The organism is Halomonas sabkhae, from assembly GCF_030409265.1.
GTDB lineage: Bacteria > Pseudomonadota > Gammaproteobacteria > Pseudomonadales > Halomonadaceae > Halomonas > Halomonas halmophila.
In genome coordinates, this window is the sequence record NZ_JAUFPM010000017.1 from 341086 (window position 1) to 398756 (window position 57671).

Annotated in this window: 49 protein-coding genes (2 of these 49 only partly in view); 27 read left to right on the forward strand and 22 right to left on the reverse strand. The window is 65.2% G+C overall.

The window, feature by feature from the left end; all coding sequences use genetic code 11:
* From QWY79_RS12365 to QWY79_RS12420, 12 genes are all read left to right on the forward strand, one after another.
* A protein-coding gene (locus QWY79_RS12365; RefSeq protein WP_290273150.1) for an N-acetylglucosamine-6-phosphate deacetylase crosses the window boundary here: on the forward strand, positions 1 to 432 show its 3' end. 690 nt of this gene lie to the left of the window's left edge; only the last 432 of its 1122 coding nucleotides appear in the window; its start codon lies beyond the left edge, outside the window; the stop codon is at positions 430 to 432.
* On the forward strand, positions 425 to 1435 hold the full coding sequence (locus QWY79_RS12370; RefSeq protein WP_290273453.1) for an SIS domain-containing protein: 1011 nt from the start codon (positions 425 to 427) through the stop codon (positions 1433 to 1435). The genes QWY79_RS12365 and QWY79_RS12370 overlap by 8 nt, the downstream gene beginning before the upstream one ends.
* Before the next feature lie 57 nt (positions 1436 to 1492).
* Complete coding sequence (ptsP, locus tag QWY79_RS12375; protein ID WP_290273152.1) at positions 1493 to 4060, forward strand: phosphoenolpyruvate--protein phosphotransferase; 2568 nt, start codon at positions 1493 to 1495, stop codon at positions 4058 to 4060.
* The gene (gene nagE / locus QWY79_RS12380) at positions 4057 to 5763 is read left to right on the forward strand and encodes an N-acetylglucosamine-specific PTS transporter subunit IIBC (protein ID WP_290273154.1); all 1707 of its coding nucleotides are present in this window, start codon (positions 4057 to 4059) and stop codon (positions 5761 to 5763) included. The genes ptsP and nagE overlap by 4 nt, the downstream gene beginning before the upstream one ends.
* A gap of 92 nt (positions 5764 to 5855) precedes the next feature.
* Entirely contained in the window at positions 5856 to 6653 is a 798-nt protein-coding gene (locus QWY79_RS12385; protein WP_290273156.1) for an HAD family hydrolase, read from the forward strand.
* A gap of 124 nt (positions 6654 to 6777) precedes the next feature.
* Entirely contained in the window at positions 6778 to 7506 is a 729-nt protein-coding gene (locus QWY79_RS12390) for a response regulator (protein ID WP_290273157.1), read from the forward strand.
* Positions 7503 to 8987 (forward strand): sensor histidine kinase, encoded by a 1485-nt coding sequence (locus QWY79_RS12395; protein WP_435389790.1) that lies wholly within the window; start codon positions 7503 to 7505, stop codon positions 8985 to 8987. Before QWY79_RS12390 ends, QWY79_RS12395 begins: the two co-directional genes overlap by 4 nt.
* A 105-nt stretch (positions 8988 to 9092) precedes the next feature.
* Entirely contained in the window at positions 9093 to 10331 is a 1239-nt protein-coding gene (locus tag QWY79_RS12400; protein WP_290273159.1) for an AGE family epimerase/isomerase, read from the forward strand.
* Positions 10332 to 10633: 302 nt separating this feature from the next.
* On the forward strand, positions 10634 to 11911 hold the full coding sequence (locus tag QWY79_RS12405; protein WP_290273161.1) for an ABC transporter substrate-binding protein: 1278 nt from the start codon (positions 10634 to 10636) through the stop codon (positions 11909 to 11911).
* A 56-nt stretch (positions 11912 to 11967) separates the two neighbouring features.
* On the forward strand, positions 11968 to 12876 hold the full coding sequence (locus QWY79_RS12410) for a carbohydrate ABC transporter permease (protein ID WP_290273162.1): 909 nt from the start codon (positions 11968 to 11970) through the stop codon (positions 12874 to 12876).
* Positions 12869 to 13747, forward strand: a complete 879-nt coding sequence (locus QWY79_RS12415) for a carbohydrate ABC transporter permease (protein WP_290273164.1) — start codon at positions 12869 to 12871, stop codon at positions 13745 to 13747. Before QWY79_RS12410 ends, QWY79_RS12415 begins: the two co-directional genes overlap by 8 nt.
* Positions 13748 to 13766: 19 nt before the next feature.
* Positions 13767 to 14888: an ABC transporter ATP-binding protein gene (locus tag QWY79_RS12420; protein WP_290273166.1), complete on the forward strand. Its 1122-nt coding sequence runs from the start codon at positions 13767 to 13769 to the stop codon at positions 14886 to 14888.
* 27 nt (positions 14889 to 14915) lie between these two features.
* Here QWY79_RS12420 and QWY79_RS12425 read toward each other — a convergent pair whose 3' ends face one another.
* The 5 genes from QWY79_RS12425 to QWY79_RS12445 form a co-directional block, all read right to left on the reverse strand.
* Positions 14916 to 15974 carry a TIGR01620 family protein gene (locus QWY79_RS12425; protein ID WP_290273168.1) on the reverse strand — a complete coding sequence of 353 codons (1059 nt, stop codon included), beginning with the start codon at positions 15972 to 15974 and terminating at the stop codon, positions 14916 to 14918.
* Positions 15971 to 17362, reverse strand: a complete 1392-nt coding sequence (locus QWY79_RS12430) for a YcjX family GTP-binding protein (RefSeq protein ID WP_290273171.1) — start codon at positions 17360 to 17362, stop codon at positions 15971 to 15973. The genes QWY79_RS12425 and QWY79_RS12430 overlap by 4 nt, the downstream gene beginning before the upstream one ends.
* Positions 17363 to 17386: 24 nt before the next feature.
* A complete protein-coding gene (locus QWY79_RS12435) occupies positions 17387 to 18556 on the reverse strand; it encodes an MFS transporter (protein WP_290273173.1) in 1170 nt (389 codons plus the stop codon).
* Entirely contained in the window at positions 18547 to 19572 is a 1026-nt protein-coding gene (locus tag QWY79_RS12440) for a GlxA family transcriptional regulator (RefSeq protein WP_290273175.1), read from the reverse strand. The genes QWY79_RS12435 and QWY79_RS12440 overlap by 10 nt, the downstream gene beginning before the upstream one ends.
* Positions 19573 to 19730: 158 nt before the next feature.
* Entirely contained in the window at positions 19731 to 21326 is a 1596-nt protein-coding gene (locus QWY79_RS12445) for a solute:sodium symporter family transporter (RefSeq protein ID WP_290273177.1), read from the reverse strand.
* 222 nt (positions 21327 to 21548) lie between these two features.
* Here QWY79_RS12445 and QWY79_RS12450 point away from each other — a divergent pair, with 222 nt between their 5' ends.
* A complete protein-coding gene (locus tag QWY79_RS12450; RefSeq protein WP_290273179.1) occupies positions 21549 to 22091 on the forward strand; it encodes a DUF924 family protein in 543 nt (180 codons plus the stop codon).
* Positions 22092 to 22141: 50 nt separating this feature from the next.
* Positions 22142 to 22384 carry a GlsB/YeaQ/YmgE family stress response membrane protein gene (locus QWY79_RS12455; protein WP_290273180.1) on the forward strand — a complete coding sequence of 81 codons (243 nt, stop codon included), beginning with the start codon at positions 22142 to 22144 and terminating at the stop codon, positions 22382 to 22384.
* 88 nt (positions 22385 to 22472) lie between these two features.
* Here the strand turns inward: QWY79_RS12455 and gabT are convergent, their stop codons facing one another.
* Positions 22473 to 23747, reverse strand: coding sequence for a 4-aminobutyrate--2-oxoglutarate transaminase (gene gabT, locus QWY79_RS12460; RefSeq protein WP_290273182.1), 1275 nt, complete (start codon positions 23745 to 23747; stop codon positions 22473 to 22475).
* A 309-nt stretch (positions 23748 to 24056) separates the two neighbouring features.
* On the opposite strand from gabT, the gene QWY79_RS12465 reads away from it, so the two are divergent.
* Positions 24057 to 26516 carry a DUF1266 domain-containing protein gene (locus QWY79_RS12465; protein WP_290273184.1) on the forward strand — a complete coding sequence of 820 codons (2460 nt, stop codon included), beginning with the start codon at positions 24057 to 24059 and terminating at the stop codon, positions 26514 to 26516.
* 293 nt (positions 26517 to 26809) lie between these two features.
* The gene (locus tag QWY79_RS12470) at positions 26810 to 27373 is read left to right on the forward strand and encodes a C40 family peptidase (protein ID WP_290273186.1); all 564 of its coding nucleotides are present in this window, start codon (positions 26810 to 26812) and stop codon (positions 27371 to 27373) included.
* Positions 27374 to 27454: 81 nt separating this feature from the next.
* On the opposite strand, the gene msrA is transcribed toward QWY79_RS12470, so the two are convergent.
* On the reverse strand, positions 27455 to 28078 hold the full coding sequence (gene msrA / locus QWY79_RS12475) for a peptide-methionine (S)-S-oxide reductase MsrA (protein ID WP_290273187.1): 624 nt from the start codon (positions 28076 to 28078) through the stop codon (positions 27455 to 27457).
* A gap of 177 nt (positions 28079 to 28255) precedes the next feature.
* On the opposite strand from msrA, the gene QWY79_RS12480 reads away from it, so the two are divergent.
* A complete protein-coding gene (locus tag QWY79_RS12480; protein ID WP_290273189.1) occupies positions 28256 to 28903 on the forward strand; it encodes a CDP-alcohol phosphatidyltransferase family protein in 648 nt (215 codons plus the stop codon).
* Positions 28904 to 28999: 96 nt separating this feature from the next.
* Here the strand turns inward: QWY79_RS12480 and QWY79_RS12485 are convergent, their stop codons facing one another.
* On the reverse strand, positions 29000 to 29479 hold the full coding sequence (locus QWY79_RS12485) for an FKBP-type peptidyl-prolyl cis-trans isomerase (protein ID WP_290273191.1): 480 nt from the start codon (positions 29477 to 29479) through the stop codon (positions 29000 to 29002).
* 172 nt (positions 29480 to 29651) lie between these two features.
* Here QWY79_RS12485 and QWY79_RS12490 point away from each other — a divergent pair, with 172 nt between their 5' ends.
* Positions 29652 to 29966 carry a hypothetical protein gene (locus QWY79_RS12490; RefSeq protein WP_290273193.1) on the forward strand — a complete coding sequence of 105 codons (315 nt, stop codon included), beginning with the start codon at positions 29652 to 29654 and terminating at the stop codon, positions 29964 to 29966.
* A gap of 373 nt (positions 29967 to 30339) precedes the next feature.
* On the opposite strand, the gene QWY79_RS12495 is transcribed toward QWY79_RS12490, so the two are convergent.
* From QWY79_RS12495 to QWY79_RS12535, 9 genes are all read right to left on the reverse strand, one after another.
* Entirely contained in the window at positions 30340 to 30813 is a 474-nt protein-coding gene (locus QWY79_RS12495) for an outer membrane lipoprotein (protein WP_290273456.1), read from the reverse strand.
* A 256-nt stretch (positions 30814 to 31069) separates the two neighbouring features.
* Entirely contained in the window at positions 31070 to 32668 is a 1599-nt protein-coding gene (locus tag QWY79_RS12500; protein ID WP_290273195.1) for an isocitrate lyase, read from the reverse strand.
* A 325-nt stretch (positions 32669 to 32993) separates the two neighbouring features.
* On the reverse strand, positions 32994 to 33428 hold the full coding sequence (locus QWY79_RS12505) for a GNAT family N-acetyltransferase (RefSeq protein WP_290273197.1): 435 nt from the start codon (positions 33426 to 33428) through the stop codon (positions 32994 to 32996).
* A 4-nt stretch (positions 33429 to 33432) separates the two neighbouring features.
* Positions 33433 to 34608: a cupin domain-containing protein gene (locus QWY79_RS12510; protein ID WP_290273199.1), complete on the reverse strand. Its 1176-nt coding sequence runs from the start codon at positions 34606 to 34608 to the stop codon at positions 33433 to 33435.
* A gap of 234 nt (positions 34609 to 34842) precedes the next feature.
* A complete protein-coding gene (gene purB / locus QWY79_RS12515; protein ID WP_290273201.1) occupies positions 34843 to 36222 on the reverse strand; it encodes an adenylosuccinate lyase in 1380 nt (459 codons plus the stop codon).
* Between the two features lie 27 nt (positions 36223 to 36249).
* Positions 36250 to 36888, reverse strand: a complete 639-nt coding sequence (hflD, locus tag QWY79_RS12520; RefSeq protein WP_141317787.1) for a high frequency lysogenization protein HflD — start codon at positions 36886 to 36888, stop codon at positions 36250 to 36252.
* Entirely contained in the window at positions 36885 to 37997 is a 1113-nt protein-coding gene (gene mnmA / locus QWY79_RS12525) for a tRNA 2-thiouridine(34) synthase MnmA (protein ID WP_290273203.1), read from the reverse strand. The genes hflD and mnmA overlap by 4 nt, the downstream gene beginning before the upstream one ends.
* Before the next feature lie 200 nt (positions 37998 to 38197).
* The gene (locus QWY79_RS12530) at positions 38198 to 38647 is read right to left on the reverse strand and encodes an NUDIX domain-containing protein (RefSeq protein ID WP_141317792.1); all 450 of its coding nucleotides are present in this window, start codon (positions 38645 to 38647) and stop codon (positions 38198 to 38200) included.
* The gene (locus tag QWY79_RS12535) at positions 38644 to 39252 is read right to left on the reverse strand and encodes a pseudouridine synthase (protein ID WP_290273207.1); all 609 of its coding nucleotides are present in this window, start codon (positions 39250 to 39252) and stop codon (positions 38644 to 38646) included. The genes QWY79_RS12530 and QWY79_RS12535 overlap by 4 nt, the downstream gene beginning before the upstream one ends.
* A gap of 275 nt (positions 39253 to 39527) precedes the next feature.
* Here QWY79_RS12535 and QWY79_RS12540 point away from each other — a divergent pair, with 275 nt between their 5' ends.
* From QWY79_RS12540 to clpA, 3 genes are all read left to right on the forward strand, one after another.
* Positions 39528 to 41762 (forward strand): NADP-dependent isocitrate dehydrogenase, encoded by a 2235-nt coding sequence (locus QWY79_RS12540; protein WP_290273209.1) that lies wholly within the window; start codon positions 39528 to 39530, stop codon positions 41760 to 41762.
* A 171-nt stretch (positions 41763 to 41933) separates the two neighbouring features.
* Entirely contained in the window at positions 41934 to 42263 is a 330-nt protein-coding gene (clpS, locus tag QWY79_RS12545) for an ATP-dependent Clp protease adapter ClpS (protein ID WP_290273211.1), read from the forward strand.
* Between the two features lie 138 nt (positions 42264 to 42401).
* Positions 42402 to 44681 (forward strand): ATP-dependent Clp protease ATP-binding subunit ClpA, encoded by a 2280-nt coding sequence (gene clpA / locus QWY79_RS12550; RefSeq protein ID WP_290273213.1) that lies wholly within the window; start codon positions 42402 to 42404, stop codon positions 44679 to 44681.
* A 214-nt stretch (positions 44682 to 44895) separates the two neighbouring features.
* On the opposite strand, the gene infA is transcribed toward clpA, so the two are convergent.
* The 3 genes from infA to aat form a co-directional block, all read right to left on the reverse strand.
* Positions 44896 to 45114, reverse strand: coding sequence for a translation initiation factor IF-1 (gene infA, locus QWY79_RS12555; RefSeq protein WP_141317802.1), 219 nt, complete (start codon positions 45112 to 45114; stop codon positions 44896 to 44898).
* A gap of 127 nt (positions 45115 to 45241) precedes the next feature.
* Entirely contained in the window at positions 45242 to 45979 is a 738-nt protein-coding gene (locus tag QWY79_RS12560) for an arginyltransferase (RefSeq protein ID WP_290273216.1), read from the reverse strand.
* A gap of 30 nt (positions 45980 to 46009) precedes the next feature.
* A complete protein-coding gene (gene aat / locus QWY79_RS12565; RefSeq protein ID WP_290273218.1) occupies positions 46010 to 46744 on the reverse strand; it encodes a leucyl/phenylalanyl-tRNA--protein transferase in 735 nt (244 codons plus the stop codon).
* 148 nt (positions 46745 to 46892) lie between these two features.
* On the opposite strand from aat, the gene QWY79_RS12570 reads away from it, so the two are divergent.
* Positions 46893 to 50390 (forward strand): DNA translocase FtsK 4TM domain-containing protein, encoded by a 3498-nt coding sequence (locus QWY79_RS12570; RefSeq protein WP_290273221.1) that lies wholly within the window; start codon positions 46893 to 46895, stop codon positions 50388 to 50390.
* A gap of 114 nt (positions 50391 to 50504) precedes the next feature.
* Positions 50505 to 51134, forward strand: a complete 630-nt coding sequence (gene lolA / locus QWY79_RS12575; protein ID WP_290273223.1) for an outer membrane lipoprotein periplasmic chaperone LolA — start codon at positions 50505 to 50507, stop codon at positions 51132 to 51134.
* A 75-nt stretch (positions 51135 to 51209) separates the two neighbouring features.
* Here the strand turns inward: lolA and QWY79_RS12580 are convergent, their stop codons facing one another.
* Positions 51210 to 52346, reverse strand: a complete 1137-nt coding sequence (locus QWY79_RS12580) for an MFS transporter (RefSeq protein ID WP_290273225.1) — start codon at positions 52344 to 52346, stop codon at positions 51210 to 51212.
* A 122-nt stretch (positions 52347 to 52468) separates the two neighbouring features.
* Here QWY79_RS12580 and QWY79_RS12585 point away from each other — a divergent pair, with 122 nt between their 5' ends.
* Positions 52469 to 53851, forward strand: a complete 1383-nt coding sequence (locus QWY79_RS12585; protein ID WP_290273228.1) for an aminotransferase-like domain-containing protein — start codon at positions 52469 to 52471, stop codon at positions 53849 to 53851.
* A gap of 7 nt (positions 53852 to 53858) precedes the next feature.
* Here QWY79_RS12585 and QWY79_RS12590 read toward each other — a convergent pair whose 3' ends face one another.
* The gene (locus QWY79_RS12590) at positions 53859 to 55193 is read right to left on the reverse strand and encodes a replication-associated recombination protein A (protein WP_290273459.1); all 1335 of its coding nucleotides are present in this window, start codon (positions 55191 to 55193) and stop codon (positions 53859 to 53861) included.
* A gap of 192 nt (positions 55194 to 55385) precedes the next feature.
* Between QWY79_RS12590 and QWY79_RS12595 the strand changes: the two genes are divergently transcribed.
* The 3 genes from QWY79_RS12595 to trmA form a co-directional block, all read left to right on the forward strand.
* A complete protein-coding gene (locus QWY79_RS12595; protein ID WP_290273462.1) occupies positions 55386 to 55931 on the forward strand; it encodes a hemerythrin domain-containing protein in 546 nt (181 codons plus the stop codon).
* 60 nt (positions 55932 to 55991) lie between these two features.
* A complete protein-coding gene (gene murI, locus QWY79_RS12600) occupies positions 55992 to 56858 on the forward strand; it encodes a glutamate racemase (RefSeq protein ID WP_290273230.1) in 867 nt (288 codons plus the stop codon).
* A 75-nt stretch (positions 56859 to 56933) separates the two neighbouring features.
* Positions 56934 to 57671 carry the 5' portion of a tRNA (uridine(54)-C5)-methyltransferase TrmA gene (gene trmA, locus QWY79_RS12605; protein ID WP_290273231.1) on the forward strand. The gene runs 369 nt beyond the window's last position, so only the first 738 of its 1107 coding nucleotides appear in the window; the start codon lies at positions 56934 to 56936; its stop codon lies off the right edge, out of view.

Consider the following 57671-nt stretch of genomic DNA (forward strand, 5'->3'; position numbering starts at 1 on the left):
GAGCTGATCCCCGACCTCCTGCATGTGCATCCCGGTGCCATGCGCGCTGCCTTGCGCTGTATCCCCCATCTGTATGCCGTGACCGACTCCACCGCGGCGGCGGGCATGCCGGATGGCGAGTATCGCCTGGGCGAACATGCGGTGACCAAGTGCCTGGGTGGTGTCCGACTGGCCGACGGCACTCTGGCCGGCAGCACCCTGACCATGGATCAGGCGCTGCGCAACCTGGTGGGGCTCGGCCTGACCCTGGCCGAGGCATCCGACCGGCTGTCGCGCTTCCCCGCGGAATTTCTGGGTCGCCATGATCTTGGGCGCCTGGAGGCCGGGGCGCATGCCGACCTGGTCGAACTGGATAGCCGCCTGAACCTGTTGAACGTCCATGTCGGCGGCCGACTCGTCGTCCAAGGAGAATCCCGTGTCACTGATGCTTGAAGAAACCCGCAATGCCCCGCAACGCATTCACGGCCAGTTGTCGCGCAACGCCGAGATGCTGGCCGCGCTGGGTGCCCGGCTGCGTGAGCAACCGCCACTGGCGGGCATGACGGTGGCCCGCGGCAGCTCGGACCATGCCGCGGCGTACTTCGCCTACCTGTGCATGAAGCGCCTGGGCATGCCGGTGGCTTCGTTGCCGCCTTCGCTGTCGACCCTGTCGCATGCCCCCTGGCGCGTCGCGGGCCAGCTGGCGATTGCCATCTCGCAATCGGGTCAGAGCCCGGACCTGGTGGCGGCTCAGCAGGCCCTGTCGCGGGGTGGTGCGCAGACGCTGGCGCTGGTCAATACCCCACAGTCGCCGCTGGGGCAGGCCAGCGATGCCGAGGTGGCGTTGTTTGCCGGCGAAGAGCGCAGCGTGGCGGCCACCAAGAGTTATCTGGCGACGCTTTCCGCGGCGGCTCAGTTGCTGGCCTGCTGGACCCGGGATTCGTCCTTGCTGTCGGGGCTCGATGCCTTGCCGGATCGGCTCGAGCAGGCGGTGGAGCAGGACTGGGGAGCGGCGGTCGAAGCCCTCGTCGATGCCGACCGCCTGATGGTGATCGGCCGCGGCTCAGGCCTGGCGGTAGCCCAGGAGGCGGCGCTCAAGTTCAAGGAAACCTGTGGCATCCAGGCCGAGCCGTTCAGTGGTGCCGAGGTGCGACATGGGCCCATGGCGCTGATCGAGGATGGCTATCCGGTGCTGGTGTTCGCTCCGCCCGGAGCGGAGCAGGCCGGGCTACTCGAGCTGGCCGACTGGCTCGGCGAGGCGGGTGCCCGGGTGCTGCTGGCCGCCGATGAATCGGTGGCCCGGCGTCACCTGACCCTGACCGATGCCGGCCACGACGACCTGCAACCCCTGGCGGTGATCCAGAGCTTCTATCGCATGGTGGCGGAGCTCGCCGATGCCAGGGGCAGTGATCCCGACAAGCCGCGGCATCTACGCAAGGTCACGCGCACCCTCTAACCCGGGTTTGGCCACACAGAATTCTGCACCTACAAAAACAATCCACTGGAGTCGATCATGTCTGCCTGTCCACTATCGCTGGTGGCACCCGCTACCGGCATCACGATGCGTTTTGGCGACGTACCGGACCCCGTGTTCGCGGGTGGCGAGCTGGGGCAGGGGGTTGCCCTGGATCCCCTGGAAGCCAGCCTGTATGCCCCCTGCGACGGGGAGGTCGTGCAGTGCGCCAGAACAGGGCATGCCCTGAGCCTGCGCACCGAGCAGGGCATTGAAGTATTGCTGCACCTGGGGCTGGATACCGTCGAGCTGCAGGGCGAGGGGATCGAGCTGCTGGTCGAGGTCGGTCAGTGGGTCAAGGCCGGCGACGAGCTGTGCCGTTTCGATCCCGAGTTGCTGGCCGAGCGGGCTCGCTCACTGATCACGCCACTGGTGGTGACCGATGCTGCCGGCTGGCAACTGGAGCATGTCGTCGATACCGCGAGCGGGCGAGTCGAGCGCGGAGAGCCGCTGATGCGCCTGGTCGCAGTGGAGTCGAGCGAGGCCGCCGACCTGGCCGAACCCATGGGGGCCTGGCGAGAACGCACTATCAGCCTGGCACTCGAGAACGGCCTGCATGCTCGGCCCGCCGCTCGATTGCGGGCCATCGTTCAGCGTCATGCGGTCGAGATGCGCCTCCTCTATGCCGCTGCCGAGGCCAATGCCACCAGTGTCAGTGCCTTGATGAACCTGGGGCTCAGCGCGGGCAGTCGGGTCGTGCTGCAGGCGCGGGGCGAGGCCGCCGAGGCCGCACTGGATAGCGTGGTGTTGTTGCTGACGACGCCCGAAGGCGTGCAGCCGGTGGCAGACGTCGCGGCGCCATCGGTGCCGAGCGCTGAGGTCGATGAAGGCGAGATCGCCGGCCTTGTCGCCAGCCCCGGCTTGGCAATCGGCAAACCGGTGGTGCTGAGTCTGCCATTACCCGAAGTGCCCTACGACGGGCGTGGCGAGGCGCTGGAGCGTGAGGCGCTCGAGGGCGCACTGCAACGGGTCGGAGAAACGCTCGAGAGTGCTCGCGAGCAGGCCGTGCAGCGCGGACGCAACACGGAAGCAGAGATCATCGAGGCCCATCTGGCCTGGCTCGAGGATCCGGGGCTGAGCGACGCGGCCAGGGCGCGTATCGAGGCCGGGCGTGGCGGTGGTCAGGCCTGGCGCGAGGCGCTGGACGAAGAGGCCGAGCGCCTGCGCGCCACCGGCAATGCCCTGCTGGCCGGCCGGGTGGCCGATCTGCACGACCTGCAGCGCCACGTCATGGCGGAGTTTGCCGAGAGCGACGCTGCGCCGGCATTCGATCTGTCGGAGGGGACCATCCTGCTGGCCGATGACCTGTCACCCTCGCAGTTCGTCGATCTGCTCGAATACGCGCCGGCGGGCCTGTGTCTCAAGGGCGGCGGCGTGACGTCTCACGTGGCGATCCTGGCCCGGTCGCGCGGCATCCCTTGCCTGGTGGCGATGGGGGATGCGCTCGACGGGGTGAAAGGCGAACCGGCTGTACTCGATGCCCACGCCGGGCGGCTCGAGACGGCGCCCGATGAAACTCGCCTGGCGACCGTGCGTCGGATGCTGGCGGACGAGGCCGAACGTCGGGCGGCCGAGCGTGCCGAAGCCACGGCACCGGCGGTGACACGCGACGGCCGCTCGATCGAGGTCGCGGCCAACATCGGTAACAGCGACGAGGCGTATCTGGCCGCAGAGTCGGGCGCCGATGGCATTGGCCTGATGCGCAGCGAGTTCCTGTTCCTGGGCCGCGACAGCGCACCGGACGAGGCCGAGCAGCGTCGTGAATACCAGACCAGTTTGGCGGCGCTCGGCGGCAAGCCGGTGATCATTCGGACCCTGGATATCGGCGCCGACAAGCAGCTTGCCTATCTGCGCCTGCCCGAGGTACCCAATCCGGCGCTCGGGGTGCGCGGCGTCCGGTTGTGGCACGACCAGCCGCAATTGCTGGATACCCAACTGCGTGCCCTGCTGGGGGTCGAGCCCTTGTCGGCCCTGCACATCATGCTGCCGATGGTCAGCGAAGCCGGAGAAGTGGCCTGGGTACGCGAGCGCCTGGAGACGCTTGCGACCCAACTGGGGGTGGTCGAGCGGCCGCGCCTGGGGGCCATGGTCGAGGTTCCCAGCGCCGCCCTGTGTGCGGCGAGCCTGGCAGAAACGGCGGATTTTCTGTCCATCGGCACCAACGACCTGACGCAATATGCCCTGGCCATGGACCGTGAGGACCCGCATCTGGCGGGTCGTGCCGACGTCCTGCACCCCGGGGTGTTGCGCCTGATCAAGGCCACCCTGGAGGGCGCCGCCGGCCGCTGCCCGGTAGGTGTATGCGGCGCGGCCGCGGGCGATCCACTGGCCGCCGCCTTGCTGGTGGCGATGGGCGTCGATGAATTGTCCGTCGAACCGGCCCGGGTCGCCGCCGTCAAGGCCGGGATTCGCCGGCTCGATGCGGCCTCCCTGGCGCGTGAAGTGCCGGCACTGCTGGCCATGCCCAATGCCGAGAGCGTGCGCCGGCGGCTCGCCGAGCGACACTCGGATGCCGCCACAGCAACCTCAGATAGCACAACAACAATCTCCGAGAGGACTTCATCATGATGCGTGAAGCGGGTTCCCGTCTCATGGCCGGGCTGCAGTTGCTCGGCCGCTCCCTCATGCTGCCCATCGCGGTGTTGCCGGTGGCCGGTCTGCTGCTGCGCCTGGGTCAGCCCGACCTGCTGGATATCGGCTTCGTGGCGGCCGCCGGCCAGTCGATCTTCGATCATCTCGCCCTGATCTTCGCCATCGGCGTGGCGCTGGGGTTCTCCGATGACGGCAACGGCGCGGCCGGACTGGCCGGGGTGGTCGGTTATCTGGTGCTGGATGCCGTGCTCACGACCCTCAATCCCGATATCAATATGGGGGTGCTGGCCGGGGTGATCATCGGCTCGGTCGCGGGGCTACTCTATAACCGCTACAAGGCCATCCAGTTGCCCGAGTATCTGGCCTTCTTCGGCGGACGACGCTTCGTGCCCATTGCCACGGGGCTCTCGGCGGTGGCGCTGGGTATCGTCTTCGGCTGGCTGTGGCCGACGGTTCAGGCCGGTATCGACGGGCTGGGGCACTGGATGATCGAGGCCGGCGCCCTCGGCAAGTTCGTCTATGGAACGATCAATCGACTCTTGATCGTGACCGGGCTGCACCATGTGCTGAACAGTTTCGTGTGGTTCGTGTTCGGCAGCTTCGATGGCGCGACCGGTGACCTGAATCGCTTCTTCGCCGGTGACCCCAGCGCCGGGGGCTTCATGGCCGGCTTCTTTCCGGTGATGATGTTCGGCCTGCCGGCGGCGGCCCTGGCCATGTATCACGCCGCCGCACGCGATCGGCGTGCCCAGGTCGGCGGCCTGCTGATGTCGCTGGCGCTGACCGCCTTCCTGACCGGGGTGACCGAGCCCATCGAGTTCACCTTCATGTTCCTGGCGCCGTTGCTGTATGTGTTCCATGCGGTGATGACCGGCCTGTCCATGGCGCTGATGCAACTGCTCGACGTGAAGCTCGGCTTCACCTTCTCGGCCGGTGCCTTCGACTATGCGCTGTCCTATGGCCTGTCCACCAATGGCTGGCTGATGCTGCCCGTGGGACTGGCCATGTTCGTGATCTACTACACCAGCTTCCGCTGGACGATTAAGCGCTTCGATCTGCCCACGCCCGGTCGCGATGAGCCCGTTGCCGCACAGCACGATGCCCCACAGGGCGCAGCGGGTGAGCGCGGTCCGGCCTTCGTGGCCGCCCTGGGCGGGGCGCAGAACCTGCAGCGTATCGGGGCCTGCACCACCCGGCTGCGCCTGGTGCTGAGCGATGCCGACGCCGTCGACGAGCCGGCCCTCAAGGCACTGGGGTCGAGGGGCGTGATGCGCCTCGGCGGCGGTGGCCTGCAGGTCATCCTCGGCCCGATCGCCGATAGCGTGGCCGACGAGATCCGTGCCGCTGCGGCCGAGGCCGGCGTCGAGCCGTCGGTGCCGGAGGTCGCTACGGAGCATCGGCCGGCGGAGGCAAGCGCCCAGGCAGTGCTGCCCGACGAACAGGTCGTCGCCTGGCTGGCCGCGCTCGGCGGACGTGACAATCTGCGTGACCTTGCCGCCCGGGCCGGCACCCGACTGCGTGTCGAACTGCATGACGAGGCAAGCCTCGACACGTCAGCGCTGAAGGCACTGGGGTGCCTGGGCTCCATGTCCGTCGGTGAGCGTACCTGGCATCTGGTGGTGGGGCCGCAAGCCGCGACCATCGCGGCGTCGCTGTCGTCTCCGCAAGCCGGTCGGTGAGCCGCCGTCGGCGCATGCGTGTCTTCCCGTCCGGGGCATGTCCCCGGGCGGCCTGCTAGACTGGCGGCTCATTCAATCCGTGAGGACACCGCATGTCGCCCCATCTGATCGTGACGGATCTCGACGGCACCCTGCTGGGTGCCGACCACGCCCTGGCCGGGGTGACAATCGACACCTTTCGCACGCTCGCCGCGCGGGGGCATCGGATCGTGCTGGCTTCGGGGCGGCACTATCGCGACATCCTGGCGTTTCGCGATCAGTTGGGGATCGAGGCGCACATCATCAGTACCAACGGGGCCTATACCCATGCACCGGACGACGCCCTGCTGGACGCCCGTCCCCTGCCGGCAGCGCTGACACGCGCGCTGATTCGCCTGCCGCGCGCGGACAGGGTGCGGCTCAATCTGTATCACGGGGATGAGTGGCTGATCGATGCGGCGGCGCCCGAGTTGCTGGCCCTGCATGCGCATACGGGATTCGGCTATCGTGTCGCCGACCTTAACGCCCTGGACGGGGAGGGAGTCGGCAAGGTGCTGTATATCGGGGAGCCGGAGGCCCTCGGTGTCCTCGAGGGCGAGATACGCCGGCTTGCCGGTGAGTCGCTGCATATTACCTATTCGCTGGAGAACTCTCTCGAGATCATGGCGACCGGGGTCAACAAGGGCACGGCCCTGAATGCCCTGCTGGCGCAGCTGGACATCCCGGTAGAGCGCTGCCTGGCCTTCGGCGACAATCTCAACGACATCGAGATGCTCGAGCTGGCCGGCGAAGCCCATGTGTTGGCCAATGCCCATCCGGCCCTGATGGACGCCGTGCCCGATGCCATGCGGATCGGTTCCCACGACCAGGCTGCTGTGGCCCGTCATCTGATGGAACGCTTTGCCCTGTGAATCCGGGGCAGGGTGCCACCTTGGTGGTATCGTCAGCGTCCTGTCGCACGCCTAGAGTAGGTGGCATGACCCTCGGCCAGGATGGGACGACTTCCCTGCAGATGCAGACGGGTGACAGCCACTCATGACGACCCCCGCCACCACACTCTTCGTGGTCGATGACGACCCGGAGATTCGCGAACTGCTCGCCGACTACCTGACCCGGCACGGTTATCGTGCCCGGGTGGCCGAGGACGCTGCCGCCCTGCGTGCATTGCTTGCCGACGAGCAGCCGGATCTGCTGATCGTCGATCTCATGCTTCCCGGCGATGACGGCTTTGCCATTTGCCGCGAAGTCCGGCGGGACAGTGATGTTCCCCTGATCATGCTGACCGCCAGCCCCGACGAGACCGACCGGATCCTCGGCCTGGAGCTGGGGGCCGATGATTATGTCGCCAAGCCCTTCAATCCGCGTGAGCTGCTCGCCAGGGTCAAGGCGGTGCTGCGTCGCTGCCGGCCGCGTGATGGGGAGGCCGGCGGCTCGGGCATGACGCGCATCGTGGCGTTCGGTGGCTGGCAACTGGATCGTGTCACCCGCGAGCTGATCGACAGGGAAGGGCAGCGCAGTGCGCTTTCCGGCGCCGATTTCGCCTTGTTGCAGGTCTTCCTTGAGCATGCCGAGCAGGTGCTCTCGCGGGATGCCCTGTTCGACCTGACTCGAGGCCGACCGGCACCACCCCTGGACCGCTCCATCGATGTGCATGTCTGCCGCTTGCGTCAGCGGCTTGGCGAGGATGCCCAGCATTCGTCGTTGATCCGCACGGTGCGTGGCATGGGCTATGTGCTGGCCACGCGGGTGGATCCCGTCGCGTGAGTCACCCCGGCTGGCGAGGTTGGCGTCGCTCCCTGGCACGTCTGCTGCCGGCCTCGTTGCGCGGGCGTTTTCTGCTGATCATGGTCGTCGGGGTGCTCGGAGCACAATTGGCCAGTTATGCCATCTGGACGACCCAGGCGCGGGACGCCCAACTGGAGCGACTCGACGAGACGTCGAACAATATCGCCTACAGCGTGGCCTCCACGGTGCGCTTCTTTCGCTCCCTGCCGTATGACTATCGTCATATCGTGCTCGACCAGCTGCGCGACATGGGCGGCACGCGCTTCTTCGTCAGCGTCAACGACCACCGGATTCCGGTGGAGGATATCGGCGACGGGCCGGGCAAGGCGCTGGTCGTCGATACCTTCGGTGCGGTGCTGAACAGGGAGCTGGGCATATCCAATGCGGTCGTCGAGTTCTCCGATCCGGCGACACTGCGCCTGCTCGACAACGAGGTGCTGCTGCAGGACATGCCGCCACGCTGGGGACAACACAGCCTGATGAGTTCCGCCATCGCGCAACCCATCCTGGTCATCCAGCTGCCGATGGAACGCGAGCAGTGGCTCTACGTCGCCACTCTGCTGCCCATGTCGGACATCGTGCGGGACGGCAACTGGCTGTCCGGCGACCGCCTGTTCGTGGCGCTGGTGGTGCTGCTGACGGTCATCGGCCTGTCGTGGCTGGGCATTCGCAGTGCGACGCGCACGCTGGCCAGGCTGGCCCGCGCCGCACGCCGTCTGGGCCATGATCTGGACAGCCCGCCGATGAGCGAGGGTGGCCCCCAGGAAGTGGCCGCGACCGCCGTCGCCTTCAATCGCATGCAGCAGCGTATTCAGCACCAGGTGGAAGAACGCGAGCGGCTCTTCTCGGCCATTTCCCATGATCTCAAGACGCCCATCACCCGATTGCGTCTGCGCGCCGAGATGCTCGAGGATCCGACGCTGCGCGAGCGTTTCACCCACTCCCTGGATGAGCTGGATCAACTGGTCAGGGGCGCCCTCGACTCGGTCAAGGGCCTGGACATGCACGAGGACGTCGAGATGATTGAGCCGCGGCGGTTACTCGAGGAACTGGCCGAGGAGCTGGCCCTGCAGGGCGGCGACATCGACATCGCCGGTCACGGCGAACCGATCGCGGTCAAGCCGCTGGCGTTCAAACGCTGCCTGGCCAATCTGCTGGAAAATGCGGTCTTCTATGGCCAGCGAGCGGAGGTCCAGCTGGAGGACGCCGACGACGTTTTGAGGGTGGTGATCCGTGATCATGGCCCCGGCATCGCGGCGGACGAGCATGACAGAGTCTTCGCGCCCTTCGTGCGCCTGGAGCCATCGCGCAGCCGGCATACCGGGGGCAGCGGACTGGGGCTGGGCATCGCCCGGCACATCATCCAGGCCCATGGCGGGCAACTGATGCTGAACAACCATGCCCGCGAAGGGCTGGTGGTCACCCTGACGCTGCCGCGGGGCGATGACGCCGTCGTGTAACACTTTGCAATATCAGGAAAGATGGCGACATCGCCGCGGCGTCTTACAGTGGTTCAGGCAAGCATCACCCCGGTTCTGAGCCACCATCTGGAGGGAGCTAGTCTCGTGAACATCTTCGATCCCGACTTTCTCGATGCCCATGTACGCCACACCATGGCGTTCTATCATCCCCGCGCCATCGATCCCCAGGGAGGCTTCTTTCACTACCTGCGCGATGATGGCGAGATCCTGGATCGCCGGCATCGGCACCTGGTGTCCAGCGCTCGCTACGTCGTGATCCATGCCCGTTATGCACGACACACCGGCGAGGCGGAGTATCGCCACTGGGCACGACACGGGCTGGATTTTCTGGAGGAGCGTCATTTTCAGCCCGACTATCAGGGCTATGCCTGGACCCTGTGGGACAGTGCCGTGGAGGATGACACCAACCACTGTTACGGACTTGCCTTCGTGCTGCTGGCCTATGCCGAGGCGCTCAAGGCCGATGTGCCGGGCGCCCGGCCCGGGCTGCAGGCAACCCATGCCATGCTGCAGCGACGTTTCTGGGAGGCGTCGCATGGGCGCTTCGCCGATGAGGCGGATCGCCACTGGCGGCTCGATGGATACCGCGGCCAGAACGCCAACATGCATGCCTGCGAGGCTCTGATCTCGGCCTACGAGGCGACCGGAGAGGGGCACTTCGTGGATCAGGCCATGACCATCGCGCGGGCCATCGTCGCGGCCAATCGCGATCAGCAAAATGGCTGGATATGGGAGCACTATGACGCCGACTGGCAGCGTGATCTGGAGTACAACCGTGACGATCCCAGCCATCTGTTTCGCCCCTGGGGCTATCAGGTGGGGCATCAGACCGAGTGGGCCAAGTTGCTACTGATGCTCGAACGCCATCGGCCGGAAGACTGGTTGCTGCCCACCGCCGAACGGCTTTTCCAGAGCAGTGTCAGCGCGGGCTGGCATCCCGAGACCGGCGGGCTGGTATACGGGCTCGACCTGGACGGCCGGATCAGTGATCCCGACAAGTATTTCTGGGTGCAGGCCGAGAGCTTCGCGGCGGCGGCCATGCTGGGCCAACGCACCGGCCGGGAGCTTTACCGGGACTGGTATCGGCGACTCTGGGCGTTCAGCTGGCAGCACATGATCGACCATGAGCATGGTGCCTGGTACCGCGTGCTGGATGCCGACAATCGCCGCTATTCCGACGTCAAGAGTCCGGCGGGCAAGGTCGACTATCACACCATGGGGGCTTGTCAGGATGCCATAGCAGCCTTGACGGCAGGACCCTACACCCAGGGGCGCCGGGGACAAGCCGAAGAGGAGGTCCGGCGCCACGAAAGGCGTCGGTAGCGTACAGGGAGGTATTCACAGCGCCTCCTCGCAGGCTTGTCGACGGATCAGCCCCGGGCCGGTACCCCATGTCTGCCATGGCTTGGGCCCTGAAGACGCGAAATGATGTTAATCGAGCGCAGCAATCAATCAGCGCTTCCCCTAGCCTGGCCGAATATTTCAGACGTGTAATAGTCCGGCAACACTATTCAGTACTTGGTAATCCCCCGGGACGGAGGAGTGCGTTAGCGTGTCATGAGCCGCCCCTGGCGGCGTATCTCGATGATGAAGACGATAATCACAACACTTCAGGAGACGTCATCATGCGCGCACTCACGACTCTTCCCTTGTTTCGCAAGTCAATGCTCGGACTGGCCATGGCAGGCGCCCTGGGCGCCGCCGGGCAGACTCAGGCCGGCGAAGTGGAGGTACTGCACTGGTGGACTTCGGGCGGGGAGGCCAAGGCGGTCGGCACGCTGCGCGACCTGCTCGAGGCCGAAGGGCACGAATGGAAGGACTTCGCCGTGGCCGGAGGCGCCGGTGACAGCGCCATGACGGTGCTCAAGTCGCGTGCCATGTCCGGCAATCCGCCGGCGGCGGCGCAGATCAACGGGCCGGAAATTCAGGAATGGGGCGAGCTGGGTCTGCTCGGCAATCTCGACAGCGTGGCCGAGGAGGGCAACTGGGAAGAGCTGCTGCCCGGGGTGGTGTCCGACATGATGCGCCACGACGGTCACTACGTGGCGGTGCCGGTCAACGTGCACCGGGTCAACTGGCTGTGGGCCAATCCCGAGGTGCTGGACGATGCCGGCGTCGAGATGCCGACCACCTGGGATGAGCTTTTCGCCGCCGGCGAGACCCTGCGCGAGGCGGGGTACGTGCCGCTGGCCCATGGCGGCCAGCCCTGGCAGGACGCCACCACCTTCGAAAGTGTCGTGCTGAGCCTCGGTGGCAGTGACTTCTATCGTCAGGTCTTCGTCGAACTGGATGAGCAGGCCCTGCAGAGCGACACCATGATCGAGGCATTGACGACCTTCAAGCGCCTGCGCGAGCTGATGGACGAGGGCATGCCGGGCCGCGACTGGAACTTGGCCACCAGCATGGTCATCGAGGGCGAGGCGGCCATGCAGATCATGGGCGATTGGGCCAAGGGCGAGTTCACAGCGGCCGACATGCAGGCCGGCGAGGACTATCTGTGTGCGGCGGTGCCGGGTACCGACGAGGCTTTCACCTTCAATACCGACAGCTTTGCCATGTTCCAGCTTGACGATGACGAGGCGCGCGAGGCGCAGAAGACGCTGGCTCGCCTGATTCTCGAGCCGGAGTTCCAGCAGACCTTCAATCAGATCAAGGGCTCCATCCCGGCGCGTCCCGATCTCGACATGAGCGGTTTCGACAGCTGTGCCAAGCGTTCCATGCAAGACTTCCAGGCGGCACGCGACGCCGACACCCTGGTGCCCAGCATGGCCCACCGCATGGCCATGCGCAGTGATGTGCAGGGTGCCTTCTTCGATATCATCACCAATTACTTCAACTCGAGCGACATGACCGCCGAGGCCGCCGCACAACGGCTGGTCAAGGCCGCCGAACTGGCCATGTGATGTCGCATGGCGCCCGGTTTCCCGGGCGCCATTTTCCTCGAGCCTGAGGTGGTCTCATGAAATCTGCTTCTCCGTCCTCGGCCGCCAGCATGTCGGGTCGACTGCAGGCCTGGTTGCCCAAGCTGGTGCTGGCGCCGTCCGTGGTGATCTCGCTGTGTTTCGTCTATGGCTTCATGCTGTGGACCTTCATTCTTTCCCTGACCAGTTCACGCATGCTGCCCAGTTACGACTTCGTCGGCTTCACGCAGTATGCGCGCCTGATGAACAACGAACGCTGGTGGGTGGCGGCCACCAACTTGGGTGTTTTCGGTGGGCTCTTCGTGAGCTGCTGCCTGATGCTGGGGGCCGGGTTGGCCATACTGCTCGATCAGCGTATCCGCCGCGAAGGGGTGCTGCGCACCCTGTATCTGTACCCCATGGCGCTGTCGTTCATCGTCACCGGGGTGGTGTGGAAATGGCTGCTCAATCCCGGCCTCGGCATCCAGGCCATGGTACGCGGCTGGGGCTTCGAGTCCTTCACCTTCGACTGGCTGGTCGATCCGGACATGGCCGTCTACACCCTGGTGATCGCCGCGGTATGGCAGGCTTCCGGCTTCGTCATGGCGCTCTTCCTGGCGGGGCTGCGCGGCATCGATGACAGCATCCTCAAGGCCGCCCAGCTGGATGGGGCCAGCCTGCCGCGGGTCTACTGGCGGGTCGTGATGCCCTGCCTGCGGCCGGTGGTGTTCAGCGCCGTGATGATCCTCTCGCACATTGCCATCAAGAGCTTCGATCTGGTGGTGGCGTTGACCGGCGGTGGGCCGGGCTATTCCTCCGACCTGCCGGCGACCTTCATGTACGCGCATGCGTTCACACGGGCGCAGATCGGCATGGGCTCGGCCAGTGCCATCCTCATGCTGGGCGGTGTGCTGGCCATTCTGGTGCCTTACCTCTATTCGGAACTGAGGAGCCGTCGCCATGGATAACGTGATTCGCTCCAGAGCCCCGATGGCGCGATTCTGGCGCCTGTTGCTGCATGTCACGCTGCTGCTGGCGGCGTTGTGGTATCTATTGCCGCTGGTCGTGATGCTGCTGACCTCCGTCAAGCCGTTGGAGGAAATTGCCGCCGGCAGTCTGCTGGCACTGCCGGAAAACCCGACCCTCGACCCCTGGTTGAAGGCCTGGGGCTCGGCCTGTACCGGCATGCGTTGCGACGGGGTCAGCGGCTATTTCTGGAACTCCTTCGCCATCGTCATTCCCGCGGTGATCATTGCCACCCTGATCGGAGCGCTCAACGGCTATGCCCTGACCAAGTGGCGCTTCAAGGGGGCCGAGCTGGTCTTCGCCATGATGCTGTTCGGTTGCTTCATCCCCTTTCAGGTCATTCTGCTGCCCATGGCACAGACACTGGGCTGGCTGGGACTGTCGAGCTCACGAGCCGGCCTGATATTCGTGCACGTGGTATTCGGGATTGCCTTTACCACGTTGTTCTTTCGCAACTTCTACGTATCGATTCCCGATGAGCTGGTGTCGGCGGCCAAGCTGGATGGCGCCGGCTTCTTTCGCATCTTCTGGCGGATCCTGTTGCCGGTGTCCAAGCCGATCATCGTGGTCTCGGTGATCTGGCAGTTCACCCAGATCTGGAATGACTTTCTGTTCGGCGTGGCCTTTTCCGGCCATGACACCCAGCCGGTCACGGTGGCGCTCAACAACCTGGTCAATACCTCCACCGGGGTGAAGGAATACAACGTCGACATGGCCGCCGCCATGATCGCGGCGCTGCCGACCCTGCTGGTCTATGTGCTGGCCGGCAAGTATTTCGTCCGGGGGCTCACCGCCGGTTCGGTAAAAGGATAACAACGCGAGGTAATTCGCCATGTCAGCTCTGGAAATCGACAATGTCTGCAAGGATTTCGGTACGACCCGGGTGCTCGAGGAGGTCAGCCTGGCCATCGACTCCGGCGAGTTCCTGATCCTGGTGGGCCCCTCGGGGTGCGGCAAGTCGACCCTGATGAATGCCATCGCCGGCCTGGAGCCGGTCACCTCGGGACGCATCCTGGTGGGCGGCGAGGATATCACCTGGCGCACGCCGGCCGAGCGCGATATCGCCATGGTCTTTCAGTCCTATGCGCTGTATCCCAGCATGAGCGTGCGCGGCAATATCGCCTTCGGCCTCGAGATGCGCAAGGTGCCCAGGGCCGAGCGCGAGGCCGCCGTGCAGCGCGTCGCCGACCTGCTGCAGATCTCGCACCTGCTGGATCGCAAGCCGGCACAGCTCTCCGGCGGGCAGCGCCAGCGGGTGGCCATGGGCCGCGCCCTGGCGCGCGAGCCGCAGATCTATCTGTTCGATGAACCGCTGTCCAACCTGGATGCCAAGCTGCGTGTCGAGATGCGCACCGAGATCAAGAAGCTCCACCAGCGGCTGGGCACCACCATCGTCTATGTGACCCACGATCAGATCGAGGCCATGACGCTGGCCGATAGCATTGCCGTGATGCGCGATGGCCGGATCCTGCAGCTCGGCACGCCGGATGAGGTCTACAACAACCCGGTCGACAAGTATGTCGCCGGCTTCATGGGCTCCCCCTCGATGAATTTCATCGACGCGACCCTGCAAGGGCAGGCCGGAGCCTATCGGCTGCATGTCACCACCGACGGCGAGCAAGAGCTCGTCCTGCCCTGGCCGGCGGGGCGCGAGACCTCGGCGCTGGCCGAGCATGTCGGCGGCACGCTCACTCTCGGGCTGCGCCCGGAGCATTTCGCCGAGGAGGACGCGCGTCTGGGCGATCGGGCCGAGGGCACGCCGCTGTCGGCCAGGGTCAGTGTGGTGGAGCCCACCGGGGCCGATATCCTCCTGCAGTTGCCGCTGGGCGATGGCGAGGTCACGGCCCGGGTCGGCCCCGATTGTCGGGTGCGTCCGGGCGAGCGGCTGGACCTGCGGGTCGACATGCGGCGCGGGGTGCTCTTCGCCGCCGACAGTGATACCCGACTGGCCTGATGAGAAACGGAATCGAGCGAGCCAGGGTCACTCGCGAGGGCTTGCGCCCTTGTCGTCGATCCGGCGCAACTGTTGCCAGAGTTCGCGGCGCAGGTCATTGAGGCGAGGCCGCTCGGCGTCCGCGAAGGTCAGCGGTCGGGTCAGCTGCTGGGTGCGCAGTCCCAGGCGGGCGCCCAGCAGGCCGACGCCCAGTCCCTGGGCGGCCCGGGTGGAAAGCCGGCCGGCGAGATCCATGGAAAGCATCTGCATGCCGGCATCGCTTGCCAGTTCGGTGGCGCCGGCAAAGGCCATCTGCCGGAAGACATCGCGCAGCAGTCTGACGCGGGCCGCATAGCCGAGCTCGAGCCCGTAGAGGCGGCACAAGCGGTCGATCATCGCCAGGTGGCGCCAGGCCACCAGTCCCATGTCCACCAGCGTCAGCGGGCTGACCGCGACCATGATGGCGGTTTCGCCGTTCATGCGCGAAATCAGCCGGCGCGCCTCGCGATCGCGCGGGCCCAGCAGGTGGTGAGCCAGCAGCGGCGCCAGGTCATTGCCATCATGGTGGGGCTGGCGGGCCTCGAGGAAGGCCTGCCAGTGCGGGTGGTCGTCATGCAGCTCGAGCTGGGTCTTGAGGCGTCGGGCCAGCGCCATGGCCTGCTGGGGCGAGCACTCGGGCAGCTCGGCGAGTGCCTCGCGCAGGCGATGGTGCCGGCCGAGCCGGCGCAGCCGCCAGAGTTCGCGCAGGATGGCCAGGCCGCCGAGGCCGATGACACCCAGGCCGAGCAGTTGCCAGCCGGCGCTCAGCCAGTCGCCGCCGGTCAGGCTGGTGGGCAGGCCGCTGACCAGCTCTGCGGCTCCCAGCGCCATCGTGCCGGCCATCACCCCGAGCAATCCCCAGCGTCGCTTGCGCGGTCGCCCCAGGGCGGCGGCAGGGTCCGCCCGAGTGGTGGGCTCCGTGGTCTCGGTCGGCGTCAGCGCCCGGCTCGATACCTCGCCGGAAAAGTGATGGGCCGGCTGTGGATCGGCATCGCGCAGTGGCGTGTCGGTCGTGAAGCGCATGCCGGGGCGCGGGTCCTCCGGATTGTGGCGAGGGGCATCGTTCATGTCAGCTTGTCTCCGATCAGCCAGTCTAGCGCGGCGTCCATGCGGATGTGCGGCAGCGGGCCGGGCTCTCTCGGCAAGGGGCGAAAGCCCGTGAAGTCGAAACCCTGTCGCGCCCAGAATTCGGCATCCGGCAGGCGGTTCGGGACCTCGCCGGGGAAGGTCAGCACGGATTCGCCGGCCAGGTCGGTGCCGCGCAGGGCCGGCATGCTGCGCCCCTGCTGGGTGACCTCGCGCACCTCGGTGGCGCGCACCGAGGCCAGCGACAGCGCCTTGACGGGCACATTGGCATAGCGCAGGTCCTTGAGGGGCTCTTCCAGCAGCGCCTCGAGCAGGGCAACCAGTCGGGTGTGCTGTTCGGGCGTGACATGGTCGGCCTTGGTGGCGGCAATCGCCAGTCGGTCGATGCGCGGCGTGAACAGGCGCGACAGCAGGCTGCGCTGACCGTAGTCGAAGCTCTGCATCAGTCGCGACAGCGCGCGGGACAGGTCCTCGAAGCGCTCCGGCCCGGCATTCAGGGCGCCCAGCACGTCGATCAGCACGATCTGGCGATCGAAGCGCCGGAAATGATCGCGATAGAAGGGGCGCACGATGTGCTGCTGGTAATAGCTGAAGCGCCGCTTGAGGGTGGCGTAGAGGCTATTCTCGGGCAGGGCGGCAAGCGCCTCGGCACTCCACTGCGCCAGACCCGGCAACGGAAAGAACTGCAGCACCGGGGCGCCGGAGAGATCGCCCGGGAGCAGGAAGCGTCCCGGTTGCAGGTCGGAGAAGCCGGCCTCGCGGGCGCCGCGCAGCCCCTCGGCATAGCGTTCGGCGAGCTCGGCCAGTTGCGCCTCGTCCACCTCGCTGTCGGGAGCAAGCTCGCTGACGGCATTCTGCCAGTCGGCGAACAGGGCCTGGCGTTGCGGCCCGTTTGCCTCGCACTGTGAACGGCTCCAGCCGATGAAGTCGTGCTCCAGCAGGGGCAGGTCGAGCAGCCATTCTCCCGGGTAATCGAACAGGTCCAGCGTGAGTTCGGCCGTGCTGCCGCGCCACCAGCTGGCACTGGCCCGACGGTAGCGGATTTTCAGGCGCAGCTCGCTGATGCCACGGGTCGGCGAGGGCCATTGGGGTGGCTCCCCGGCGAGGGACTGCATGGCCTGATCGTAGGGAAAACGCGGCACGCCCAGGTCCTGCTGGGAAACGCGCTGCGCCCCCAGCAGGCGTTGCTCGCGGGCGGCACTCAGCAGGTCGAGGCGAGCCTCCAGGCCGGCATGGCGAAGCTGGTCGACCAGTGACGTCAGAAAGGCCGTCTTGCCGGCGCGCGAGAGCCCCGTGACCGCCAGGCGCAGCTGGCGGTCGCGGCCGCGTTCGAGGAGGTCGTGCAGGTCGCGAGTCAAATCCTGGGGCATTCAAGGGTCCGTTTGATGTCCGAATCACCCCCTAATCTGTGGGCGCTGGCCGCGGAAGGCAAGCCCGAACAGCAAGATGGGCAAGCCACACAGCGGGATCACGGCCAGGTTGAGGAGCGACCAGCCGAGCGTGGAAGCCGCGGGTCCGGCGAACAGGGCGGTGAGGGCGACGGTGCTGAACACGAGGAACTCGTTGGCGGCCTGGGTGCGCGCCTTCTCGGCCGCCGTGTGGGCTTCGGTGAGCAGGCCGGTGGCCGGCAGGAAGGTGAAGTTCCAGCCCAGGCCCAGCAGTATCAAGCCGCCGTGGAATCCCGCCAGACCGAGTTCCCACTGCGCCACCAGGGCGCTGGCGATCAGCAGCAGACAACCGGCCATGATCATGCGCGAGCTGCCGAAATGCGCGGTGAGCCGCCCGGTCACGAAGGACGGCAGGAACATGGCGACCACATGCCACTGGATGGTGGCGGCCACATGGTCGAATTCATGCCCGGCCGCCGCCATGGCCAGCGGGGTCGCCGTCATGGCCAGGTTCATGACGCCGTAACCGACCATGGCGCTGATGACCGCGATCAGGAACACTGGCTGGCGCATGATCTCGGTCAGCGGACGCTGCGGGCTGCCGTCCCGCCCCTGCTGTTCCGCCGGCATGCGCACGAAGCCGAGCAGCACCAGGGCGACGAGATACAGCACGCCGAGGCCGATGAAGCTGCCCAGGTAGGGGGTGGCGGCCAGATCATGACTGTGCCGGGCCAGCCAGGGGCCGCAGAAGGCCGCCACCACGCCGCCGCCCATGACCAGACCGATGGCGCGGTCACGCCCTCCCTCCGGCGCCGCCTCGACGGCGGCGAAGCGGTAGAGCTGACCGAAACCGATGCCGATGCCGATCATCCAGGTCGCCACCAGGAAGAGGCCGAAGCGTTGCGTATGCAGGGCGGCAATGGCCAGGCCGGTGCCGGCGATGCCGATCAGGTTGCCGAGCATGAAGCCGCGCCGGCGCCCCAGCCGTGCCATGATCAAGGAGGCCGGGATGGTGGCGCACATCAGCCCCAGCCATTGGGTCGCCACCGGCGCGGTGGACCAGCCGGGAGACGGTGCCAGCATGGCCCCGATCAAGGGAGACACGGCGATCAGCAGGATATTGCCGCTGACCAGCAGGGCCTGGCAGAGCGAGAGCAGGGAAACGGTCAGGGGCATGGGGCCTCCTCGGTAGGGCTGGTGTGGGGACGGGCGCCGAAGCGTTGGCGATAGACCGATGGCGAGACGCCATAGCGCCGGTGGAAGAGGCGCCGCAGTTGTTCGGCGTGGCCCAGGCGCCACCGGGCGGCCAGGCGTTCCAGCGATGGGGCAGGGCAGGCATCGAGCAGCTGCATGCGCGCGCCTTCCAGTCGCAGTCGGGTCAGATAGGCGCCTGGCGTGGTATCCAGATGCCGCCGGAAGAGTCGCGACAGGTGGCGCGGCGTGACCGACATCTGGGTCGCCATGCTGTCGAGATCATGATCGGCGGCGGGGTCGGCGTGCAGCCGGTCGAGCAGGTCGCGCAAGGGGCCGGTCGTGCGTTGCTGATGCAACAGCGCCTCGCTGAACTGGGCCTGGCCACCCGGGCGGTGCAGGAACATCACCAGTTCGCGGGCGACGCGACCCGCCAGGGCAGCGCCCTGGTCGGCTTCGACCAGCGACAGGGCGAGATCGATGCCCGCCGTCACCCCGGCGCTGGTATAGCGGCCGCGATCCTCGACGTAGAGGGCATCGGGCTCGACACGCACCCGCGGATGGGCCTGTGCCAGCGCTTCGGCGTGGCGCCAGTGGGTGGTGGCGCGATGGGCGTCGAGCAGCCCGGCCCGGGCCAGCAGGAAGGCACCCGTGCAGATGGCGCCGAGGCGCCGGACCTGCGGTGCCATCTCGCCCAGTTCGTCGAGGTGGTGCCCGGCTCGGTATTCTTCGAAGACCCCGCTGCCGCCGGCGATCAACAGGGTGTCCGGGGCGCCGAGGGAGGCCAGGCCTTGCCAGTCGAGGTCCGCCTGCATCACCAGGCCGCCATTGGTGACCAGGTTCCCGGGGGAGCGGGCGACCAGGTTGAGCGCGTAGAGTGGCCGGCCGGCGAGTGCGTTGGCGCTGGCGAACACCTGCCAGGGGCCGGCGATATCCAGCACCTGACAGTCGGGGTAGGCGAGCAGGGCGACACGACGTGCATGGGATGAGGGGGATGGCATCGGCGACTCCGGGGCTCAACGGCATGCTCTGGAGTCTGGCGGACGGCGCCGGTGTCTACAATGACCAATATCCCACCGAAAAGGACATGGTGATGCCCCCAACGACGACGCCCCGCTGGAGGGCGGGGCGTCGAGGTTGCCGTGGCAAGGTGGCGGCGTCAGCCGGCAAAGGCGGCATACATGATGACGACCAGGATCACCAGCACCATGCCCACGGGCACGGCGCCCTTCCAGGGCGTGAGGTCGACGGCGCCGCTGTCCTCGTGCGTCCAGGCCTCGGTACGCGGGCGCAGCTTGCCGATGATCAGCATGCCGATGACCAGCAGGACGAAGACGGACGCCACGAAGTGGAATTCGTGCATGATGGTCGGCAGCTTGTTGAAGGGCGGGATGAAGTAGCCGGCAAAGATCAGCAAACAGCCACCCACCAGGGCAATCTTGGCTGCCATGGCGGGCACGCGGCGGGTCAGCAGGCCGACCAGCACCACCGCCAGGATCGGGATGAAGTAGATGGCATTCATCTTCTGCAGGTAGCCGAACAGGCTTTCCTGGCCGGCCAGCAGCGGGGCGATGGTCATGGCGATGACGGCCATGATCCAGCCGAAGATCTTGCTGGCGCGCACCACCTGCGCCTCGCTGGCCTCCTTGTTGAGGATGCCCTTGTAGATACCCAGGCTGAACATGGTGGTGGTACTGTTCAGGGCCGAGTTGAAGGACGACAGGATGGCACCCACCATCACCGCGGCGAAGAAGCCGGTGAGATAGGGCGGCAGAACATTGAAGACCAGGTGGCCATAGGCTTCGTCGGCCTGGATGCCCTGATCGGCATAGAGGTGATAGGCGATGATGCCCGGCAGCACCAGGTAGATCGGCCCGAGCAGCTTGAAGAAGCCGGTCAGCAGTACGCCTTTCTGGCCTTCGGCCAGGCTCTTGGCGGCGAAGGTACGCTGGATGATCTGCTGGTTGGTCGTCCAGTAGAAGACGTTGATCAGGAAGACACCGGTGAACAGGGTGAAGAAGGGCACCTGCTGATCGTCACCGCCGATCGAATTGAACATCTCGGGTTGGCTGGATTTCAGCGTTTCCCAGCCGGCCATGACACCACTGCCGTCACTCACGGCCTGCAGGCCGAAGTAGACGATCACGAAGCCGCCGACCAGCAGGCCGATGCCGTTGAGGGTGTCGGAAACGGCAACGGTACGCAGCCCGCCGAACAGCGCGTAGAGGGAGCCGATCAGCCCGACCAGCCAGACCGTCAGCCACAGCAGCAGCGTGGGGGACTGAATGCCGGTCATGCCTTCCAGGTCCAGCATGCCCTGCAGGCCCATGGCCCCCGAATAGAGAATGATCGGCAGCAGGATCACGGCGTAGGCCAGCAGGAAGATGACATTGGTGATGCGCTGGGTGCCCTTGTCGAAGCGGATCTCCAGCAGCTCGGGTACCGTGGCGATACCGCTGCGCAGGAAGCGCGGCAGGAAGAACAGTGCCAGCAATACCAGCGCGATGACCGCCACGACCTCCCAGGCCATGACGCTCAATCCATCATTGAACGCCGATCCATTGAGCCCGACCATCTGCTCGGTGGACAGATTGGTCATCAGCAGTGAGCCGGCGATAAGCGGGAAGGTCAGGCTGCGTCCGGCCAGGAAGAGGCCGGTGGTGCTCTTGTGGTCGTCCCGCCGCGTGAGGCGCCAGGTCACAAAGGCCACCAGTCCCGTGAAGAACAGGAAGGATACGAGAGTCAGGGCATGCATGTCAGAAGATTCCGTAGATCGCGGGGTGTATTACCGTGTCGCACGCCATTTACGCTGAAAATTGTCGTAAATTTACGGCGACGTCGGGAGTTTAGGATGCTATGTATATTATGCCATACGCCTTTCGTCTAGCATTGTGTAGCCGACTTCAGGCGGATGATGAAGGCAGGCGCGGAACCCCGCATTCAAGGCAAGGCCGTTCGGCTGGCAGAGGAGGTTTGCATGGCAACATCACAGGAAGTCATCGGCTACTGGTTCGGGCACCTGGGCCCCGGTGACTGGTTTCGCAAGGACTCGGCGCTGGATGCCGATATTGCCGAGCGTTTTGCCGCTGTGCTGACCGCGGCGTCGCGCGGCGAGCTGTACGGCTGGCGAACCTCGGCCGAGGGGCGCCTGGCCGAGATCATCGTGCTGGACCAATTCTCGCGCAACATCCATCGCGATACCCCTCGGGCATTCGTCGCCGACCCGCTGGCGCTGATTCTCGCCCAGGAGGCGATCGACAGGGGGCTGGATCGCGCGCTCGACGTCTCGCGGCGGGCCTTTCTGTACATGCCCTTCATGCACAGCGAGTCGTTGTCCATCCACGACCGAGCGGTCGAACTCTTTGCCCAGCCGGGACTGGAAAATCAGCTCGGGTTCGAGCTGCGTCATCGCGAGATCATCGAGCGATTCGGGCGTTACCCGCATCGCAATGCCATCCTCGGGCGTGAATCGACCCCTGAGGAACAGGCCTTTCTCGAACAGCCGGGGTCTTCCTTCTGAGGCCGGTGACAGGCACCATCGGGGTATCATCAATCTGAGAGGAGAGTGGCATGGGTATCATTGCGTGGTTGATCATTGGTGGGCTGGCCGGATGGATTGCCGGCAATATCATGCGCGGTGGCGGCTTCGGCCTGCTGGGCAACATCGGCGTCGGCGTGGTCGGTGCCGTGGTCGGTGGCTTCCTGTTCAGCCTGCTGGGGCTGTCCTCCGGCGGCTTTATCGGTTCACTGGTCACGGCCGTCGTTGGCGCCGTGGTGCTGCTCTGGATCATCGCCAAGGTCAAGCAATCCTGACACGGCCTGCCCTTCATGCGCACAAAAAAGGCGTCGCTCGTTGAGCGACGCCTTTTTCTTGGCGGGTACGGTCAGGCGTGGCCTTGCCTCAGGTGAGCTCCTTGAGGCAACGCTCGATGATATCGAGCCCTTCTTCCAGTACCTCGTCCTGGATGGTCACCGGCATCAGGAAGCGGATGGTGTTGCCGTACATGCCGCATGACAGCAGGATCAGGCCGTTTTCGCGGGCCTTCTTGCACAGGGCGCCGGCCAGAGCGGCGTCCGGCGTGTGATTGGCCTTGTCCGAGACCATGTCGAAGGCGGCCATGGCTCCCATGTTGCGAGCGTTGTCGATGCAGTCGAAGGCGTTCTGCCAGGCCTCGAAGCGGCTGGCCAGCTTGTCGCCCAGGGCCTGGCTCTTGCCCAGGATGTTCTCTTCCTCGAAGACCTCGAGCACGGCCAGGGTGGCGGCGCAGGACACCGGGCTACCGGTATAGGTGCCGCCCAGGGAATTGCCGCCGGAGGCATCCATGACCTTGTCGGTGCCGACCACCGCGGAAATCGGCATGCCGTCGGCCATGCTCTTGGCCATGGTCATGATGTCCGGCTCGACGCCGCTGTGTTCGATGGCGAACAACTTGCCGGTCCGCCCGAAGCCGGACTGCACTTCATCGATGATCATCATGATGCCGTGCTCGTCGCAGATCTCGCGGATGGCTTCGAGGAAACTCGGCGGCGCGGGGTAGAAACCGCCTTCCCCGAGCACCGGTTCGAGCACGATGGCTGCGGTGTCATGAGGGTTGGCATCGGTCTTGAGCGCCATCTTCAGGCCACGCAGGGCTTCATCCTCGCTGACGCCGTGATAGGGCACCGGGAAGGGCGCGCGGAAGACGTTGCCGGGCATGCTGCCGAAATCGGTGGCATAGGGCGCGACCTTGCCGTTCATGGCCATGGTCATGAAGGTGCGGCCGTGATAGCCGCCATCGAAGCAGATGACGTTGTTCTTGCCGGTCGCCGCGCGTGCCACCTTGACGGCATTCTCCAGCGCCTCGGCACCGGAGTTGGCCAGCATGACCTTGGGATGGCCGCGCACCGGCGTGACCTGGCTGAGCTTTTCGGCGACCTTCACGTAGCCTTCATAGGGCATCACCGTCTGGCAGGTATGCATGACCTTGTCCAGCTGGTCCTTCACCGCCTGCACGACTTTCGGGTGGCGATGCCCGACGTTGAGCACGCCGATGCCGCCGGCAAAGTCGATGAAGCGATTGCCATCCGCGTCCCAGACTTCGGCGTTCTCCGCTCGCTCGGCGAATGCCGTGGCGGGGCTGGCGGCACCACTGGCGACATAGCGTTGCTTGAGTTCGTTGAGTTGGGCGTTGTTCATGGACATCTCCTGTAATCGGCAGAGTTCGACGGCGATGACAAGTCGCTGACACAGTCAAAGCCTAGCGCAAGGCGGCCTCGGATGCCGACCGCGGGTAGCGGCCGGAGCGGCTGTATGCTCCTGCATATCACCATGCCACAACTCCGGCCGGCCCGCATAACCCGGGGTCACTGGCCGCAGGCGCAAGCCAACCGGCCCCCGTCGTCGATTTGATGATCGGCTCGCAGGCTGCTTTCCGTTACACTATGTCGCCGAATTCACCGGGGCGCAGGCGACAGGCCCCGATCCTCATGTGTGGCGAGGTGTGCCGTGGTCGATCCCTTGAATGCCTGGTGGGCGCAACAACTGGTGTTGTGCGGTTGGGCCTTTGATCCTGACCCGCTGACACTCGAGCGGGACGAGGCGTGCGAACGCCTGGTCGGTCTCGGCGTGGTCGATCGTGGTGAACTTGCCTGGCGGCTGGTGGAAGCCCTGGATGGTCGACACCCGGATCCGGCACGACTCCTGGCGGCCCTGGAGTACGTGGCGCTGGCCGGTGCGGCGACATGGCTGTCGCTCCCGCGAGCCCGGCAGTGGGCGCGTCGCCTGGCCGAGGCGATCCGCACGCAGCATGCAAGCCTCGATGAATGGCTGTCGGCCTTGTGCCGTGCGCGGAGTGCCGAAGGCTGGGTCAAGGGCGATGATGGCTTTGCCGAAGCCTGCGAGGCGCTGGCGGCGCTGGAGCACGACGGCGAAGGGGTGACCTGGCCGGTGTTGAATGACAGCCTCGATGCCCCGAGCGATGGAACCTCCTTGTGGCCGGATGAAGCCGAGTCCCGGATCTGGCGCTTGCGCGCTGCCTTTCAGCCAGTGCTCGAGGCGCAGCCCGACCCGGTGGACTGGCATGGCCTGGACGCCTGGTTGTCCCAGTCCTGGCAGATCGAGGGTCGTGACTCCCTGATTCGCGTGCTGCTGTGGCTGGCCTCGCAGGGGGATCGCCAGGGCTGGGATCTGGATGCAGCACGACTCGGCGAGGCGACGCCCGAAGCACGGCGGCGCTGGCATGCCGGCCTGGACCCGCGAGATCGGGATTTCGGCCGGGTGCTGCTGGGCTTCGTGGAAGAAGGGGAGCCCCTGGAATGGGCGGCCTGGGACTGGCTTCGCTTGATCGATCTGGCCTGGGCCGGCGCCTGCATCGGCTGGCTGGAGGTGTCGGAAGCCCGGCTTTTCGCGCTGCATGGCGCGGATCTGATTCTGCGTCGCTATCATGACTGGCCTGCCTTGACCCGCGCCTATCAGCGCGGCCGCAGCCTCTTCGAGGGACGCGACCTGCTGGCGGACGTCGAGGCCGACTGGCGCCTCCTGCTGCATTCCCCGGTGAGCCCCTGGAAACCGGAACTGCAGGAGCTGCTGTCGCCGGAGCTGATCGACGCTTCGCGGACCTTCATCCGCGATCTGCGTCGGGATCCGAGTCATTGGGTCCTGGCGCTGGCCTCGATACGTGAACCCGAGCTGGCATTGCGCCAGGCAGTGACCGTTCAACTGGACGACGCCCGCCGCGAGGATGCCCGCGGTTATCTGGCCGAGACCCTCGATCTGCATGCCGATGAGGGAGCACAGGCCCTGGGGCGCTACTGGTTGCCGGCCCAGGCGCACCACCTCAATCAGCTCGCCGCCGATGCGGCGCATGGTGCCTTGCCGCCGTCGCGGACACCCTTCGGGCCGGTGGCCGAGCATGATCTCGAGGCACGCAATGCGCTGGGCAATGCCAGCCGTCACGCCGCGACCATTCACATGGCCGAGAAGTTTGCCTTTCATCTGCAGATGGCCATGGACAGCGAGTGGTTCGAGGCATCCGAGCTGGCGACCCTGGCCGGTGCGCTGCAGGGCTCGTTGTGCCGTTTTTATGTCGATGCGCGACGACTGCTGGCTGCCTGGGCGCAATGGGAAGCCGTCCTGCCCGAGCCGGAGCAGGCCTCTTTGGCAACGCTCATCCTGTGGCATCGCGACGACCCCGGCAGTCTGTTCCACTGGCTCGACTGGCGAGGACAGGGCTGGCAGGAGCCCGGCATGCGCCCGGGGTTGACCCATTTCACCGCCATGGCCCTGGTGGGGCCCTTGAACAGTGCCATCTGGAGCCTGCCGCAACCGGAAAGCGAGCGCGAGTGTGCCTCGATCCGCGAATGGGTCGATGGGCACTATGGTGTCCAGGGCACGGAGGGGTTGATCGAGTTCATTGATTACTTACTGGAAGTGGGCGACCGCCAGGAGTACCAGATCAACTATGCGCCCTACACCCTGAATCCGGCACGCCTGGCCTCCGAGATCTCGATCATCGAGAGCGGTGAGTGCGGAGAGGAGGAACGCAACCATCTGCTGCGCCTGCAGCGCGTGCGGGATGGCAGTGATGGCTGCAATGAGATCGACCTGATCGCCTGGGATCTGGCGCAGGCCGTCGACCTGGCGATTGCCGGACGTCAGCTGGGCTGGCTCGAGCAGGAGCGGTTTGTCGCCAGGTTGCAACGCGCCTACTCGCTGGCCGCTGAACACTACAGTGGCTGGGAGGCTTATGCCCGCGGGCTTTATGCCGGCTTTTCCTTCTTCATGGGCGAAACTTCCGAGCGCGAGGACTTCCTGGCCAGCATGGGCCAGGCCCTGGCGAGCTGGCTGGCCGCCGCGCCGCCCCTGTGCGGGCCCTGGGCGAGCCTGGAGTTTCCGGGAACCCGGCCGCGTCACTGGGCCCCCATGCATGTGGATACGCTGCCGGGAGACGAGCGCATTCTTCACTGAGTGTCTGAAAATCCAGACACTTCTTGGTTATTATGACGGAAATGTCTATCCTGAGTCCTTATAAGCCGATTGAAGCCGGCGCCAGCCGCCGATCTCCGGCCGGTATTGAACCGTTTTACATGCACGATGTCTCATCGCGTACATGACTGACAGTGTCCCGGGACACACCAGCAGGAGGAGTACAGTGTGAGGGAACAAGGATGTTAAACCCGACGTCCCGCCGTCTTGCATTTACCGTGGTTGCATGTGGATTGTTGACAGGCTGCGCCTCCTCGGGCAGTTCCTCTTCCTCGATGGCGTCGCAAGCGGCGCCTGATGACTACTTCGCCCGGGATCTGCCGGGCATGCCGGGCGGCCATGAGCCGATGATGTCGCCGGCTCAGGATGCTGCATGGCAGGCACGCAACAATGCCAGTCCGCCGCCGGCGCTGGTACGCCGGGCGCTGATGGATCAGCATGAACGCTGGCTGGGCACGCCCTATCAGCTTGGCGGCACGACCCGGCGCGGGGTGGACTGCTCGGCGCTGGTGCAGAATGTCTTCGCGGACACCTTTCAGCTCGACATGCCGCGTACCACGGCCAATCAGGTACATGAAGGGCGCCGTGTGGCGCAGTCCGAGCTGCGTCCCGGTGACCTGGTGTTCTTCCGGCCGCCCGGCGCCTATCGTCATGTCGGGATCTACGTCGGCGACGGACGCTTTATGCACGCCTCCTCGTCGAGTGGTGTACGCCTTTCCTCGCTGGATAACCAGTACTGGCAGCGCTACTACTGGCAGAGTCGTCGCCCCCTCGAGACACAGCATCTGGCGCAGCGCCTGGATGTGCCCCTGTACCCGGGCGGTACCGGCGAGGGCTGACACGGCGCCCCGGTAACGGACGCCGTGGCCTTGTCCGGCTCGCGGCTGTCACGCCTTGTGTCACCTGCTGCGCTGCCCGCCTTAGGGTTGGCGGCTGGCTTCGGCCTCGTCGCCCCAGATTTCCTCCAGTCGATCCGAGCGTCCGCAGGCGGATTTGTAGAACTGGTAGCGCAGCGGGTTCTTGTCGTAATAATCCTGGTGGTATTCCGCGGCCGGGTAGAAGGCCTTGAAGTCGTTGATCTCGGTGGCGACCTCCCGCTCGAAGCGCTCGGTGACCTCGGCACGGCTGTCTTCGGCGGCCTGACGCTGGGCCTGGTTCATGGGGAAGAGGGCACTGCGGTAGGAGGCGCCCTGGTCACAGAATTGACGGTTTTCGGCGAAGGGGTCGACATTGCGCCAGAACACATACAGCAGCGTGCTGTAGTCGACCTTTTCGGGGTCGTACTCGACCTTGACCACCTCGGCATGCCCGGTGCCGCCGGCCACGACCTGGTCATAACCGGGATTGGCGACATCGCCGCCACTGAAGCCGGAGGTGGTGGCGACGACGCCTTCCACCTTGTCGTAGGCTTCCTCGACACACCAGAAGCAGCCGGCGGCGAACACGGCGCTGGCGGTGTTCCGGTCTTCGGCCAGGGTCGAGGGAGAGAGACTGGTGGCCAGCAGCAATGGCCAGAGAGTCGTCCAGCGAAAGTGGGACATCATATGCGCTCCTGAAATAACGGCTCTGTTAAGGGTAGGATGGCAAAGCACGCTCGAGGTTCCGGATGATGGCGTCTGCCTTGACGTTTTCCGGGCGGGTCTCATGCCCTTGTACGTCGTTCGCTCGCCCCGGGTTTCGCCTCGACCCCATAGACTCTTCTCTTTGCCCATGGAGCGCGCATGCTGGATCGTTGGACAATGCCGTTGACGCAAGGCCCTCTGCAGCCGGTCGCCCGGTTACTGGCTCGCTGGCACATTCGGCCGGACCAGGTAACCTGCGCCGCCTTTGCGGTGGGCATGCTGGCGGTTCCCTTGCTGGCCTGGCAGGCCTACTGGCTCGCACTGGCGGCCATCCTGTTGAATCGACTGGGGGATGGCCTCGACGGGGCCTTGGCGCGTCATAGTGGTCAGGATAGCGATGCCGGAGGCTTCCTGGATATCGGCCTGGACTTCGTCTTCTATGCGGCCGTGGTACTGGGATTCGTGCTGGCCGATCCGGGCGCCAATGCCGTGGCGGGGGCCTTTCTCCTCTTCGCCTTCGTCGGCACGGGTACCTCTTTCCTGGCCTTCGCCATCATGGCATCCCGGCATGGCCTGGAGCGGCCTCACTTCCAGCGCAAGTCATTCTATTACCTGCACGGCCTGACTGAAGGCACCGAAACCGTGCTGGCCCTGGTGGCCTTCTGCCTGTGGCCGGGGCTCTTCCCCTGGCTGGCCACGCTATTCGGTGCGGCGTGCCTGCTGACCACCGCAACCAGGCTCTGGGGCGGCTACAGGACGCTTGCCGGGCTGGCGGCGTCGCCTGACCCGGAGGCGGGAGAGGGCTGAGCACCGCTCGCCGGCAAGACTCGCCACCATAAAAAAGGAGCGGCCATGTGGCCGCTCCCGATATTCAAGCATCACCGGCTGGCGATGCGGCGAGCTTTACTGCTCGTCGCCTTCGCCATGAACATGGCCATGCTCGACTTCTTCCTGGCTGGCTTCGCGAACTTCAGCGATCTCGACGTCGAAGTTCAGCTGCTGGCCGGCCAGCGGATGGTTGCCGTCGACCGTTACCGTGTCGCCCTCGACCTGGGTCACGGTGACCATCAGCGGGCCGCCTTCGGTCTGGGCCTGGAACTGCATGCCGGGCTCGACGTTTTCGACGCCCTGGAACGCATCGCGCGGGACTTCCTGAACCAGCTGCGGCTGAACTTCACCGTAACCTTCTTCAGGGGTGACCTGTGCCTGCAGCTTCTCGCCCGGCGCACGACCTTCCATTTCCTTCTCGAGACCCGGGATGATGTTGCCGGCGCCGTGGAGATAGGTCAGCGGCTCACGACCCTCGGAGCTGTCCAGCACTTCACCTGAGTCGTTGGTCAGGGTGTAGTGAAACGCGACAACTGAATTCTGCGCAATTTGCATTGATGAACCTATTGGTGAGTGCGTGTAAAAGACCATGGTAACGTGAGCTATTGGCCTCTGTCAGTGGTGCTGGACATTTTTCAGGTTAATCCGGTTGTGCCTGAGCCACGTTCACTTGTTGGCCATCCGGTTGCGTGGGATGCCGCTCAGGGATACCCTCTGGACTGACTGAATGACCATCCTGCCGACCTTTGTGGAGTCCGCCATGCTCGTGACCGTGATCTGGTTGATCGCCTTTGCCGTGATCCTGACGCTGTGTATCAAACGCTGGGAGGCGTCCGTCAGTGGCGCACTGGACAAGCTGGTTCCCAGCCTGCTGCGCAGCGATGACGATCGCTGGGTCTGGAGTCCTGCCATTGCCGTGCTGCTGGCCACGGCGATCGTTCGCCCGGTCGAACTCCTGATGACGCTGTTGATCATCGGCGTCCTGGCTCTGGTCGGTGGCAAGCTGGCCTGCTGGGCCATGAACAAGGTCGACCTGCACTGATCTTGTCGCGTCGTCTAACGAGGGGGAGGGCTTCCCCCTTGTTCGCTGCCTGACTTGTGCTCTTCCCGCCGACTTCAGGGCTCGGAGGCCTCTCTCCAGCCGCTTGCCCCGTGTTCTGTCACGACTCGCCCCGATAGCTGTGTGCCAGTCGCATCAATCGCTGGTCACCTAGGTGGTGGCGCTGTCTGCCGTGATCGGAGCCTGCCTCGTCAAGGCGGCGGAATGCGGCAGGCGGGATAGTGTAAAAAAGGGCATGGCCGGTTACGGCCATGCCCTTTTTATGGGACGTCGCGGCTGTTTCGCCGATCCCGCCTCCCGATGAGGATCAATGGCGCTGGCGGAGGCCGCCGGGGCGCCATACCCCGTCGAGGGATCAGTAGGGTGCGACGCTGACGTTGCGGCCGCTGCCGATCAGGCGGACCTTCTGGCCGACCTGAAACTGCTGATTCTGCTCGGCACGCTGCACCACCACGACCTGCTCGCCGTTGTTCTTGCGAACCTCGATTTCCACGGCATCGATCAGGTTCGATGACTCCTCGACCTTGCTGCCGGCCACGGCGCCGCCGATGGCCCCGGCGACGGTGGCCAGCTGGCGACCGGACCCGCCGCCGACCTGGCTACCCAGCAGGCCGCCGAGGATGGCGCCGCCACCGCCACCCAGGATGCCGCCGGCACGGCTGTCGGCCTGGATCTGCACCGGACGCAGCGCCGTGATGTTGCCGATGGTCACGCTCTGGGATGTCTTGGCATCGTTGCCGGAATAGACATTGCCGGAGTAGGGGTTGGAGTTGGCACACCCGGCGAGGGTGAGAACACTCAAGGCCAGTACGGGAAGTAGACGTTTCAGCATGTTGAGAACCTCCTAGGCTCATTCATCCATTGGTCATGTCATCTGGACAGCGAGATCGGTGTTGCAGGCTGTCGCTTTCCTTGTCTGCTTGTTGCCCCAGGTTTTGAAACGCTGTTCGCAAAAATACTAACGGCAATCCTGCAATTTGCCAAGCCTGTCACTCGAGACTGGCTTCAGTCTAGCTGCCATGCCGACATGGCAAAACGGGGAGGTCGGACCTCCCCGTCTGTTCCCTTCATCATTGAGATGCCGATCAGCCGAACTGGTTCATGGTGTTGTCCTTGCCTCCCGCCTTGAGAGCGGCTTCGCCATGGAAGAACTCCTTGTGATCGTCGCCGATGTTGGAGCCTGCCATGTCCTGATGCTTGACGGTGGCAATGCCCTCGCGGATTTCCCGGCGTTGCACGCCCTCGACATAGGCGAGCATTCCCATGTCGCCGAAGTAGCCCTGCGCCAGGCTGTCCGTGGACAGGGCGGCCGTATGGTAGGTGGGCAGGGTGATGAGGTGGTGGAAGATGCCGGCTTCCCGGGCGCCATCGCGCTGGAAATCGCGCGTCCACTGGTCGGCCAGGGCGGCCAGCCGGGTGTCGTCGTATTCGGCACTCATCAGGTCGTCGCGCACATAGGCCGACATGTCCTGCCCCTCCGCTGCCCAGGCATCGAAGACCTGCTGACGGAAATTCAGCGTCCAGTTGAAGGACGGCGAGTTGTTGTAGACCAGCTTGGCATCCGGACAGACCTCGCGGATACGGTCCACCATGCCCTTGATCTGGCCGACATGCGGCTTCTCCGTCTCGATCCACAGCAGGTCGGCCCCATTCTGCAGGCTGGTGATGCAGTCGAGCACCACGCGGTACTCGCCGCTGCCCGGCTTGAACTGGTACAGGCCCGACGCCAGTCGCTTGACCCTGACCAGCCTGTCCTGCTGCTTGATGACCACATCACTGCTGTGAATCTCGTCGGCCGAGGTGATTTCCTCGCCATCGAGGAAGGCGTTGTACTGATCGCCGAGATCTCCCGGTTCGTGGCTGACGGCAATCTTCTGGGTCAAGCCAGCGCCGAGGGAGTCGGTGCGCGCCACGATGACACCATCTTCCACACCCAGCTCCAGGAAGGCATAGCGCAGGGCATTGATCTTGGCGATGAAATCCTCGTGGGGCACGGTCACCTTGCCGTCCTGGTGGCCGCATTGCTTCTCGTCGGAGACCTGGTTTTCGATCTGCAGGCAGCAGGCGCCGGCCTCGATCATCTTCTTGGCCAGCAGGTAGGTGGCCTCGGCATTGCCGAAGCCGGCGTCGATATCGGCGATGATCGGCACCACATGCGTCTCGAAGTTGTCGATGCGCCTGGTCAGTTCCCGGCTCTTGACCTCGTCGCCGGCCTGGCGGGCTTCATCCAGCTGGCGGAAGAGGTGGTTGAGCTCGCGGCTGTCGGCCTGACGCAGGAAGGTGTAGAGCTCCTCGATCAAGGCGGGCACACTGGTTTTCTCGTGCATCGACTGGTCGGGCAGGGGGCCGAATTCCGAGCGCATGGCGGCCACCATCCAGCCCGAGAGATAGAGGTAGCGTCCCTGGGTCTCGCCGAAGTGCTTCTTGATGGAAATCATCTTCTGCTGACCGATGAAACCGTGCCAGCAACCCAGCGACTGGGTATAGCGGCTGGTGTCGGCATCGTAGGCGGCCATGTCCTCGCGCATGATGCCTGCCGTGTAGCGCGCGATGTCGAGACCGGTGCGGAAGCGGTTCTGCAGTCGCAGGCGCGCGGCGTGTTCGGGGTTGATATTGGCCCACTTGCCGTCACGGGCTTCACGTTCCTGGGACAGTGTCTGACGTTCATCGTGAAAATTGGCCATGGAGTGATCCTCTCCTTCATGCAGAAAATACCGGGGTGTCGCGTCTTTGCTGCAATTGCGAAATCTGCTGGTCGTTCCGGGCCATTGATGCGGTTGCTGGAATGCATGAACCGACTCGGCATACGGCATCATCAAGCTCTGCCGAACGACGCTGGCGTCGTCTTCAACTGGCGGCAACGCCTGTCTTGTGGATCACTATGGCCCCGTATGACGCGAATCAGCCATTGTCATTTGGGGGAAGGTCAGGTTGTAACTTGACTACAGGAAGGGCATCCCGGGTGGGATTTGTGTAGTCATTTTCCGTGGCAGGAAGCGGGGAAGAGGGTCAGTTCTTCAGCAGCAACACCATGTTGCGATGCGGAATTCCGGCCTCCATGAAGGTCTCGCCTTCGGCGATGAACCCCAGTCTCTCGTAGAAAGCCAGGGCTTGAATCTGTGCCGCCAGCATCACCTGAGCATCCCCGCGCTGGCGCGCCGCGTCGATGGCGGCCTGCATCAGGGCGAGGCCGGCTCCCCGGCCGCGGGACTCCTGGAGAACCGCCACCCGGCCGATGTGGCCATCGGGCAGCAGCCGGGCGGTGCCCAGCGCCCGGCCAGTGGCATCCAGTGCCAGGAAATGCCGGCACTCCGGGTCGCGGCCATCCCATTCCTCCTCGATGGGCACCTGCTGCTCGTCGATGAAGACGCTGCGACGAATCTCGCCGGCGGCATCCCCCAGCTCGCTCCAGCTGCCTTGCCGAATGTTCAGGGAATGGGACATGGCATCAATCCTCGTCGTCCTGGACCCAGTCCAGGCTGCCGGCATCCAGCAGGCGGGTCAGCAGTGCCGGGGCTTCGGCATGCGAAAGTAGCCCGGCATCCATAAGGCTGGCGTTGGCCAGGTCGCGGGCCAGCGGCAGGGCGCACCTGATGCCGTCACCATCGGCGAACAGGGTGGCCTGCTGATCATCCAGGGCACGCCAGGCGAGACGTGACCCCAGGCTGGGCTCCAGCGCCTCGCCGGCGTGTAGCGCGGCGACAAGCTCGTCCGGGTCGGTCGGGGTGTCATTGGGGACCAGTTGGTCGACGTACTTGGGCTGGGTCATCACCCGGCCGAACCATTGCGCCATCTGATCGGGGTCGTCCAGTGATTCGAGAATCAGTGTCCGCATGCGCGCCAGGGAGGCGTCATCGATCTCGGCCGGGTCGGCAGGGGCGGCCATGCCGGCATCGGCGTAGCGCTTCGAGCCCGGCAGTTGTTCACCGATGTAGTCGGCGTAGGAGGTCACGGCCTCGTCCGCCGAATGGGCCCGGAAGCCGATGGAAAAGGTCATGCAGTCATCGGCGCGGCTGATGCCGTGATGGGCCCAGCCGGGGGGCAGATACAGCATGTCGCCGGGCTCCAGGATCCAGTCCTTGTCGGGCTGAACCTCGAAGCGTTGGAGAATCTTCAAGTCGATGCCCTGGATGATCGGCGCATCCTCCGGCACCTGTCCGCCGAGTTGCCATTGGCGCTGACCGCTGGCCTGCAGCAGGAAGACATCATATTGGTCGACATGCGGGCCCACATTGCCACCGGGAGGTGCGTAGCTGATCATGATGTCGTCGAGTCGCCAGCGTGGCAGGAAGGTGAAGCGTTCCAGCAGCTGGGCGACCTCCGGCACGTAGTGATCCACTGCCTGGACCAGCAGTGTCCAGTCGCGCTCGGGCAGGCGGGCAAAGGTGGCCTCGTCGAAGGGGCCATGACTGACCTGCCAGGGTCCTTCGGGGCCGTTTTCCTCGACCAGGCGCGCTTCGATGTTGTCCTCGCAGGCCAGCCCGGCCAGCTCATCGGGGGACAGCGGGCTCTCGATATCCGGGAAGGCACCGCGAATCAGCAGTGGCTGTTGCTGCCAGTAGTCGCGCAGGAATTCCGTCGCGGTCAGGCCGCCGAGCATGGGTAACGGGGTATCGGAAGACATAAAGCCACCTGAGTCGATAAAAACTTGAGTGATGGAGGTGAGTCACGCGCTGCGAGCTACGAGCTACGAGCTACGAGCCGTGAGCGACGAGCCATGAGCCTCGAGTTTCGAACTTCAAGCTTCGAGCTTCCAGCTTCCAGCTTCCAGCTTCCAGCCACCCAACCCGGTAACCTGGCTGCCAACAGCTCGTTTCTCGTCACTCGTTACTCGTCTCTCGTCACTCGCGTGGGCAGCTTACAGCTTGCGCGCCTGCTCACTGGCATTGCCGGTGTAGGTGCCCGGCGTCAGCGCCTTGAGCTCTGCCTTGACGTCATCGGGCAGCTCCAGTCTGTCGATGAAGGCGGCAAAGCCGGCCTGGTCGATCTGCTTGCCGCGCGTCAGTTCCTTGAGCTTTTCATAGGGCTTCTCGATGTTGTAACGCCGCATCACCGTCTGGATCGGCTCGGCGAGTACCTCCCAGCTGGCGTCGAGGTCGGCGTCCAGGCGCGCGGCATTGGCTTCGAGCTTGCCGATGCCCTTGAGCGACGCCTGGTAGGCGATCAGGCCATAGGCGAGACCGGTGCCCAGGTTGCGCAGCACGGTCGAGTCGGTCAGGTCGCGCTGCCAGCGTGAAATCGGCAGTTTCTCGGCCAGGTGGCCAAGGATGGCGTTGGCGAGTCCCAGGTTGCCTTCGGAGTTCTCGAAGTCGATGGGGTTGACCTTGTGCGGCATGGTCGAGGAGCCGATCTCGCCGGCGACGGTGCTCTGCTTGAAATAGCCGAGTGAAATGTAGCCCCAGATATCGCGATCGAAGTCGATCAGCACGGTGTTGTAGCGGCAGATGGCATCGAACAGCTCGGCGATGTAATCGTGGGGCTCGATCTGGGTGGTATAGGGGTTGAAGGTCAAGCCCAGGGCCTCGACGAAGGTCTGCGCATTGGCTTCCCAGTCGATTTCCGGGTAAGTGGTCAGGTGGGCATTGTAGTTGCCCACCGCACCGTTGATCTTGCCGAGAATCTCGACGGCTTCGATCTGCTTGAGCTGACGGCGCAGACGGTAGGCCACGTTGGCCATTTCCTTGCCCAGGGTCGTCGGGCTGGCGGTCTGGCCGTGGGTGCGCGACAGCATCGGCTGTTCGGCATGCTCGGCGGCGAGGCGCGCGATGGCGTCGGCCACGCGGTGCATGATCGGCAGCAGGGTGGCGAGACCCTCGGTCAGCATCACGCCATAGGAGAGGTTGTTGATGTCCTCGCTGGTGCAGGCGAAATGCACGAACTCGGTGACGGCATGCAGTTCGGGGGTGTCGGCGATGCGTTCCTTGATGAAGTACTCGACCGCCTTGACGTCATGATTGGTGGTGCGCTCGATGTCCTTGATGCGCTCGGCATCGTTGACCGAGAAATTGTCGACCAGCGCGTCCAGCACCTGTGTGGCCTCGGCGGATAGCGCCGGCACCTCGCGGATATCGGGATGGGCGGCGAGGCGCTGCAACCAGCGGACTTCGACAGTGACACGGGCGCGAATCAGGCCGAATTCACTGAAATGCTCGCGCAGGATGTCGGCCTTGTTGCCGTAACGCCCATCGACAGGCGAAATGGCGGTGAGAGCTGACAAGGAGAGGGGGCTTGGTTGCATGATCGGGTTCCGAGTGGACGTGAACGGTTACAGGGTGTCGAGGGCTTTCTTCAGGGCGCCGCGCTGAAAGAGCAGTTTCCAGCGGCGTCCGCCCTGCTGGTGCCAGAGCAGGGCGAAGCGCACGCCGGCGAGCAGGCAGGCCCGTACCCGCTCGGGCATCATGCGGCTCTGCAGCAGCGATGGGTCGCCCTGCACGACGATGCGGGTCTTGAGGGTCGAGAGCGTCTGCTGATAGGCCTCGCCGAGGCTGGCGATGATGTTCTCATGGGTTTCGCCGAAGTGCTCGGCCTGGGCCCGTGTTCGGGCCAGGCGCTGCCCCAGGTCGTCCATCATGCCGGTGTTGCCACGCAACTTGCCCATCAGCATCAGCATCCCGAAACCGTAGCGCATCACCATCGGGTTGGCCTGGCGACGCCCCAGCATGCTGTCGAGGGCGTCGAGGCCGGGGCGCAGGTTGTTGGGATGGCCGCCGTAAATGGATTCGAAGTTCGCGGGACTCGTCTCCAGGGTGGCGTGCATCAGCGTTTCCCAGGCGCGTTGCTCGACATGGCCGGTACGGGCCAGCTCGTCCACCAGGCTGGCCGCCTGAAAGACGCCGGCCAGGGCCAGCGCCTGGCGCCCGGTGGCGGATTCCGGGGCCGGATGGATCGGCGTGGATGTCGTCATGCGGCGGCCTCCGAGGCGTTCCAGATGGAGCGAATGACACCGCCGCCCAGGCAGATGTCGTCGTCATAGAGTACGAGTGACTGGCCCGGCGTGACGGCCCACTGCGGGTCGTCGAAGCGCACCTCGACTTCACCGCCGGGCGTGACCCGGATGGTGCAGGGCACATCCTCCTGGCGATAGCGGGTCTTGGCCATGTAGCGGCCCTGGTCGACAGGGGCCGCGCCGGCCACCCAGTCCATGGCCTCGGTGACCAGGCTGTCGGTATACAGCAGCGCATGATGCTTGCCCTGAACCACGGTCAGCACATTGCGCGTCAGGTCCTTGCCGGCCACGTACCAGGGCGCATCCGGATAGTTGGCCAGGCCGCCGATGCCCAGCCCCTGACGTTGTCCCAGGGTGTAATACATCAGCCCCATGTGCTCGCCGATGACATCCCCGTCGGGCGTCTCGATGCTGCCGGGCTGGGCCGGGAGGTATTGACGCAGGAAGTCACGGAAGCGGCGTTCGCCGATGAAGCAGATGCCGGTGGAGTCCTTCTTGCGTGCCGTGGCCAGCTCATGGCGCTCGGCGATGGCCCGTACCTCGGACTTTTCCAGCTCGCCGACGGGGAACAGGCTGCGGGCGATGGCGGCTTCCGGAACGGCGTGCAGGAAGTAGCTCTGGTCCTTGTTGACGTCGAGCCCCTTGAGCAGCCGGGCGCGGCCATTGCGCTCGCCTCGGCGTACATAATGGCCCGTGGCGATCCAGTCGGCGCCCAGCATCTCGGCGTATTCGAGGAAGACCTTGAACTTGATCTCGCGGTTGCAGAGGATATCCGGGTTGGGGGTTCGGCCCGCCTGATACTCGGCGAGGAAATGCTCGAACACATTGTCCCAGTATTCGGCGGCGAAGTTGGCCGTGTGCAGGTGAATGCCCAGCTTGCGGCACACCGCCTCGGCATCCGCCAGGTCTTCCTTGGCGGTGCAATACTCGGTGCCGTCGTCCTCGTCCCAGTTCTTCATGAACAGGCCTTCCACGTCATAGCCTTGTTCGATCAGTAACTGGGCGGAAACAGAGGAGTCGACACCGCCGGACATGCCGACGATGACCTTGCCGTTGGTGGCTGTCATGGCGCTCTCGGGTTGAATCGGTCGCAAATGGGGCAGGATTATACCTGATTTGAAATCGAAGCTCGAAGCTTTGCGCCGGTGAAAAGCCAGCGCCGCCCCGGGCAAGAGGGAAGAACGGCGCTTCGCGCCTTGAAGAAGGAAGAGGGTAGTCACTATGTCGTCGGTTGGTTCTTTTCTCTTCCTTCTTCTCTCTTCCTTCTTTAGAGCTCGTGTATCACGTCCATGGGGTAGAAGCGTTCGGCCATGGCGTCGCGGATGCGGCGCATGACCAGCGGGCTGCGCAAGCGTCCTTCACGATCCAGCGCTTCAAGTTCCTCCAGGGACAGCCAGTGAACCGCCACGATGGAGGCGTCCAGCGCATTGCCGAGGTGTGCCAGGGCCATGCCGTGAAAGCCATGACTGTGAAAGGTCTTGCCGTCAGGGGTGCGATAGATATACATGCCGAGGTAGTCGGTGATGCCGACCTGCCAGGCCGTTTCCTCGCGCAATTCGCGCAGTGCGCCGTCACGGATGCGTTCGCCGGGCTCCAGGTGGCCGGCAGGCTGGTTGAACAGCGTCGGCGAACCATCGATGGCTTCTTCGACCATCAGGTAACAGCCCGCGCGTTCCACCACGGTGGCGACGCTGACGAAGGGTTGCCAGCGACTCATTGGCGTCTCCTCTTGGGTGGCCGGCGTGAAGGTTTGCGACGTGGCGCGTTGAGGGGCGCATAGCGCCACTCGCCCGGTGCCAGGCCCTCCAGTGTCCAGGGGCCGATTGCCGTACGGATCAGGCGCAGTGTCGGATGGCCGACGTGGGCCGTCATCCGGCGTACCTGTCGGTTGCGCCCCTCGCTGATGATCAGTTCCAGCCATTGGGTCTCGGGGTGCCGGCGGGGGTCGACCGGCGGATGACGCGGCGCGGGCGTCACGTCTGCCAGGCGGCGGACCCGAGCCGGTCGCGTGACGCCATCCTTGAGTTCGATGCCCGAGCGCAGGGCGGTCAGGGCCGCGTCATCCGGCCGGCCTTCCACCTGTACCCAGTAGGTCTTGGGCTGCTTGTGTCGCGGGTGACTGATGCGGTGAATGAGCTCGCCATCATCGGACAAGAGTAACAAGCCTTCGGAATCATGATCGAGGCGTCCGGCGGGGTAGATGCCGCTGACCGGGATATAATCCGCCAGGGTGGCACGACCGGAGGGCGTTCCCGCGGATGGCTCGTCCGTGAACTGGGACAACACCCGATAAGGCTTGTGCAGAAGATAGAGCCCGCTCATTAACGCCCTCGTGCATTGGCTTGTGTGGCAGTCGTGTGGACCGGTATTGCATGTCCTGACTCATGCGTCCCTGGCTGCGGGCTGGTATGATGGCGTTTCTCTTCGGAGCGCCCGCAAGGCCGATAGAGCCGGCATGGCGAGATTTTTTGTGCATGGCGCCGTTCACGCTGAAGGCTGCTGATCAGGGGCCGTGCCGGGTTGTTTACCTGCATGGGTGGCTGGGCGAATGCCTGCCGGGTCCATGTCCCGCATTGATAAGAGGATTCTACGTCAATATGTCAAAAACGCCGAAAATTATCTACACGCTTACCGATGAAGCGCCGGCCCTGGCGACTCATTCCCTGTTGCCGATTATCGATGCGTATACCGACTCGGCGGGCATTTCGGTCGAGACCCGCGATATTTCCCTGGCCGGTCGCATCATCGCGCAGTTTTCGGATGTGCTGACGGCAGATCAGCAACTCGGCGACCACCTCGCCGAACTCGGGCAGCTGGCCAAGACGCCCGAAGCCAATATCATCAAGCTGCCCAACATCAGTGCTTCGCTGCCCCAGCTCAAGGCCGCCATCAAGGAACTCCAGGGCCAGGGTTACGCACTGCCCGATTATCCGGACGAGCCGGCCAGTGACGAACAGCGCGACATCAAGGAGCGCTTCGACCGCGCCAAGGGCAGCGCCGTGAACCCGGTGCTGCGCGAAGGCAACAGCGATCGTCGTGCGCCGGGCTCGGTCAAGGCCTACGCACGTCAGTATCCGCATCGCATGGGGAAATGGGCAGGAGATTCGCGTTCCCATGTGTCGCACATGACCCAGGGCGACTTCTACAGCAGCGAGCAGTCGGCCTGCCTCGATGCCGATACCCGTGTGACCATCGAACTGGCCGCCGACAACGGTGATGTCAGCGTCCTCAAGGATTCCATCCCGGTACTCGCCGGCGAGGTGCTGGATGCCGCGGTGATGAACCGCCAGGCGTTGCGTGGCTTCGTGGCCGAGCAGATCGCCGATGCCAAACAGCAGGATGTGCTGTTCTCGCTGCACCTCAAGGCCACCATGATGAAGGTCTCGGACCCGATCATCTTCGGTGCCGTGGTCAGTGAGTTCTATCGCGAGGTACTCGACAAGCACGCCGATGATCTGGCCAGCGTCGGCTTCGACCCCAACAACGGGATCGGCGATCTCTACAGCGTCATCGGCAAGCTGTCGGAGGACAAGCAGAGCGAGATCCGGGGCGACATCGAGGCCCTGTACGCCGAGCGCCCGAGCATGGCCATGGTCGACTCCTACAAGGGCATTACCAACCTGCACGTGCCCAGTGACGTCATCATCGATGCGTCCATGCCGGCCATGATTCGTGATGGCGGCAAGATGTGGGGCGCCGATGACGCTCAGCATGATACCAAGGCCGTGATTCCCGATCGTTGCTATGCGGGCATCTACCAGGCAGTGATCGAGGACTGCCGGGAGAATGGCGCCTTCGATCCGACGACCATGGGCAGCGTGCCCAACGTCGGCCTGATGGCCCAGAAGGCCGAAGAGTACGGCTCCCACGACAAGACCTTCCAGATCCCCGGCGACGGCACGGTGCGCGTCACCACGGCCGCCGGCGAGGTGCTGTTCGAGCATCGCGTCGAGCAGGGCGATATCTGGCGCATGTGCCAGACCAAGGACGCGCCGATCAAGGACTGGGTCAAGCTGGCGGTGGACCGTGCGCGTGACAGCGAGACGCCGGCCGTCTTCTGGCTGGATGCCGAGCGCGCACATGACGCCCAGCTGATCAGGAAGGTCGAGGCCTATCTCCAGGAGCATGATCTCGGTGGCCTGGATATCCGTATCATGGCACCGGTGGAGGCCATGCAGTTCTCCCTGCAGCGCATCCGTCAGGGGCAGGACACGATCTCGGTCACCGGCAACGTGCTGCGCGACTACCTGACGGACCTGTTCCCGATCGTGGAGCTCGGTACCAGCGCCAAGATGCTGTCCATCGTGCCGTTGATGAATGGCGGCGGCCTCTTCGAGACCGGGGCCGGCGGCAGTGCCCCCAAGCATGTGCAGCAGCTGCTCGAGCAGAACCACCTGCGCTGGGACTCGCTGGGGGAATTCCTGGCGCTGGCGGCGTCGCTGGAACACCTGGGCAAGAGCTTCGACAATGCCCGCGCACGGGTGCTGGCCTCGGCCCTCGACCGGGCCAACGGCGAATTCCTGCGCAGCAACAAGTCGCCGTCGCGCAAGGTCGGTGAGCTGGACAATCGCGGCAGCCACTTCTATCTGGCACTCTACTGGGCGCAGGAGCTGGCCGCCCAGGACGATGATGCCGAACTCAAGCGTCTGTTCACCCGGCTGGCCGATGAATTGACGGCCAAGGAAGCGCAGATCGTCGAAGAGCTCAATGGGGTGCAGGGCCAGCCGGTGGACATCGGCGGCTACTATCATCCGGATGGTGATCTGGCGGCGACCGCCATGCGGCCCAGCCAGACACTGAATGCCGCCCTGGCGCTGGTGTCGGCCGATTGATCGGACGGGCCGGCGGGTGATCCCGTCGCCTTCAGGATGAACCCGATCGAGCCGCGCGGTGTCTGAAGCAGTAGTCAGGCGCCGTGCGGCTTGTCCATCACGATAGTGACGTTTATGTTCAAGATACGACCAACACCCCGAGGTGGCCTGTCGGCCGCGATGCATGCCGGCATGACGCGCCCCCCGGAGCCTGACCAGGATGACGGTGATGTCGCCGTTCAGTCGTCCGAGCCGCAGCTGGCTCGACCACCGATGTACAAGGTGGTCTTGCATAACGACGACTTCACCCCCATGGACTTTGTTGTCGAGGTGCTGCAGACCTTTTTCTACATGGACAGTGAAAGTGCCGTCCAGGTCATGCTGGCGGTACACACCCAGGGCAAGGGAACCTGCGGTATCTTTACCCGGGATGTCGCGGAAACCAAGAGTCATCTCGTCAACGAATATGCAAGAGAGTGCCAGCATCCATTGCTGTGCGATATCGAGGCGGCGGATGACTGATCGCGGCCTCTGTCCGGAATGAATGGCGAAGTTGCGTTGGTGAGGCGACTTGCAATGCCGTCATTTGTACCCGATTGTTAAAGATGCCGGGCCGATATAGATCCGACGCAAGCCCTAAGCGGCGAGAAGGGGACTGCCATGCTGAGCAAAGAACTTGAACTGACCCTCAACACGGCCTTTACCGTAGCGCGCTCCAAGCGTCACGAGTTCATGACCGTGGAGCACCTGCTGCTGGCCTTGCTGGATAACGCCTCGGCGGCAGATGTGCTCAAGGCCTGTGGGGCCGACATCGACAAGCTGCGGACGGACCTCCAGGATTTCATCCATTCCACCACGCCGCTGATTCCCGAGGATCAGGGAGACCGCGAGACGCAACCCACGCTGGGCTTCCAGCGGGTGCTGCAGCGCGCTGTCTTCCATGTGCAGTCTTCCGGCAAGAGTGAAGTGACCGGCGCCAACGTGCTGGTGGCCATCTTTTCCGAACAGGAAAGCCAGGCCGTCTATTTCCTCAAGCAGCAGAACGTCGCGCGCGTCGACGCCGTCAACTACATCGCCCATGGCATCTCCAAGGTTTCCGGGCACAATGATGATGGCTCCTCGTCCTCGCCCTCCGACGCCGAGGAAGCCGAAGAGGCCGGCAGCGACTCCAGCAACAGCCCGCTGGCCAGCTATGCGACCGACCTCAACGAGCAGGCGCGGATCGGCAAGATCGATCCCCTGATCGGCCGTGACCACGAGCTCGAGCGGGTCGTGCAGATCCTCGCCCGGCGGCGCAAGAACAACCCCCTGCTGGTCGGCGAAGCCGGGGTCGGCAAGACGGCCATCGCCGAAGGCCTCGCCAAGCGCATCGTCGAGGAGGATGTCCCCGATGTCATCGGGGATGCCGTGGTCTACTCACTGGACATGGGCGCGCTGCTGGCCGGCACCAAGTATCGCGGCGACTTCGAGAAGCGCCTGAAGGGGCTGCTGGCCGAGCTGCGCAAGCAGCCGAATTCCATCCTCTTCATCGACGAGATTCATACGGTGATCGGTGCGGGCGCGGCCTCGGGCGGCGTCATGGACGCCTCCAACCTGCTCAAGCCGCTGTTGTCCTCCGGCGAGCTGCGTTGCATCGGCTCGACCACCTTCCAGGAGTTCCGCGGCATCTTCGAGAAGGACCGTGCGCTGGCGCGTCGCTTCCAGAAGGTCGATGTCATGGCGCCCTCGGTGGACGATACGATCAAGATCCTCAAGGGGCTGCGCGCCCGCTTCGAGGAGCACCACCAGCTCAAGTACACCGACGAAGCGCTGGAGACGGCGGCGCGCCTGGCGGATCGCTACATCAACGACCGCTTCCTGCCCGACAAGGCCATCGACGTCATCGACGAGGCCGGCGCCCATCAGCGCCTGCTGCCCGCCGAAGTGCGTGTCGACAACATCGATGTCGACCAGGTCGAGGCCGTGGTTGCCTCCATTGCGCGCATTCCGCCGAAGAGCGTGTCCAGCTCGGATCGCAAGCTGCTCGAGAACCTCGAGCGCGACCTGAAGATGCTGGTCTTCGGCCAGGACGAGGCCATCGACAGCCTGTCCGCCGCCATCAAGCTGTCGCGGGCCGGACTCAAGTCGCCGGACAAGCCGGTCGGCAGCTTCCTGTTCGCCGGCCCCACCGGGGTGGGCAAGACCGAAGTGGCGCGTCAGCTGTCGCATATCATGGGCATCGACCTGGTACGCTTCGACATGTCCGAGTACATGGAGCGTCATACGGTGTCGCGACTCATCGGCGCACCGCCGGGCTATGTCGGCTATGACCAGGGTGGCCTGCTGACCGAGGCCATCACCAAGCAGCCGCACTGCGTGCTGCTGCTCGACGAGATCGAGAAGGCGCACCCGGAAGTCTTCAACCTGCTGCTGCAGGTCATGGACCACGGCAAGCTGACCGACAACAATGGTCGCGAGGCCGACTTCCGGCACGTGATTCTGGTCATGACCTCCAACGCCGGGGTCGAGTTGACCACGCGTCGTTCCATCGGCTTCCAGACCCAGGACCATTCCACCGATGCCCTGGAGGAAATCCGCAAGACCTTCACGCCGGAGTTCCGCAACCGTCTGGACGGCATCATCCAGTTCCATTCGCTGCCCGTCGACGTGGTGCGCAATGTGGTGGACAAGTTCCTGGTCGAACTGCAGGCGCAACTGGACGAGAAGCGAGTCCAGCTGGATGTGGATGAAGCGGCCCGTGACTGGCTGGCCAAGCGTGGCTATGACCCGGACATGGGTGCACGTCCCATGGCACGTCTGATCCAGGAGCATCTCAAGAAGCCGCTGGCAGAGAAGATCCTGTTCGGCGATCTGGCCGAGCATGGTGGGGTGGTGCATGTCAGCGTCGAGGGCGACGAACTGCATCTCGCCGCGGAATCGGAGCTGGCCGACGCGCCCTGATAACCGGCACCGACCATCGCACCGGAACGCTACGCCCTGTCTTCGGATGGGGCGTTTTTCATGTCGGGCGTCTGGTCGGTCGGGTAGCCGTCAGTCAGGGGCGTCTTTCGGATCGGCAGGGGCTGCCGACCGAAGGGCGCATTCGGTGGGTCGGGCACGCGCCCTCGGGGAGCGACTGATTCAGGGCGACGGGTGGCCGTGAATCAGGCAGGCCTCAACGGGAACGGTAGACGATACGGCCCTTGGAGAGGTCATAGGGTGTCAACTCGACCTTGACCTTGTCCCCGGTCAGGATGCGGATGTAGTTCTTGCGCATCTTGCCGGAGATGTGGGCCGTGACCACGTGGCCGTTCTCGAGTTCGACCCGGAAGGTGGTGTTGGGGAGGGTGTCGACGACGACGCCTTCCATTTCGATATGGTCTTCGCGTGCCATATAGGCAATTCCTCGCTGATGATGACGAAACAATGCGACACGATTCACGTTCGGTGTCGCCTATGCCGATAAAGGATAGCGCGATATTGTGCCGCATGCCGTCCGTCAAGGCAAAAAATGCGCGTCATCAATCGACGATCAGGCGTCGCCAATGCCTGCCATCCAGCCGCTCGAGAGGGCGGAAGTTCTGCTTGTAGGCCATCTTGCGGGATTCCTGTATCCAGTACCCCAGGTACACATGGGGCAGCCCCAGCCGACGCGCGCGTTCGATCAGGCACAGCACCGCATAGGTGCCCAGCGAGCGGCGGTCGAACTGGCTGGCAGGGTCGAAGAAGGTGTAGATCGCCGACAGGCCGTGTTGCAGCTGGTCGAAGGCCGATACCGCCAGCAGGCGGTCGCCCAGGCGCAGTTCCAGCAATCTGGCATAGTCCTGGTCCAGGTTGAGGAAGGTGCGGTACTGGTCATAGCTGGGCGGATACATGTCGCCATCGCGGTGTCGCGTGCGGATGTAATGCGCATACAGCGAATAATGTTCGGCATCGAAGGTCGCCGGACGCACATGCTCGCTGAGATCGGCATTGCGCGTTCTCAGCTTGCGCTGGGTGCGGCTGGGGGAGAATTCCTCGACCGGCACGCGCACCGAAACACAGGCGCTGCAGTTCTCGCAGTGCGGACGGTAGAGGTGCTGGCCGCTGCGACGAAAACCGAGCAGGGTCAGGGCGTCATAGACGCTCTCGCCGGGCGACTGCTGGGGATCGAGAAACAGCGTCGTGGCCTCGCGCCCCTCGAGATAACTGCAGGCATGGGGCACGGTCAGATAGAAGCGCAGGTCGCGCACGGGTTGTCGGGGTGAGTTACTGCTCAACGCTAGTGTCTCCTGTCGGCCCGGGCGCCATCAGCCGGTGGCGTCGATTTCCGCGAAGGACCAGGACGCAGCGGGCATGGCCGCCTGCTGCCCGGATGCCTCGCCGGGATTCGCGTCCAGCCACTGATCAAGATAGCTGACGAATGTCGATCGAGCGATGTCCTCGGCGCCCAGACTGGCCAGGTGAGGCGTGTGCATCTGGCAGTCGATGAGGCGACCGTCGCCACGCTGCATGGCGCCGGCGAGTGACACCAGGGCAACCTTGGAGGCATCGGCGGTGCGCGAGAACATCGACTCACCGAAGAACACCGGTCCCAGGGCGATACCATAGAGCCCGCCCACCAGCCGGGCGTCGTGCCAGACCTCGATGGAATGGGCTGCCCCCAGGGCATGGAGTCGGCAATAGGCGTCACGCATGGCCTCGGTGATCCAGGTGCCGGGCTCGCCATCACGGGGGGCAGCACAGGCCTCGATGACGTCTCTGAAAGCGCGATCGGCGGTCACGTCGAAGCCGGCGTTGCGCAGGCGCTTGGCCAGGCTGCGGCGCACCCTGATGCGCTCGGGGAAGAGCACCATGCGGGGGTCCGGGCTCCACCACAGCAGCGGCTGGCCGTCGCTGTACCAGGGAAAGATGCCGCGTCGATAGGCCGCCAGCAACCAGTCCGGAGTCAGATTGCCACCGGCCGCCAGGAGGCCATCCGGCTCATCCAGTGCCGTCTCGACCGCTGGAAAACCAATGGGGTGCTCGGGAAGCCAGGGCAGCATGGACAATCTTTCCTGTTGTAAATTCGCCAGTGTGACGCGACGAAAAGCGCGACTCAAGTCGCAAGCCCCCTGTGACGGTGCGGCCAGGCTCGGTATGATTGGCCCCTATGGAATCTGGAAGACGCCATGAGCGCAAGGGGATGCCCGCTTGACTGCCAAGAAGAAGACCACGCCGCAGAGTCGTGCGGCGAACGCCAAGGAAACGGCCAGGCGCTTTGGCCTGCGTCTGCAGGGATCGGTGCGTGAGGGTGTGATCATCCTGCTGCTGGCGGCCTGTGTGTTTCTGCTGCTGGCCCTGTTCAGCTTCGACCCGGCGGACCCTGGCTGGTCGCGCAGTGGCCCGGAGACGCAAGTCAGCAACTGGATGGGCGCCATCGGTGCCTGGCTGGCGGACGTACTGTATTCGCTGCTGGGCGCCAGTGCCCTCTGGTGGCCCGCCATGCTGGGATTTGCCGCCTGGTGGCTGATTCGCTCGCGCCAGGTCACCTTCCAGTGGGATGCCACCCTGCTGGCGGTGCGTTGCGGTGGCCTGCTGCTGCTGTTGCTCGGCACCACGACGCTGGGCGCGCTGCATTTCTATCGTCCGGATAGCCCCCTGCCTTACGCAGCCGGCGGCATCCTCGGCGAGGGTCTGGTCGGGGCGCTGCTGCCCCTGGTGGGCAGCGGCGGTACCTCGCTGCTGGCCATGGCGGCGATCCTGTGCGGCGTGCCGCTGTTCACCGGGCTTTCCTGGCTGTTCATCATGGATGAAGTCGGGGTGCGCGCCGTGGCGGCCTGGCAGTGGCTGGTGGCGCGCTTCGCCCCGAGCCGCGAAGCGGAAGAGCGTGACGCCGACGCCCCGGACGCGCGCCGGGCGGCCGATGCCGACCCGACCCCCGCCGATACCCCGCAGGCGGAAGCTGCGCCTGCCGCCGACGCCCAGGGTGGCGCCTGGTGGCGCCGTCTGGTGCCGGGCCTGAGTGCCGACCGGGGACCGGTCCTGGCGTCCGCGGGGCGGCGGGATCCCGGTTTCGGCAATGACGGCGAGACCGATATTCCCTGGGAAGTGCCCGAGCGCACGCCATCGGCCAAGCGGCCGGAAGCGGCCTATACGGCCCAGGAGCCACAGGAGCCGACGCTGTCGATGTCCGCCACTTCCGACGACGCCGGGCCCGCGAGCCATGGCATGTCGCTGAGCGCGACCCGGGACGAGGCGGCGTCCGGCGCGGCCCGGACCTCCGCCGGCGAGCCCGCCGACACGCCGGCCACACCGGCTGGCAGCGGGACCGCGCCGACCGCGTCCGAGCATGCCGGGGCCGCAACGGCCCGCGCCGCCGACTCGGCGGATACCAACGGGCCTCAGGCGGACGCGGCAGCGTCTAAAGCCGTCGCGTCGGATCACAGCACGGGTGTACAGGAACGCGATACTGCCAGCGAGACAGCCGCGGCCCCGGCGGCTGATGCGCGGCAACCGGCCGAGCCCCGGGCGCCTGAGGCGGATGAACCGAGCACGGCGCAGCCAGCGTCGTCGCTCGGCGAGCAGCCCGCTGCAGACCAAGCCTCCCCGGAGGCGGCCGACGGGCCATCAGAACCCGAGACGACTGCCGCTCGGGCGTCCGCCAGCTTCGACCAGCCGGCCGAGCCGCGTGAAACGACGGCCGTGACGCCCGCCGCGTCGGATCAGCAAGCACCCTGGAGCAGCGAGGCTCCGGGCGATGGCAGCGAAACGCCGGCAGCCGAGCACGAAGCCGGCGCCACGGCGCCCTGGGAGCCCGAGGAACGTCGCGTTCCGGAAGTGGTCCCCGAGCCGATTCTGCCCGACGATGATGACCTGCCGGCTGTCATGCCCGGCGCCACCACGTCGTCAGCGTCTCCCGCTGCCACCGGCCGCGCCGCCACCGAGCACCGAACAGGGCGTTCGGAACAGGGAGCGCATGACGCCGGCACCGCACCGGGCGCAGACGCCGCGACGCCGGCAGGGGAGGCCGGCGCCGGTCGGCCCGCTGCACCACACGCCACCAGCGGCATGCAGGATGACGCTGCCTCTCAGACGGCAACGGCCGAGCAGGGTCGTGACGCGGCGTCGAGTGCCGGCCCGGCGTTGTGGACGGTCGAGCACCTGCAGAATCAGCGACCGTCCTACGAGGAGTTCTCCGAGCCCGATGGCGAGCTGCCCAGCCTGCGCCTGCTGACGCCACCCGAGCCGCATCAGCCCAACTACACCAGTGAGCAACTGGCCGACATGGCCGAGCTGCTCGAGACCCGTCTGCGCGAGTACGGTGTCAAGGCCGAGGTCGTCGATACCTGGCCGGGGCCGGTGATCACGCGCTTCGAGATCAAGCCGGCGGCCGGGGTCAAGGTCTCCAAGATCAGCAACCTGGCCAAGGACCTGGCGCGCTCGTTGATGGTCAAGAGCGTACGTGTGGTCGAGGTCATCCCGGGTCGACCCACGGTGGGTATCGAGATCCCCAATCCGCATCGCGCCATGATCCGCCTGCGCGAGGTCATCGATTCCGACCGTTACCAGAACGAGGCCTCGGCGCTGACGCTGGCGCTGGGTCAGGACATCGGCGGTGGTTCGGTGGTGGCCAACCTGGGCAAGATGCCGCACCTGCTGGTGGCCGGCACCACCGGTTCGGGCAAGTCGGTCGGGGTCAATGCCATGCTGGTGTCCATGCTGCTCAAGGCTCAGCCCGAAGATGTGCGCATGATCATGGTCGACCCCAAGATGCTGGAGCTGTCCGTGTACGACGGTATTCCGCACCTGCTGGCGCCCGTGGTGACCGACATGAAGGAAGCCGCCAATGCCCTGCGCTGGTGCGTGGCCGAGATGGAACGCCGCTACAAGCTGATGGCGGCCATGGGCGTGCGCAACATCGCCGGCTTCAACGAGAAACTCGACGAAGCCGAACAGGCCGGCGCCCAGGTGGCGGATCCCCTCTGGGAGCCGCAACCCTGGGAGATGCACCAGGATCCCCCGGTGCTGGAAAAACTGCCGTACATCGTCGTGGTCATCGATGAGTTCGCCGACATGTTCATGATCGTCGGCAAGAAGGTCGAGGAGCTGATTGCGCGTCTGGCCCAGAAAGCACGTGCCGCCGGTATTCACCTGATTCTGGCCACCCAGCGGCCTTCCGTGGACGTGGTGACCGGTCTGATCAAGGCCAATATCCCGACGCGCATGGCCTTCCAGGTCTCCTCGCGAGTGGACTCGCGCACCATCCTCGACCAGGGGGGCGCCGAGAACCTGCTGGGGCATGGCGACATGCTCTATCTGCCCGCCGGTGCCGGCATGCCGACGCGCGTTCACGCCGCCTTCGTCGATGATGATGAAGTGCACCGCATCGTCGAGGACTGGAAGCGGCGTGGCGAGCCGGAATACATCGAGGAGATCCTGTCCGGCGGGGTCTCGGCGGATGCGCTGACCGGTCTGGAGTCCGAGGGCGGCGATAACGGCGATGCCGAACAGGACGCGCTCTATGATGAGGCCGTGCAGTTCGTTACCGAGAGTCGCCGGGCGTCGATCTCGGCGGTCCAGCGTCGCCTCAAGATCGGCTACAACCGGGCGGCCCGCCTGGTCGAGGCCATGGAAGCCGCCGGTGTCGTCTCCACCATGGGCAGCAACGGGGCACGTGAGGTACTGGCCGGGCCTCCTTCAGGAGACTGACCGACCGGATCGTGCAATCAGCATGCAAGTTCGGGCGGGTCGGCAACTCGCCCGAAGGATTGGAGTCCGAGCCTTACACGGATGCCAACAGGATCTGCTCAGGGAGCCTATATCATGAAATGGAAGACCAGCCTTGTCGCCGGCGCCCTCCTGGCGCTCACGCCACTGACAGCGCTTGCCAATGAGGGAGCCGAGCGGCTGACCCGCATGCTCGAGCCACTCACGACCTACACCGCCGAGTTCGATCAGAAGATCCTCGACAGCGGCGGTCAGCGGCTTCAGGAAGCCACCGGCCAGATGTGGCTGGCGCGCCCGGGACGCTTTCGCTGGGAAGTCGATGCGCCCTATGAACAGATCGTGGTCTCGGACGGCGAGGAAGTGACCCTCTATGACCCGGACCTCGAGCAGGCCACGGTCCAGGCACTGGACGAGCGCGTCACCCACACCCCGGCGTTGCTGCTCTCGGGCAGTGCCGATGAGCTGACCGAAAGCTATGACGTGACTCGCTCACAGCAGGGCACGGCCGAGACCTTCACGCTGACCCCCAAGAGTTCGGATACGCTCTTCGAAACCCTGAAGATGACCTTCTACGGAGAAACCCTGGGCCGACTGGAGATGACCGACAGCACCGGTCAGCGTACCGCCATCGAGTTCGACAATGCCGAGCAGAATGCCGAGATCGCGGACTCCCGCTTCTCCCTGGAGCTGCCCGAAGGCACCGACGTGATCGAACAGACCCGCTGACAGCACCAGTAACCACCGGCCCATCACCCCCGTCGAGTGCGCCCGGCGGGGGTGATGTCGTATCCGGCCCCAGCGTCACAGCCGATGCGCCAGGCGCCGCCTGAGCAGCAGGGTTGCGCTCAGCAGGACCCCACCGAAGATGAGCAGTGCGGGACCATGGCCCAGCGCGTCCATGAGCCGACCGGTGATCACCACCGGCAGGCTGAAACCCAGGTAGGCCATCAGGAAGAAGCCGGCACTGGCTCGCGAATGCTGACCGTCGGCCGCATCCAGCACACCGCTGAGCCCACCCAGGTAGATGAAGCCATAACAGGCACTGCTCGCCGCCAGGGCACCGGCCAGCATGACCAACAGGCTGGCCGTCAGGGCTCCCCAGACCAGCAGGGCATAGGCCAGGGGAAGAATCAGCAGGCCCAGCCGTACTGCGGCCGCTGCCGACATGCGTCGAGCCAGGGGCTGAAACAGCACACCACCACTGCAGATGCCGAGTGTCGCGAATCCCGACCAGGCCGAGAGGCCATGCCCCTCCAGGGTGGCGGGAAACAGCGCAATCACCAGCCCCACACTGGCCCAGGCGAGCAGTATCGCCAGGCTGAAGGGCAGACTGCCGGGCGGGAAGGCCGGCAGCCGTAACAGGCGCGAGCGCGTGCTGCTGTCGTGGCGCTGTGGTGCCAGGCAGACGACCAGCAACAGGGCAAGCAGGGCGGCCACCAGGTAGCCGGGCAGACTGGGAGGGGCCAGGCTCGGCGCGCGCAGCAGGCACAGGCTGGTCAGGGCAGCGCCCAGCCCGAATCCCAGGGAAGTGCTGGCGGTAACCCAGGTGGTGGCCTGGCGGCTGTCCCGGCCGCCGACAATGGTCAGCATCCAGCCCGGGGTGGCAATGGAGGTCAAGGCGGCCGCCACGCCCAGCACCAGGCGCGCTATTGCCAGGCTGATGATGCCGGGGGCGATCCAGGTCAGGGCGGTGGCCGTTGCACACAGGCAGAGTGCTGCCAGGATCAGGGGACGTGGCCCGGTGCGTTCGGGCAGCCCGCCGAACATGATCAGCACCGGCAGGATGCCCAGCACATAGGTGGCGAAGGCGAGTGTGGTGGCCGTGTGGCCAAGCCCGTCATGGGCGGCCAGCGCCGCATAGTATGGGGCCTGAAGGTTGACGGCCGAGGTGATCACGCACAGCGCGATCGCCAGTTGCCAGGCAGCAGGAGAGCGCATCGAAGCTCCGTGGTCAGGGTGGAAAAGGCAAGGCTCTCACTGGCCGTATCGCAGGGTAAGGTACAATCCCTGACAGTTTTGCAGGAACTGTGCAGGCTTTTTCCGTAACAGTGGGCGTCGACATGCAATGGCAGATTGAACTCGATCATCAGCTTCCCCTGGTGGAACAGCTGGTCGAGCAGCTCGAGAGTGGCATCCGCCAACCTTCGGCGCCGGGCACCCGGTTGCCGTCGATTCGCCGGCTCTCCGCCGAGCTGGGCGTGAGCCGCAACGTGGTGATCGAAGCCTATGAGCGCCTGGTGGCCACGGGCAGGGTACGTTCGCGTCAGGGCGCCGGGTTCTTCGTGGCGGCACGCGATGTCGATCGCCATGAGCAGGGAGCGCGGGATGGCATGGCCGATGTGTCCAGCGCCATGTGGGACCTCTTCCAGGACCCCGGCGACGGCCTGCGGCTGGGGTGTGGCTGGCTGCCCATCGAATGGCGGGACGACGCGGTCCTGGCACATGCCGTGCGCCAGGTGACCCGCCACTCGGCCAGTGGCCTCTTCGATTACAGCACGCCGCTCGGCGCCCCGGAACTTCGCGCCCTGTTGCAGGAGCGGCTGCGGGGGCTGGCGATCGATGTCGAGGCCAACCAGCTACTCATGACCGGCGGCGCCACCCAGGCCCTGGATATCATTGTCAGGTGCCTGTTTCGGCCCGGGGATACGGTACTCGTGGAGACGCCGGGCTATTACAACCTGTTCGGCCTGCTGCACCTGAACCGGGTCCGGGTCGTTGGCGTGCGACGTAACGCCGACGGGCCCGATACGCAACACCTCGAGGCCATGATCGAAGCGCATGCCCCCAGGGCCTTCTACTGCAACAGCGTCTTTCACAACCCCACCGGGTCCACGCTGAGCCCTGCCGTGGCCCATCGGGTGCTGCAATTGGCGGAACGTCACGACATGCAAATCATCGAGGATGATATCTATGCGGACTTTCAGCGCCATCCCACGCCACGACTGGCTTCGCTGGACGGCATCGATCGGGTGCTCTACGTGGGCAGCTTTTCCAAGAGCCTGTCGTGCTCCCTGCGGGTCGGCTACATCGCCGCGGCGCCCGAGCTGCTCGGCTCACTGGTCGACGTGAAGATGCTCAGCCATATCGCCACGTCACCCTTTGCCGAGCAGGTGGTGACGACCCTGCTGCGCAATGGTGGCTATCGCAAGATGATGGAGCGCCTGCGCATGCGCCTCGGTGAGCAGTCGGCCCGGGCACTGCGCTGGCTCGAGCAGGGTGGCTGGGAGGTCTATACGGTGCCGGAGGGCGGCATGTTCCTGTGGATACGCCATCCCCGGGTGCATTCCTCTCGCCTGCTGGTGGAGGCCGCCCGTCAGCTCGGCATTCGCCTGTCGGCGGGCGATGTCTTTCTGGCAGAGGAGGGGGACACTCCCTGGCTGCGCCTGAATGTGGCCTACACCGAGGATGCACGAGCCAGGCAGTTCCTGACGGCACCTCGCTGAGCCATGTTCAGGCCTGATCTGCGGCGTCATCCAGGCTGGCCCGCCAGTCGAGCATCTGCCGGTAGCGTTTCTCCTGGCCGTATTCGGTCGGCTGGTAGAAGGTCTCGCGGGGCAGGTCCTGTGGCCAGCAGTCGTGGTCGCGGCCGGCAGGGTAGCCGTTGGGCTCGTTGTGGGCATAGCGATAGCCTTCACCATGACCCAGGGACTCCATGAGGCTGGTCGGCGCGTTGCGCAGATAGGTCGGCACCTCGAGGCGTGGCTGGGCGGCGGCAAAGGCCTTGGCGCGGTTCCAGGCCTGGTCGACGGCGTTGCTCTTGGGCGCCACGGCCAGATGGGTGGCGGCGTGGGCAATGGCCCGCTGCCCCTCGTAGTCGCCCAGACGCAGGTAGGCGTCCCAGGCGGCCATGGTCAGCGGCAGGGCCTTGGGATCGGCATTGCCGACGTCCTCGGAGGCGATGGCGGTCAGGCGGCGAATCACGTCCAGCGGGTCGCCGCCGCCCTGGATGAAGCGCGCCATGTAGAGCAGGGCGGCATCCGGGCGTGAGGAGCGTATCGATTTGTGAATCGCCGACAGCAGGTCGTAGAAGTGGTCGCCCTGCTTGTCGAAGGCGCTGGTCTGATGGCCGATGACGTCTTCCAGGGCGGCGCGTGGCAGGCGTTCGCCGTCGCCGTGGGGTTCGGTAAAGTCGCAGGCCGTTTCCAGCAGGCCCAGGGCGCGTCTGGCATCCCCCGCCGCGGCCCTGGCCAGCAGCTGGAGTATCTCGTCATCGACCTGAATGTGCCGGCCGCCCAGTCCACGGTCTGCGTCGGCCAGGGCGTGTCTGAGCACCTCGGCGACGTCGTCATCGGTCAGGGCCTTGAGGACATGCACCCGGGCGCGGGAAAGCAGCGCCGAGTTGACCTCGAAGGAAGGATTCTCGGTGGTGGCCCCGATCAGGATCAGCAGGCCGGACTCCACGTGCGGCAGCAGGGCATCCTGCTGGCTCTTGTTGAGGCGATGAATCTCGTCGAGAAACAGCAGGGTATGGCGATCCTGGCCCTGGGCGGCACGGGCGCGCTCCACGGCTTCGCGGATGTCCTTGACACCGGCCATCACAGCCGAGAGCCTTTCGAGGTGGGCATTGGATTCTTCCGCCAGAATCTCGGCCAGCGTCGTCTTGCCGGTGCCCGGTGGCCCCCAGAGGATCATCGAGCGCACCACACCGGTCTCGACCATGCGACGTATGGGTTTCTCCGGCCCGACCAGTGCCTGCTGGCCTACATAGTCGGCAAGCCGTCGAGGTCGCATGCGCCAGGCCAAGGGCGCGTTCTGATCGGAGGTGGCTTGCTGGAACAGATCCATGTCGAGCTCCTTGAGCGGCCGATTGAAGGACATGATATGTCAAAGTGGGCAAGATTGGCTGCCAGGGTCTAGCTTGATATGGCGTTGCCCGTCCTGGGATCTCGGCGATCGGGAACCCCTGACCGTAAGGTACAGTCCAATTCCTTGTGCCTTCGATTCATGGCCAATCAAAAGGAGGCCTTCGCCATGCCTATGCTGAACCAACTGCGCCAGGATCATGCCAACATGGCGCGCATGTTGCACGTTCTGCAGATCAAGCAGAAGACCCTGGCCGACGGTGAGCGTCCCAACTTCCAGCTCGTACGCGAGGTGGTGGATTATATTCTCGATTACATGGCCGGCTTCACCCTGCCGCTGGAGGAGATCTGTTCCGAGCGGCTGCGCGAGCGTGCCCCGCACTGCGAGGAGGTCACCGACAGCCTGTCGAAGGATTATCGTGCCCTCAAGGCACGCCTCAAGCGCCTGTCCAATGACCTGGACATGATCCTGATGGATGCGGTGGTCCCCATGGACACCTTCGCCGATGACCTCAAGGGCTATCTCGAGGCCCACCGTCATTATCTGCGCAACGAGCGCGAGCATCTCTTCCCGTTGATTCGCGAGCACTTCGACGACGACGACCTGGACAAACTGGCCGAGGCGCTGCCGGCGGGTGCCGCGGCCGAACTGGAGCGCCTGCAGGCGGCCTATCCGGAGTTGTACGCCGAGCTCCGGGAAGCACCCGACCCCACGGCCTGATTGCCTTCAGCCCCGACCCTGCCCTGAGGTAGAATGCATCGCAGCCGATCAGGAGCCGCGATGCCATCTTCCCCTCACTCACCCCAGCGATCTCGACCCGCCACTGTGTCCCCGGCTCATCAGGAACCGGGGCGCAGTGGTGTCGGGCCGGGCGCGGGGCCCATACTGGTATTCGACTCCGGTGTGGGCGGGCTGTCGGTCGTCGAGTCGTTGCGTCGACAACTTCCCGATGCCGGTCTGGCCTATGCCTGCGACAATGCCATGCTGCCCTACGGGGTGCGCGATGATAGCTGGCTGGTGGAGCGCATTCTCCGGGTCTGCCAGGCAGCGGTCGAGGCCAGTGGCTGTGCCGGACTCGTCGTGGCCTGCAACACGGCCAGCACCCTGGCGCTGGACGCATTGCGCGAGCATCTCGCCGTGCCGGTGGTGGGGACGGTACCGGCGATCAAGCCCGCCGCCGGCATGAGCGAGACACGCCATATCGGTCTGCTGGCGACCAGCGCGACCGTGGCGCGACCCTATACCCTGCGCCTGATCGAGCAATTCGCCGGCGACTGCCGGGTAACCCGCATCGCGGCCGACCCGCTGGTAGCCGAGGCGGAGCGCTGGGTCATGGAAGGGCAGTTCGACGCCGAGGTACTGCGGAACAGCCTGGCCGTGCTGAGCGACACGCCGAAGCTGGACACCATGGTCCTCGGCTGTACCCATTTTCCGCTGCTCAGGCAGGCGCTGACCGATGCCGCGCCGCGTCCACTGCGTTGGGTCGATTCTGGTGATGCCATCGCCCGGCGTGCCGGCCAGGTCATGTCGCGTCACGCCGCCCGGACGGGGGGCGAGGTCGCCTGGGTGACGGCCCCCTCCGCCGCGCTGCAGCATGGCCTGCGCCGCTTCGGCTTTGAGCAAACGCAGACCCTGTCCCTGCCCTGATGGGCCGGGGCCACCCGGGGCCAGGCCGTGTTGCCCGACTTTCCACCATCCGACCATTCGATCCCAGGAGCCGCCGTGGCCATTCCCGTTGTCGATCCTCCGCGCTATGCGCAACAGCTCAACGCCAAGCGCGACCATATCATCGAGACCTTCGCTGCCTTTTCGCCGCCGCCCCTGGAGGTCCATGCCTCGCCGCCCAGTCATTATCGCCAGCGCTGCGAGTTTCGCCTCTGGCATGACGGCGATGATCTCTACTACGCCATGTTCGAGGCGGATCCCGAGGAGCCCGGCAAGAAGCGTGTCGTGCGGCTGGATCAGTACCCGGTGGCCGGTCGTCGCATCAATGAGCTGATGCCGCGCCTGATCGAGGCCATACGCGACCGGCCGTTGCTGCGTCATCGCCTGTTTCAGGTCGAGTTCCTGACGACCCTGGACGGCGAAGCACTGGTCACCCTGATCTATCATCGCCAGCTCGATGAAGACTGGGACGAGGCGGCCCGGGAACTCGAGTCGCGGCTGGGCATCATGATCATCGGCCGGGCCCGCAAGCAGCGTCGGGTGCTGACCCGGGATCATGTCTGGGAATGCTTGGAGGTCAACGGGCGCCACCTGCATTATCAGCAGATCGAGAACAGCTTCACGCAGCCCAATGCCGAGATCTGTCGTGCCATGCTGGGCTGGGCCCAGGAGGTCACCGCAGGCAGCCAGGACCGTGATCTCGTGGAGTTGTATTGTGGCAACGCCAATTTTACGGTGGCGCTGGCCGGCAACTTTCGCCGCGTGATGGCCACGGAAATCTCGCGCACCTCGGTG

What these genes read in the sequence shown, in the direction of transcription:
- QWY79_RS12440 (WP_290273175.1), bottom strand. Translation starts at nt 19,572, where the DNA reads ATGCCATCCCCCTCATCCCATGCACGTCGTGTCGCCCTGCTCGCCTAC.
- QWY79_RS12485 (WP_290273191.1), bottom strand. Translation starts at nt 29,479, where the DNA reads ATGCAAATTGCGCAGAATTCAGTTGTCGCGTTTCACTACACCCTGACC.
- QWY79_RS12585 (WP_290273228.1), top strand. Translation starts at nt 52,469, where the DNA reads ATGCAATGGCAGATTGAACTCGATCATCAGCTTCCCCTGGTGGAACAG.
- QWY79_RS12420 (WP_290273166.1), top strand. Translation starts at nt 13,767, where the DNA reads ATGTCAGCTCTGGAAATCGACAATGTCTGCAAGGATTTCGGTACGACC.
- nagE (WP_290273154.1), top strand. Translation starts at nt 4,057, where the DNA reads ATGATGCGTGAAGCGGGTTCCCGTCTCATGGCCGGGCTGCAGTTGCTC.
- QWY79_RS12430 (WP_290273171.1), bottom strand. Translation starts at nt 17,362, where the DNA reads ATGCCCCAGGATTTGACTCGCGACCTGCACGACCTCCTCGAACGCGGC.
- QWY79_RS12535 (WP_290273207.1), bottom strand. Translation starts at nt 39,252, where the DNA reads ATGAGCGGGCTCTATCTTCTGCACAAGCCTTATCGGGTGTTGTCCCAG.
- QWY79_RS12415 (WP_290273164.1), top strand. Translation starts at nt 12,869, where the DNA reads ATGGATAACGTGATTCGCTCCAGAGCCCCGATGGCGCGATTCTGGCGC.
- QWY79_RS12470 (WP_290273186.1), top strand. Translation starts at nt 26,810, where the DNA reads ATGGCGTCGCAAGCGGCGCCTGATGACTACTTCGCCCGGGATCTGCCG.
- ptsP (WP_290273152.1), top strand. Translation starts at nt 1,493, where the DNA reads ATGTCTGCCTGTCCACTATCGCTGGTGGCACCCGCTACCGGCATCACG.
- QWY79_RS12590 (WP_290273459.1), bottom strand. Translation starts at nt 55,193, where the DNA reads ATGGATCTGTTCCAGCAAGCCACCTCCGATCAGAACGCGCCCTTGGCC.
- QWY79_RS12445 (WP_290273177.1), bottom strand. Translation starts at nt 21,326, where the DNA reads ATGCATGCCCTGACTCTCGTATCCTTCCTGTTCTTCACGGGACTGGTG.
- QWY79_RS12490 (WP_290273193.1), top strand. Translation starts at nt 29,652, where the DNA reads ATGACCATCCTGCCGACCTTTGTGGAGTCCGCCATGCTCGTGACCGTG.
- QWY79_RS12530 (WP_141317792.1), bottom strand. Translation starts at nt 38,647, where the DNA reads ATGAGTCGCTGGCAACCCTTCGTCAGCGTCGCCACCGTGGTGGAACGC.
- QWY79_RS12385 (WP_290273156.1), top strand. Translation starts at nt 5,856, where the DNA reads ATGTCGCCCCATCTGATCGTGACGGATCTCGACGGCACCCTGCTGGGT.
- QWY79_RS12595 (WP_290273462.1), top strand. Translation starts at nt 55,386, where the DNA reads ATGCTGAACCAACTGCGCCAGGATCATGCCAACATGGCGCGCATGTTG.
- clpS (WP_290273211.1), top strand. Translation starts at nt 41,934, where the DNA reads ATGACGCGCCCCCCGGAGCCTGACCAGGATGACGGTGATGTCGCCGTT.
- purB (WP_290273201.1), bottom strand. Translation starts at nt 36,222, where the DNA reads ATGCAACCAAGCCCCCTCTCCTTGTCAGCTCTCACCGCCATTTCGCCT.
- QWY79_RS12450 (WP_290273179.1), top strand. Translation starts at nt 21,549, where the DNA reads ATGGCAACATCACAGGAAGTCATCGGCTACTGGTTCGGGCACCTGGGC.
- QWY79_RS12425 (WP_290273168.1), bottom strand. Translation starts at nt 15,974, where the DNA reads ATGAACGATGCCCCTCGCCACAATCCGGAGGACCCGCGCCCCGGCATG.
- QWY79_RS12390 (WP_290273157.1), top strand. Translation starts at nt 6,778, where the DNA reads ATGACGACCCCCGCCACCACACTCTTCGTGGTCGATGACGACCCGGAG.
- QWY79_RS12410 (WP_290273162.1), top strand. Translation starts at nt 11,968, where the DNA reads ATGAAATCTGCTTCTCCGTCCTCGGCCGCCAGCATGTCGGGTCGACTG.
- QWY79_RS12505 (WP_290273197.1), bottom strand. Translation starts at nt 33,428, where the DNA reads ATGTCCCATTCCCTGAACATTCGGCAAGGCAGCTGGAGCGAGCTGGGG.
- infA (WP_141317802.1), bottom strand. Translation starts at nt 45,114, where the DNA reads ATGGCACGCGAAGACCATATCGAAATGGAAGGCGTCGTCGTCGACACC.
- QWY79_RS12540 (WP_290273209.1), top strand. Translation starts at nt 39,528, where the DNA reads ATGTCAAAAACGCCGAAAATTATCTACACGCTTACCGATGAAGCGCCG.
- murI (WP_290273230.1), top strand. Translation starts at nt 55,992, where the DNA reads ATGCCATCTTCCCCTCACTCACCCCAGCGATCTCGACCCGCCACTGTG.
- QWY79_RS12580 (WP_290273225.1), bottom strand. Translation starts at nt 52,346, where the DNA reads ATGCGCTCTCCTGCTGCCTGGCAACTGGCGATCGCGCTGTGCGTGATC.
- QWY79_RS12435 (WP_290273173.1), bottom strand. Translation starts at nt 18,556, where the DNA reads ATGCCCCTGACCGTTTCCCTGCTCTCGCTCTGCCAGGCCCTGCTGGTC.
- mnmA (WP_290273203.1), bottom strand. Translation starts at nt 37,997, where the DNA reads ATGACAGCCACCAACGGCAAGGTCATCGTCGGCATGTCCGGCGGTGTC.
- QWY79_RS12510 (WP_290273199.1), bottom strand. Translation starts at nt 34,608, where the DNA reads ATGTCTTCCGATACCCCGTTACCCATGCTCGGCGGCCTGACCGCGACG.
- hflD (WP_141317787.1), bottom strand. Translation starts at nt 36,888, where the DNA reads ATGACGACATCCACGCCGATCCATCCGGCCCCGGAATCCGCCACCGGG.
- clpA (WP_290273213.1), top strand. Translation starts at nt 42,402, where the DNA reads ATGCTGAGCAAAGAACTTGAACTGACCCTCAACACGGCCTTTACCGTA.
- gabT (WP_290273182.1), bottom strand. Translation starts at nt 23,747, where the DNA reads ATGAACAACGCCCAACTCAACGAACTCAAGCAACGCTATGTCGCCAGT.
- QWY79_RS12480 (WP_290273189.1), top strand. Translation starts at nt 28,256, where the DNA reads ATGCTGGATCGTTGGACAATGCCGTTGACGCAAGGCCCTCTGCAGCCG.
- QWY79_RS12500 (WP_290273195.1), bottom strand. Translation starts at nt 32,668, where the DNA reads ATGGCCAATTTTCACGATGAACGTCAGACACTGTCCCAGGAACGTGAA.
- lolA (WP_290273223.1), top strand. Translation starts at nt 50,505, where the DNA reads ATGAAATGGAAGACCAGCCTTGTCGCCGGCGCCCTCCTGGCGCTCACG.
- aat (WP_290273218.1), bottom strand. Translation starts at nt 46,744, where the DNA reads ATGCTGCCCTGGCTTCCCGAGCACCCCATTGGTTTTCCAGCGGTCGAG.
- QWY79_RS12370 (WP_290273453.1), top strand. Translation starts at nt 425, where the DNA reads ATGCTTGAAGAAACCCGCAATGCCCCGCAACGCATTCACGGCCAGTTG.
- QWY79_RS12405 (WP_290273161.1), top strand. Translation starts at nt 10,634, where the DNA reads ATGCGCGCACTCACGACTCTTCCCTTGTTTCGCAAGTCAATGCTCGGA.
- msrA (WP_290273187.1), bottom strand. Translation starts at nt 28,078, where the DNA reads ATGATGTCCCACTTTCGCTGGACGACTCTCTGGCCATTGCTGCTGGCC.
- QWY79_RS12455 (WP_290273180.1), top strand. Translation starts at nt 22,142, where the DNA reads ATGGGTATCATTGCGTGGTTGATCATTGGTGGGCTGGCCGGATGGATT.